The following is a 51,630-nucleotide window of genomic DNA, read 5'->3' as shown; positions in this document are numbered from 1 at the left end:
TGGGGCTCCACCCTCGGTGCCGATGGCACCGCCGGCGACGGCGGTAAGGGCGGCACCGGCGGCACCGGCGGCAAGGGTGCTGACAACCTGACGACCGCGGCGGCCGGGGCCACCGGCGGCACCGGCGGCGCCGGTGGGGCCGGTGGGCAGGGCGGCACCGGCGGGGCTGCGGGTAATGCGTTCACCGGTACCGCCGGCAGCCAGGGCGCCGGCGGGCAAGGCGGTGTGGGTGGCACCGGCGGCGCCGGTGGTCAGGGCGGCACCGGCACCGATAGCACCAACCCGGCCATCGCGGGTCAGGCCGGCGGCCAGGGTGGGGTCGGCGGTCAAGGCGGCGACGCCGGCAAGGGCGGTTTGGGTTCCACCCTCGGTGCCGATGGCACCGCCGGCGACGGCGGTAAGGGCGGCACCGGCGGCACCGGCGGCAAGGGCGCCGACAACCTGACGACCGCGGCGGCCGGGGCCACCGGCGGCACCGGCGGCCAAGGCGGGGCCGGCGGCCAAGGCGGCACCGGCGGTGCCGCCGGCAACGCGTTCACCGGCACCGCCGGCACCCAAGGCGCCGGCGGCCAAGGCGGCACCGGCGGCACCGGCGGTCAAGGTGCCAACGGCGGCAATGGGGCAGATAGCGGCACGCCAGGGGCAATGGGACAGGCTGGCGGCCAGGGCGGCACCGGCGGCCAAGGCGGCGACGCCGGCAAAGGCGGCATCGGCTCCACCACCGGCGCCGCAGGCACCGCCGGCGACGGCGGCCAGGGCGGCACCGGCGGCAAGGGCGGCGCCGGCGGCAAAGGCACCGACTCCACAACCGCACCTGTCGCCGGCGGCCAGGGCGGCCAGGGCGGGGCCGGTGGCCAGGGCGGCACCGGTGGCGCGGCCAATGGGGGCACCGCCGGCAGCGGCGGCAAGGGCGGCACCGGCGGCGCTGGCGGCACCGGTGCCAACGGCGGCAATAACACCGGTACCACCGGCGGCAACGGCGCCGACGGCGGCAAGGGCGGCGCTGGCGGCGACGCCGGAGCAGCCGGAGTAGCCGGTACCGGTGGCGGTGGCAGCGCCGGCACCGCGGGCACCGGCGGCGACGGGGGGCTCGGCGGCAACGGCGGCAAGGGCGGCCAAGGCAGCGCTGCCGTTGCGCCCGCCACAGGTGGCCTGGGAGGTAAGGGTGGAGCCGGCGGCGCCGGCGGAGCCGGTGGCGCCGCCAATGGCGGCACCGCGGGCAACGGCGGCAACGGCGGTGTCGGGGGCGCCGGCGGTGCCGGCGGCCTCGGCGCCACGGCAAACACCCCCACCGCTGGTGGCCAGGGCGGCCAGGGCGGCGTCGGCGGAGCCGGCGGTCAAGGTGGTGCCGGTACTGGCGGGGTCGGCGGCGGCAACGCCGGCAACGGCGGCCTGGGCGGCAACGGCGGCCTGGGCGGCAACGGCGGCAGCAAAGTCGGTGGTCTCGGCAACGGCGCCAATGGCGGCAAGGGCGGTACCGCCGGCGGCGGAGGTGCCGGCGGTAACGCGACTGATGGCGGCTCCGGCGGCCAAGGCGGCCTGGGCGGCGACGGCGGCACAGGCGGCACCGGCGGCGCCGGCAGGGGCAAGGGCCTTGGCGGCCAGGGCGGCGCCGGCGGCATCGCGGGCAACGGCGGCAACGGCGGCAACGCTACTGGCGGCAATGGCAGCGGCGGCGCTGCCGGCGGCGGCGGCCAGGGCGGCGCCGGCGGCAAGGGCGGCCTCGGTGGCACCACCGGCTCCGGTGGCGGCGGCGGCCTCGGCGGTAACGGCGCCGACGGTGGCAAGGGCGGCCAAGGCGGCAGCGGCAGCGGCAGCGGCAGCGGCGGAGCCGGTGGCGCTGGCGGCAACGCGGGCGCGGGCGGCAACGGAGGCAATGCCGGCATCGGCAATAACGACGGCGGCAACGGCGGCAACGGCGGCAACGGCGGCAAGGGCGGCAACGGCGGCACCGGTGGCGCAACCGGTGCCGGCGGCCAGGGCGGTATCGGCGGCGACGGCGCCGCCGGCGGCAACGGCGGTACCGGCACCGGTACTGGCAAAGCCGGCACCGGCGGGACCGGCGGCGACGGCGCCGCCGGCGGCAACGGCGGCGCCGGAGCCGGCGGTCTCAATCCCGGCACATCCGGCGGCATCGGCGCACCCGGCCTACCTCCTATCGGTAGCACCGGCGGGAAGGGCGGCAAAGGCGGTACCGCCGGCACTGGGGGTAGCGCCTGATAGCGCGAAACCATCGGCGCGCCACGGGCAACAGACCAGCTATCCCGTACCAACGGGCCTGACTGGTAGTGCCCGCGGGCTGTTGGCCGCATAGTCACGCCGCTCATTGGGCGGCGGGCCGGCGGAGAAACGGTGTGTGCCTCGGCACCGGGCTTCGGCCAGTGACCGAGGCCCGCCCGCAACGCGCCGACGCGAACGCGTCGGCTGTTGATGTCCGGGTAGGCGGCTGTGCGGTGCATCAGCTTGCCGGCGGTGTGCACCGGCAGGAATGCGAGGGAGCTAGCAGTTGCCGGCGGCCCGGTTGCGTCGGCGGCCCATGAACACGCAGACGCGCTAACCGCATCGCGCACGACCACTCGCACCGGGTCAGCGCCCGGCATTCAAGGCGATCAGGTTACGAGCGCAAGAACACCCGACCCGCCGCACGTTGCGCGCCCAAACGAGCCCCTAACCAGCCGATCCGGAAGTACCGGGCGCCCCGTCGCGGTGTAACGCGGAGCCCACCCAGCCGGACCTGAATTAGCTTACCCCACAACGTCACTCACGCAATCGCCGCCCCAGCTCGGGTAAAGCCGCCGACCAGGCTCAAATTACGCCCCCGTCGCCACCTGACCCGCCCGCACGTCGTCGGCCGGCCGAGCCTCGGTCTGCTCCTTGGCCCAGCGGTAATCCGGCTTACCGGCAGGTGACCGCTTCACCTCGTCGACGAACCAAATGCTGCGCGGCACTTTGTATCCCGCTATCTGCGAGCGTACAAAGCCATCCAGCTCGGCCAGCGACGGGCGGCACCCGGGCCGGGCCTGCACGACGGCCGCCACCTGCTGGCCGTAGCGGGGATCGGGCACCCCGACCACCAGAGCGTCGAAGACGTCGGGATGGCCCTTCAACGCTGCCTCGACCTCTTCGGGATAAATCTTCTCGCCGCCGCTGTTGATCGACACCGAGCCGCGGCCCAGCATGGTGACCGTTCCGTCCGCCTCGACCATGGCGTAGTCGCCCGGAATCGCATACCGCACACCGTTGATGGTCTTGAACGTCTCGGCGGTCTTCTTCTCGTCCTTGTAATAGCCGACCGGAATGTTGCCTTTCTTCGCGATCATGCCGCGCACCCCGGAACCGGGCTTGACCTCGTTGCCGTCCTCGTCGAGGACGACGGTCCGATGGTCGATGGTGACTCGCGGTCCTCCGTTCTGCGACGCGCCGGCGGCGACGATGCTGGTACCGCCAAACCCGGTCTCCGACGACCCAATTGAGTCGGTGATTACCCGATTCGGAAGCAACTCGAGCAGTTTCTGCTTGATGCTCGGCGAGAACAGCGCCGCGGTGCTGGCCAGCAGGAACAGCGACGACAGATCGTAATCATGTTCTCGGTCAAGCGCATCCAGTAACGGCCGGGCCATCGCGTCACCTGTGAAGAACAACAGGTTCACCTTGTGCTGCTCAACCGTGCGCCACACCTCGTCGGCGTCGAATTCCGGTGCCAGAACGGTGGTTTGACCGGAGAAGATGGACATCCAGGTGGCCGACTGGGTGGCCCCGTGGATCATCGGCGGAATCGGATACCGGATCATCGGCTGATTAGCGGCGGCGGCACGCGCTAGGTCGTATTCGTCCTCCACGAATTTCCCTGTGGCGAAGTCGGTTCCGCCGAACAGCACCCGGTAGATGTCCTCGTGGCGCCACATCACGCCCTTCGGGAATCCCGTCGTGCCGCCGGTGTAGAGCAGGTAGATGTCATCAGAGCTGCGCTCACCGAAGTCCCGCTCAGGTGAGCCCTGCTCCAGCGCCGCATGGAACTCGACGCCCCCGTAGCGCTGATAGTCCTGGTCTGAAACATCCGAGCCGTCCTCGACGACGAGGACCGTCTTGACGTTGGGTGTGTCCGGCAGCACGTTGGCGACCCGGTCGGAGTACTGGCGCTCGTGAACCAGCGCAACCATGTCGGAGTTGTCGAAGAGGTACCGAAGCTCACCCTCGACATACCGGTAGTTGACGTTGACCAGAATGGCGCCCGCCTTCACGATGCCGAGCATCGCGATGACGATCTCGTTGCGGTTGCGGCAGTACAGTCCGACCTTGTCGTCCTTCCGCACTCCGTGGTCGAGCAGGTAGTGCGCCAGGCGGTTGGCTTTCTCCTCGAGTTGGGCGTAGGTCAGCTGCTCATCGCCGCAGATGAGGGCTACCCGGTCAGGCACAGCGTCGATGGCGTGCTCGGCGAGATCGGCAATATTGAGGGCCACGGACCCCAAACTAGAACGTGTTACATTTCTTGACAAGCGAATGCCCGATGTCGAGCGAGAGGCGGTTAGCCGTGGCCGTGGACAACGCTGCAGCACCAGCAAACGAACCCGAAGGGGATGCGCTGGTCGAGCAGCGCGGCCACACCCTCGTCGTGACGATGAACCGGCCACACGCACGTAACGCGCTGAGCAGCGAAATGATGCAGATCATGGTCGAGGCCTGGGACCGCGTCGACAACGATCCCGACATCCGATGCGCCATCCTCACCGGGGCCGGTGGCTACTTCTGCGCCGGCATGGATCTGAAGGCCGCAACCAAGAAGCCGCCGGGTGATTCGTTCAAGGACGGCAGCTACGACCCGTCGCGTATCGACGCCCTGCTCAAAGGCCGACGACTCACCAAACCGTTGATCGCCGCGGTGGAAGGTCCCGCGATCGCGGGCGGCACCGAGATCCTGCAGGGCACCGACATCCGCGTCGCCGGCGAAAGCGCCAAGTTCGGCATTTCGGAGGCCAAGTGGAGCCTGTACCCGATGGGCGGCTCCGCTGTGCGACTGGTGCGCCAGATCCCCTACACGGTGGCGTGTGACCTGCTGCTGACCGGACGCCACATCACCGCCGCTGAGGCCAAGGACATGGGCCTGATCGGCTATGTCGTGCCCGACGGGCAGGCCCTGACGAAAGCCCTCGAAATCGCGGACATTATCGAAAGCAATGGCCCGCTCGCCGTGCAGGCGATCCTGCGAACCATCCGGGGGACCGAGGGAATGGCCGAAAACGATGCGTTCAAGATCGACACCCAGATCGGCATCAAGGTGTTCCTGTCCGATGACGCCAAGGAAGGCCCGAAGGCGTTCGCCGAAAAACGCAAGCCCAACTTCCAGAACCGCTGAATCCGCCTCACCGAGCGTATTCTGACTGCGAGGATTCGGCCAAATTTTGACAGCCAGAACACACTCGACGGCCTTGTCGGTACCCCGCGCCACACTGCTGGTCCGTGACCGGACCATTCATCGGCAGTGAAGCGATCGTATCGGGTGCGCTGACGCCGTATCGGCTACGTAGCCGATACGTCGCGGTCCATCCCGACGTATACGTCCCGCCCGGCACGGACCTCACCGCCACGACACGCGCTCATGCCGCCTGGCTGTGGTCCCGACGGCGCGGCGTTATCGCGGGCCACTCGGCTGCCGCACTGCATGGCGCCAAATGGGTCGATCATCGAGCACCGGCCCAATTGCTCTATGACCACCGCCGGCCCCCGAGCGGCATCCTGACCTGGTCGAGCGCCGTGGCCAGTGACGAGATCCAGCTGATAGGCGGCCTACAAGCAACCACCCCGGCCCGCACTGCCCTCGACCTCGCCTGCCGAAATCCGGTCGGCACGGCGGTTGCGGCTATCGACGCGCTGGCCAGCGCAACCAGATTCCGGGTCGCCGACGCCGAATTGCTGGCCGAACGCTACAACGGACACCGCAACATCCGGCGTGCCCGCAGCGCACTCAAGCTGGTCGACGCGGGCGCGGAGTCACCGCGCGAGACCTGGCTGCGGTTGCTGCTCATCGACGCGGGTTATCCGCGGCCGCAGACCCAGATCGCGGTTTACGGGCAGTACGGCGAGCTTGTCGGCGTACTCGACATGGGCTGGGCGGACATCAAAGTCGCGGTCGAGTACGAGGGTGATCATCATCGGACCGATCGCAGGCAATTCAACAAGGACATCGCGCGTTTCGAAGCGCTGACCGATCTTGGCTGGATCGTCGTGCGGGTCACCGTCGAGGACGTGCCCGGCGGCATCCTGCGCCGCATGGCCGCCGCCTGGGCCCGCCGAGCGTGCAGTCAGCGCGAAAACTCGGCCAAAATCTCGCGCTGAGAACACGTTCGGCGCAACGCAGGCAACGCAACTCAACCCAGCGGCGCACTAGGAGTGAACACCACCGGCATCGACTCCAGCCCGCTGACGAAGTTCGCCGGCCGCAACGGCAACGCGTCATCCGAGGACACCAGCCGCAAGTCCGGCAGCCGCCGCAGCAACCGATCGGTCATCAACGACAGCTCCAGGCGCGCCAATTGGTTGCCCAGGCAGAAATGCGTGCCGAACCCGAACGCCAAGTGACTGTTCGGGTTTCGCTGAATGTCAAATCGCTCGGCATCCAGAAATACCGTCTCGTCGAAGTTGGCCGACTCGAACAAGAGCATCATCTTCTCGCCCGCACGCAACGCCGTGCCATGAAAGTCCGTATCACGAGTCAACATTCGGCACATGTTTTTCACCGGCGCCGTCCAGCGCAGCATCTCCTCGACCGCCGACGGCACCAACGACGGATCGGTCACCAGCAAATTCCACTGGTCGCGGTTGCGCAGCAACTGCTCGGTACCACCACTCAACGTATGCCGGGTGGTCTCGTCGCCGCCGATCAGGATCAGCAGCGTCTCCATGACGAGTTCGTCGTCGCTCAGCCGCTCCCCGTCGACCTCAGAACTCACCAGCACACTCACCAGATCGTCGGTGGGCTCCGCACGCCGCGCCGCAATAGTCTCCCGGATGAAGTCGTTGTAAGCGGCAAAGGCATCCATGCTGACCTGAAAATCCTCTTGCGACACATGGGAACTCAGAAATGTCACCAGATCGTCGGACCACCTGAGAAACATGTCCCGCTGTTCCGGGCGGACGCCAAGCATGTCGCCGATCACCGCCATCGGCAGCGGCGCGGCAAGATCCCGCACGAAGTCACACTCGCCGCGTTCGCACACCGCGTCGATCAGCGTGTCACACAACGCCGCGATCGAGGCCTCCTTGTCTTTCACCCGCTTGCGGGTGAAGCCGGCGTTGACGAGCTTGCGCCGCAACAGATGTGCCGGGTCGTCCATGTCGATCATCATCGGCATGGCCGGCTGGTCGGGACGGATGCCACCGGCGTTGGAGAACAGCTCGGGCTGCCGCTCGGCGTCGATCACCGCCTGGTAGGTCGACGCCGCGGCCAGTCCGTTGCGGTCTCGGAATACCGGCTCATGCGCACGCATCCACCGGTACGCCGCCCGCGCCTGGCGACTGGCGTAAAAGGTGCCGTCGGTCAGATCGACGTCGGGCCTGTCAAAGGCTTCAGTGGCTTCAGTGGCTTCAGTCATGGCAGTCCTCCGCATTACAGTGAGCGTCATGGCTGTCTCGCAACACACCATCGCCGGCAAGGTGCTCACCATGCCGGTCCGTATCCGTAAAGCGAATATGCACTCGGCGATGTTCTCGGTGGCCGCCGCGCCGACCCAAAGACTCATCAACTACAGCGGCCTCACGGTGTGCGAATATCTGCCAGGCAAAGCGATCGTGATGCAGATGCTGGTGCGCTACGTCGACGGCGACCTCGGCCAGTACCACGAGTACGGCACCGCCGTCATGGTCAATCCGCCCGGCAGCCGAGCCCGACAAGCCCGGGGTCCACGGGCCCTCGCGAAGGCCGCGGCGTTCATCCACCACCTGCCGGTCGACCAGTCCTTCACCCTCGAGGCCGGCCGCACCATCTGGGGTTTCCCGAAGATCATGGCGGACTTCAACGTTCGTGAGGGCGCCAAATTCAGTTTCGACGTCAGCGCCGACGGGCAGCTCATCGCCGGCATGGAGTTCAGCAACGGAGTGCCTATTCCAACGGGCAAAGCGCAGGTGCTCAAGGCCTATTCTCACCAAGACGGTGTCACCCGGGAGATCCCGTGGGAGATGAAGATGTCGGGCCTGCGGGCCAGGATCGGGGGCGCCCGGCTGCGCCTCGGTGACCACCCCTACGCCAAGGAACTCGCCTTGCTGGGCCTGCCCAAGCGGGCACTGGCGTCGCAGTCGGCGGCCAACGTGGAGATGACCTTCGGCGACGCGCACGCCATCTGAACCCACCCGGTCAATCTAGAACGCGTTCTAATCGCCTGGCAAGAACCGCCCTCAAACCAGCCCGGCAAGGTCGCGGACCTGCTCAACGCTGCGAGCGGCCACCACCATCATGGTCACCCCCGCGGCCTCCCAGGCCACGATCTGCTTACGCACGTAGTCGAGATCGCCGACGATCATGGCGTCGTCGACGAGCTCGTCGGGGATCACCGCCGCGGCCTCGTCCTTGCGCCCGGACCGGAACAGCTTGGTCACGTCGTCGACGATCTCGGCGTAGCCCATCCGCCGATAGACGTCGGCGTGGAAGTTGGTGTCCTCGGCGCCCATCCCGCCCATGTAGAGGGCCAGGAACGGCTTGATGCCGGTGAACGCCGCCGCGCGGTCTTCGGTGACGACAATCTGCGCCGTTGCGCAGATCTCGAAATCCTCCCGTGAACGCCGCGCACTCGGCCGGGCGAATCCCTCGTCCAGCCATTCGTTGTACATGCCGGCCATCCGGGGCGAATAGAAAATCGGCAGCCAACCGTCGCAGATCTCGGCGGCCAGCGCCACATTCTTCGGCCCCTCCGCACCCAGCATGATCGGGATGTCGGCCCGCAACGGATGGGTAATGGGCTTCAACGCCTTACCCAGCCCGGTGGTCCCCGAGCCGGTCAGCGGCAGCGGATAGTGGGGGCCGTCGCTGGTCACCGGCTTCTCCCGGGCCCACACCTGGCGCACGATGTCGATGTACTCCCGGGTGCGGGCCAGCGGCTTGGGGAACGGCTGGCCGTACCAACCCTCGACCACCTGCGGGCCGGACACACCGAGCCCCAGAATGTGGCGGCCACCGGACAGATGATCCAAGGTCAGCGCCGCCATCGCGCACGCCGTCGGGGTGCGCGCGGACAACTGGACCACCGAGGTGCCCAGCCGCACCCGCCGCGTGGCCGAACCCCACCAGGCCAGCGGGGTGTAAGCGTCGGAGCCCCACGCCTCGGCGGTGAACACGGCGTCGAACCCGGCGTCCTCGGCCGCGGCGACCAGTTCCGCGGCGTTCTCCGGAGGCTGAGCGCCCCAGTACCCCAGCTGCAGGCCCAGCTTCATCGTTGCCTCCTCGCTGCCTTCTTGCTCAGATAGTTAGAACCTGTTCTACTCGAAGGCGTGACAGCCACCTCGAGCGGCCCGACCTTGATCGATCATCGTGAGCCGCCTCTCTCCGCGCCGTTGACGTTGTCGTTCGACTACACCCGTTCAGTGGGTCCTACGTTGAGCAAGTTCTTCACCGCGCTGCGGGAGCACCGCGTTCTGGGCGTTCGCGGAACCGATGGCCGGGTGCACGTGCCACCCACGGAATACGACCCGGTGACCTACCAACCGCTGAGCGAGATGGTACCGGTGTCCGATGTCGGCACCGTCGTCTCCTGGACCTGGCAGCCGGAGCCGCTGGCGGGTCAGCCACTGGACCGACCGTTCGCCTGGGCGCTGATCAAGCTCGACGGCGCCGACACCCTGCTGATGCACGCCGTCGACGCTGGCCTACCGGACAAGATCAGCACCGGCGCGCGGGTGCATGCGCACTGGGCCGACGAGCCACAAGGCGCCATCACCGATATCGCGTACTTCGCGCTGGGCGGCGAATCCGAACCGGTCCCCGACACACCAGGCGACCAGGAACCGGTCACCATGATCGTCACGCCGATCGAAATGACCATCCAGCACACCGCGTCCCACGAGGAAAGCGCGTATCTGCGCGCTATCGCCGAGGGCAAGCTGCTGGGCGCACGCACCGGCCAGAATGGAAAAGTCTATTTCCCACCGCACGGCGCCGACCCGGCCACCGGCCAGCCGACCACCGAGTTCGTCGAGCTGCCGGACAAGGGCACGGTGACGACGTTCGCGATCATCAACATCCCGTTCATGGGTCAGCGGATCAAGCCGCCCTACGTGGCGGCCTACGTGTTGCTCGACGGCGCCGATATCCCGTTCCTGCATTTGGTTTCTGACGTCGACGCGCACGAGGTGCGGATGGGGATGCGGGTCGAGGCGGTGTGGAAACCTCGCGAGGAGTGGGGATTCGGCATCGACAACATCCAGTACTTCCGTCCCACCGGCGAACCGGACGCCGAGTACGACACCTACAAACACCACCTGTAAAGGGCCTAACTGCATATGAGCGCTCGCAATGTCGCGGTGGTCGGCTTCGCCCACGCGCCGCACGTTCGCCGCACCGACGGCACCACCAACGGCGTCGAGATGTTGATGCCGTGCTTCGCCCAGCTCTACGACGAGCTCGGCATCACCAAAGCCGACATCGGTTTCTGGTGTTCTGGCTCCTCGGATTACCTTGCTGGACGGGCATTTTCGTTCATTTCGGCGATCGACTCGATCGGCGCCGTACCGCCGATCAACGAATCGCACGTCGAGATGGACGCCGCATGGGCACTGTATGAGGCCTACATCAAAATCCTGACCGGCGAGGTCGACACGGCGCTGGTGTACGGCTTCGGCAAGTCCTCCGCCGGAACCCTGCGGCGCGTCCTGTCCCGCCAGACCGACCCCTACACCGTCGCGCCGCTGTGGCCGGATTCGGTGTCCATGGCCGGATTACAGGCCCGTCTCGGGCTCGACTCCGGAAAGTGGAGCGAATCGCAGATGGCGCGGGTGGCTTTCGACTCCTTCGCCAATGCCCGCCGGGTGGACTCCGTCGAGCCGCCGGTGAGCATGGACGACTTGCTGGAGCGGCCGTTCTTCGCCGACCCGCTGCGCCGCCACGACATTGCGCCGATCACCGACGGCGCCGCGGCGATCGTCCTCGCGGCCGACGACCGCGCTCGGGAGTTGCGGGAAAACCCGGCGTGGATAACCGGTATCGAACACCGCATCGAGTCGCCGTCGCTGGGCGTGCGCGACCTCACCGCGTCACCGTCGACAAGAAGCGCGGCCAGGGCGGCCACCGGCGGCAAGACCCGCAACATCGACGTGGCCGAGATCTGCGCGCCGTTCACCCACCAGCACCTGATCCTCGCGGAGTCCATCGGCATTCCCGGCAAGACGAAAGTCAATCCCTCCGGCGGTGCGCTGGCGGCCAACCCGATGTTCGTCGCCGGCCTGGAGCGGATCGGCTTTGCTGCACAACATATCTGGGACGGCTCGGCCCGCCGGGTGCTGGCACATGCGACCAGTGGGCCTGCGTTGCAACAAAACCTGGTCGCCGTCATGGAAGGAAGAAACTGATGGCCGGAGCAGGAGCACAGCTGGCCGCGGTACTGGGGACCGGTCAGACCAAGTACGTCGCCAAGCGCCACGACGTTTCGATGAACGGCATGGTCCGCGAGGCCATCGACCGGGCCCTGGAAGATTCCGGGTCCGCTTTCGACGACATCGACGCCGTCGTGGTGGGCAAGGCGCCCGACTTCTTCGAAGGCGTCATGATGCCGGAACTGTTCATGGCCGACGCCATGGGCGCCACGGGTAAGCCGATGATCCGGGTGCACACCGCGGGCTCGGTCGGCGGATCCACCGGCGTGGTGGCGGCCAGCCTGGTGCAGTCCGGCAAGTACCGCCGGGTGCTGGCTATGGCCTGGGAAAAGCAGTCGGAGTCCAATGCCATGTGGGCACTGTCGATTCCGATTCCGTTCATCAAGCCGGTCGGTGCCGGCGCGGGCGGGTATTTCGCTCCACACGTGCGCGCCTACATCCGTCGTTCCGGAGCCCCGACGCACATCGGGGCCATGGTGGCCGTCAAGGACCGGCTCAACGGCAGCCGAAACCCGTTGGCACACTTGCAGCAGCCGGACATCACCCTGGAGAAGGTGATGCAGTCCCCGATGCTGTGGGATCCGATCCGCTACGACGAGACCTGCCCGTCCTCCGATGGCGCGTGCGCGGTGGTGATCGGCAATGAGCAGATCGCCGACGCCCGGGTGGCGCAGGGGCAACCGGTGGCGTGGATCCATGCCACCGCGCTACGCACCGAACCGCTGGCCTACGCCGGTCGCGACCAGGTGAGCCCGCAGGCCGGCCGCGATGCCGCCGCAGCGCTGTGGAAGGCGGCGGGCATCACCAATCCCATCGACGAAATCGATGCCGCCGAAATCTACGTGCCGTTCTCCTGGTTCGAGCCAATGTGGTTGGAAAACCTCGGGTTTGCCCCTGAGGGAGAGGGCTGGAAGCTCACCGAAGCCGGCGAAACCGCCATCGGCGGACGGATACCGGTGAACCCCTCCGGGGGGGTGATGTCCTCCAACCCGATCGGCGCCTCCGGTCTGATCCGGTTCGCCGAGGCGGCCATCCAGGTGATGGGCAAGGGCGGCGATCACCAGGTTCCGAATGCACGGAAAGCCTTGGGGCACGCCTACGGTGGCGGCTCGCAGTACTTCTCGATGTGGGTCGTGGGCTCTGAAAGGCCGGTCAAGTCATGACCCGGATGAAGTACACCTGCAGCATCGCCATGGGGCCGCTCGACCAGCTGGTCGGCATCGCCAGGACCGCCGAGGAAGTCGGGTTCGATTCGATCGCCCTCCCGGATTCGCTGTTCTTCATGGAGACAGCGGCCGCCGATTACCCGTATACCCCGGACGGATCGCGGATGTGGGACGAGAACACCCCCTGGGTTGACCCGCTGATTGCCGCCGCCGCGATGGGCGCGGTCACCTCGACGCTGCGGTTCTACACCAACGTGTTGAAGCTCGGGTCCCGCCAGCCGCTGCTGCTGGCCCGCCAGGTCGGTTCGATTGCCAATCTGACCAATAACCGCTTCGGCCTCGGAATCGGAATCGGTTGGGCGCCAGAGGAATTCGAATGGTGCGGGGTACCGTATCGGCGCCGCGGCGCACGGGTCGACGAGATGATCAAGGTGATCAGGCTGGTGCTGGGCGGCGGCATGGTGGAATTCCACGGCGAATTCTTCGATTTCGATCGCCTGCAGATGAGCCCGGCACCGAGCCAGCCGGTGCCGATCTACGTCGGCGGACACACCGACGTGGCGCTCAAGCGGGCCGCCCGCGTCGGCGACGGCTGGACCAGCGCGATGATGACCGGTGCACAGCTGGCCGAAACCATCGGAAAGCTCAACTCGTTCCGAGCCGAATACCGCCGGGCCGACCAGCCATTCGAGTTCCAGGCGGTCTGTATCGACAAGTTCGGCGTCGACGGTCACCGCGAGCTCGCCGAAATCGGGGTCACCGACAACATCGTGATGCCGTGGGTGTTTGACGGCCTGGGCTTCGACGCGCCGCTCGAGAAGAAGCAGGACTCGCTGAAACGCTTCGCCGACACCTATATCCACTCCGGTTGGCAGGACGCATGACCCATCCGCACCCCGCCCACGAAGCCGGCCGGCAATCCCGGGAAGCGGTTCAAGCCCGGGACAAACAGGCCTGGCTGGCGGTGTTCGCCGATGACGCCGTCGTCGAAGACCCGATCGGGCCATCGGCTTTCGACCCCGAAGGCACCGGCCACCGCGGCCGCGACGCGATAGCGGCGTTCTGGGACAAGGCCATCGCGCCCACCACCAAGATCGAGTTCTTCTTCCGCGACACCTTCCAATGCGGCAACGAGGAAGCCAACGTCGGCCACATCCTGATCACCACCGGCGACTACCAGATCACCGCCGAAGGGGTGTTCACCTACAAAGCCAACGACGACGGCCAGCTGGTCGCGCTGCGGGCGTACTGGGAAATGGATCGCGCCGCCGCGACCGCCAAAAGGATGTAGTCTCGCAGACGTGCCTACTGAGCTGCGTTATGAGCGCTGGTTTCTTCCCTTCTCGGTCCCGCTTGGCTGTGGGCCCAAGCACAGCGAGGTGCGCGTGCAGGACGGCTCGCTGCGAGTCAAGTTCGGCTGGGGCTTCAATGTCGAGATCCCGCTGGCGTCCATCAAAGAGGCCAAGCCGAACCACGAGCGGGTGTACTCCTGGGGTGCACATGGATTCCGGGGCCGCTGGCTGGTCAACGGCTCCTCCAAGGGCATCGTCGAAGTGACCGTCGACCCACCCGCGCGGGCGAAAGTCATGGGCGTGCCCGTGACGCTGAAATCGTTGTACGTCAGTGTGACCGACCCCGATGCGCTGATCGCGGAAGTCACCGGCAAGGCCTGATACCGGTCGGCGGTTCGTGCGCCGACGCTCAGCTTGGTGCCGGCGGGCTGTCGAGCCAACTCCGGCTGTGGGCAACGCCATGCGAGTAGGGTCCAGATGTCGCGATCAGCATGGTGGTGAGGGAGCTGGCTGTGGGTGCAAGGGAATCCAGACGCAGCAAGCTGACCAAGCAGCGCACGCTGGCAATCGCTGCCGTCGCGGTGGTCCTCCTGGCCATCCTCGCAGCCGTTGGGCACCTGGGCTTCTTCCATACTTCATCGAAGGATGCCGCGCCCGGTCAGGCCCGTCCGTCGACCGCTCCAGCCGCTCCCAAACAGGTCGTGCTGCCTTTCGAGGTAGGAGATCCCGATGGGGTGGCGGTGGACGATAAGGGCGATGTGTACGTCGTCGACTCCGGCAACAACCGCGTGTTGGAATTGCCGGCAGGCTCGGACAATCCCACCGAGCTGCCGTTCATCGGCCTTCGTCATCCGTTGGGCACGGCAGTGGACGACGCCGGCGCAGTGTATGTCGCCGACAGTGAAAACAACCGCGTGGTAAAGCTTGCCGCTGGTGCGACCAACCCGGTCTACCTCCCGTTCACCGACCTCAACTTTCCTCACGGTGTGGCGGTGGACCACAAAGGCGGCGTCTACCTCACAGACTTGAACGACAACCGGGTGTTGAAGCTGGCGGCCGACTCGAACACCCCATCGACGTTGCCCTTCACCGACCTCAACTTCCCGTACGGTGTGGCAGTCGACAATGCGGGCAACGTCTACGTGACCGACTTTCACAAACGCGTGGTGAAACTGTCGACAAGCTAACGAGATTCACCGCCCAGATTAGGTCGACAATGAAATCTCCTACAGGACAGACCGATTCAAGCTTCGCACTGACCGCCCGAACTGGGGCCAGGCTAGATCTGCTCCAGGCCAGTCAGATGCCGTTGGGCCAGGTCACGATAGGCCTGCGGATTGAGATTGACCCAGGTCTCGGCCCCCGTTCCTTCGATCGGTCCTTTCACCTTGGCCGGCGCTCCGAACGCCAGGACGCCGGGCGGAATCTGGGTGCCGGCCACTACCAGGGCCCCCGCCGCCACCATGCTGCGCGCGCCGATCACCGCACCGTCCAGCACGGTGGCGTGGTTGGCGATTAACGCCTCTTGTCCCACGTGCACCCCATGGATCACGCACAGGTGGGCAATCGTCGCCCCGGGCCCGACGTCGACCGGGATGCCGGGCGGCGCGTGCAACACCGAGCCGTCCTGGACATTGGCGCCTTCGCGCACCACGACCGGCGCGTAGTCGCCTCGCAGCACGGCGTTGTACCAAACCGACGCTCCCGCTTCGACGGTGACGTCGCCGATCAGCGTGGCGGTGGGGGCTACGAACGCGGTGGGGTCGATGCGCGGAGAGCGGCCCTCGAAGGCAAATAGTGGCATCGTTTACGTATACCGCACGATGCATATGCCGTGGCCAGACGCGCCGCCATTGCACTCAGCCGCCCCAAAACTGTAACGTGTTCTAGTTAGTGGGGTCAGTGATGTGGAGGTGACAGCGTGAGTACCGGCACAAGCAGCGTCGGCATCCGGGAGATCGATGCCGGAACCTTGCCGACCAGGTACGCGCGGGGCTGGCATTGCCTCGGTGTCGCCAAGGACTTCATGGACGGCAAGCCGCACGGGGTGGAAGCCTTCGGCACCAAGCTGGTGGTGTTCGCCGACTCGAACGGCGACCTGAAGATCCTCGACAACTACTGCCGTCACATGGGCGGCGACCTGTCCGGGGGCACCATCAAGGGCGACGAGATCGCGTGCCCGTTTCACGACTGGCGTTGGGGCGGCGACGGCCGCTGCAAGCTGGTGCCATACGCCAAGCGCACCCCGAAAACCGCTCGCACCCGGGCCTGGGCGACCGACGTGCGCGGCGGCCTGGTCTTCGTCTGGCATGACCACGAAGGCAACCCGCCGGACCCGGCCGTCAGGATCCCCGACATTCCCGAGGCCGCCAGCGACGAATGGACGGACTGGCGGTGGAATCGCATCCTCATCGAAGGGTCCAACTGCCGCGACATCATCGACAACGTCACCGACATGGCGCACTTCTTCTATATCCATTTCGGGTTGCCGACGTACTTCAAGAACGTCTTCGAGGGCCACATCGCCTCGCAGTATCTGCACAACGTGGGTCGCCCGGATGTGGAGGGTCTGGGAACCGCGTACGGCGAAGCACACCTGGATTCCGAGGCGTCCTATTTCGGGCCGTCGTTCATGATCAACTGGCTGCATAATAGCTACAGCGGCTACAAGTCCGAGTCGATCCTGATCAATTGCCACTACCCGGTGACTCAGGACTCGTTCGTGTTGCAGTGGGGTGTGATCGTCGAAAAGCCCAAGGGGATGGACGAGAAGATGACCGAAAAGCTGTCGCGGGTATTCACCGAAGGCGTCAGCATGGGGTTCATGCAGGACGTCGAGATCTGGAAGCACAAAACCAGAATCGCGAACCCGCTGCTGGTCGAGGAAGACGGCGCGGTGTATCAGATGCGTCGCTGGTATGAGCAGTTCTATGTCGACGTTGCCGACATCACCCCCGAAATGGTGGAGCGCTTCGAGATGGAGGTGGACACCACCCGGGCCAACGAGTTCTGGAAAGCCGAGGTCCAAAAGAACTTGGAAGCAAGAAAACTCGCCGACGGCGTGCCCGCCGAGCAGCACTGACGATCATGAGTCCGCCCGACGATCAACCGGTTCCCGACGTCGATCAGCTGGCCCGTTCGATGCTGCTGCTGCGCGGTGTGCACCATGACCATCACGCGGCATCCGACGAACACGCGGGGCGTCGGTCCTGGCCCAAGACATGGGATTTCGCCAACGATCCGCAACGCGCCGCCGCGGTACGGGAAGCCAGCCGCGCCGACCGTGAACGTTATCTGACCGGCGGCCTACAGCCGGTGGATTGCCGATTCTGCCACGTCACCGTCACGGTCAAACGGCACGGGCCGGGTCATACGGCGGTGCAATGGAATACCGAGGCCGTGCAGCGCTGTGCCCATTTCGCCGAAGTGCGGGCGTCCGGCGGCGACACGGCACGCACCAGGGCCTGTCCGAAAATGAGCGACAGCATCGACCACGCCGTCGCCGAAGGCTATCTGACCGAGGAACATCAGGACTGAACCAGCCGGCGCGCCGGCAGCGTTAGTCACATCCGCCACAGTGGCACTTTGCGGGGAGGATGGTCGTTGTGCCCACCTATGCGCGACAACACATCGTGGCCTGCCGCGCTGGCGCCGAAGTCGCTGAAAGGCCGACGCGACCTGCCGACACCGAAATCACAACCCCGCGAACCGCTCCTTGACCGCTTCAGCCGTCAGCCCGTAGTCCGCCAGCGAGTAGCTGTGCTTGGGCGCTCGCTCGCCAGTCTGGCTCTCGGCATGAATCTTCGCCATCGCTTGTCGGGCCTCATCGGTCAGCGTCAATCCGAAGTGCCGGTAAATGGCAGCCACCGTCCCCAGCGGGTCGGCAATCAAATCGCGGTAGTCGACATCGTAGAACTGGGCCGGATCATACTGCGCCCGAGCAGTATTGAACCGCTCCAGCCCACGTGACCAGGTATCCATTGCGTCGGCGCCGATCTGCGGGCCCACGAACACCGTCGACCACCCCTCAGACGTGTGCTGGGCCAGCGAACACATCGAGGCCATAATCGTCTCGACCGGCCGGTGAGTCTGTATCACCAGCGCATCGGGGTAGGTGGCCATCAGGGCATCCAGCGCAAACAAATGGCTGGGATTCTTGAGCACCCACCGCTTTTCGAAGTCATTGAGTCCGATCAACTGAAGGTTGCGCCGGTGCCGCCGATACGCCGGCGTCCAGTCCTGCTCTGACAGCCACGAAGCGTAGCTCGGCAGATGCGCCAGCGTCTCGTAGGAGACCGAATGCAGCGACTGCCGCAGCAGCTGCCAGCATTCCTCCAATTCGTAGGCGGCCATGAAGTGCAAGCCGGTATAGCCTGGATTCTGCTGATGGTGCTGGGTGAACTGCTCATCAAGCCTGCGGTACAACGGATTTGACTCCCATGTATCGCGGGGCGGACGTGGCTGCGGGAACTCGGCGAGCCACATGTGCAGACCCTGGTGGGCCGGGTCGGCGCCCAGTAACCGATGCAGTGCGGTAGTGCCGGTGCGCACCAGCCCGGTGACGAAGATCGGCCGCTCGATGGCGACGTCGGCGTACTGCGGGTACTGCTTCCACGCGGCCTCGGACAGCAATCTGGCCACCAGCGCGCCCCGCAAAAAGAAGCGATTCATCTTGCTGCCCAACACCGTAAGGCCGGCATCGCGCCGGTAGGAGTCCAACAGCACGCCCAGAGCTTCCCGGTAGTTGTCCTCGTCGGAACCGAAATCGTCGAGCCCGACCAACTTCGTGGCCGAGGCATGCAGTTCCTCCACCGTAGCGACATCGGTGCGATCGGCCATCAGGTGTGGTACTCCCCGCAGTTGACGTCCAACGTCTGTCCGGTGATGCCGCTGGACAAGTCGCTGGCCAAGAAGATAATCGCCGACGCCACCTCGTCCTCGGTCGGCAGCCGCTTGAGATCGGAGTGCGCCGCCGTGGCCTGGTATATCTGATCCACCGTAGTGCCGTACTTGCCGGCTTGGTGCTGGAAGTAGCCTTTCAGGGTGTCACCCCAGATATAGCCGGGCGCAACGGAGTTGACGCGAATACCTTTCGGACCGAGTTCGGTGGCCAGCGAATGCGACATCGCGAGCAGCGCAGACTTGGCCATCTTGTAGGCACCGTATTTGGGCTGGGAGTGCCGCAACACCATGGAGTTGACGTTGACGATGCAGCCGTGGGTCTCGGCGAGCGCACGGGTGAAGCCCTGGGTCAGCCGCAGCGCTCCAAGCGCGCTGAGTTCGATGGCGTCGCGGATGTGCTCGAAACTGGTTTCCGCCAACGGCTTCATCGACGGTACCCGGAACGCGTTGTTGATCAGCGCGTCGATCTTGCCGTATGCCTCCAGGGTGGCGTCGACGAGGTTGTTGACTTGGTCGTCATCGGTGATGTCGGTACGCACCGCAATGGCTTGGCGGCCGGTGTCGACAACCTGTTTGGCGACGTCGTCGAGGCGCTCGGCGCTGCGAGCGGCCAGTACCAGGTCGGCCCCTTCACCGGCGCATCGGTGCGCCAGCGTGGTGCCGAGCCCCGGCCCGACACCACTGATGACGACGATCTTTCCCTCGAGCATCCCGGTCATCGTTACCCCAGCATCCTGGCCGCAATTTGCTGCTGACGCAAGGCGATTCGCGCGCGCCAGTCTTCTTCGGAAATCTTGTTGTGTTCCAGATACGGCAGCGCGGCCGGTACCGCGTCGAAGTCCACCAACTCGACGGTCGGCCCGTCCGCCTCGGTGAGCTGCCGCGACACCCGCTGCCAACGGAACTGCAGGAAGCCGCGTCGATGGCCGAGCGTTTCCACCCAGTTGGTCACGCCGGGATTCTGATCGGCGACCACAATCCGAACCTTGCCGTCCGGATCCGCCTGGGCCTGACTGTTGTTCAGCGAAGTCTGGTGGTTGATGTAGTCCAGCGAGATGTACCACATGCTGCCCAGCTGGAAACCCAGGTAAGGGGCATCGCTCACCGGCACGGTGATCACCAGGGCTTGGTCGGGCCGTAGTTCGAAGTGACCGGCCGACGAGTATTGGGTAGCCAGGCCCCCCGGTGTCAGCCGGGGCGCCACCATGGTGTTGACCGGGATGTTGAGATAAAACCACTGGGGGAATTGCAGCCAGGTCTTCACCCGGTTCAACAGTTGCTTTCCCGCTGTCGCATAACGCTTTTCCACGGTCTGGCGGCTCAGCGGCGGTGGCGCGGTGCCGGCGGTGTCCAGCCGGGAGATGGCCAGCGTGCCGCGTTGTTGTGACCAGTCGCCGTACACCTCGCGAATCACCAGCTGCCCGGGGCTGGTCGGCCGCAGCTGCCACTGGAAGGTGCCGTCCGGGGCGATGTCGAGTTCACGGTCGTCGAATGCGATCTGGCTGGCGGGCACGTTGTCGTCGGTGTACTCGCCGCCGAGCACCTGGAAGCTCAGGTCGGTGGTGGTTCCGCGCCGTCCGGTGACCACGTAGTCGCGGTCGGGCTGTACGCGGGTGCCGAAGTACAGGGTGTCGGGGTTGTCCAACCCCATCTTGATGAACGGTCCGGTGCCCGACTGCAGGAACGGATGGTCACGTTCATAGTCGAAGGCCAGATGCATGCAGCCGGCGACGCAGCCGGCCAGGTACTGCAGTCCTTCCAGCAGGTCGGCTTCGGTTTCGATGTGCGGTGCCGCTGTTACCAGCTTCTCGGCTTCGGTGATCGCCTCGGTCAGCGGGCCAGAAACGGGACTAGACAACACGACCTCGACGCTAGAACGTGTTCCTATTTTGAGTCAATTTAATTCGCGGACGAACATTTACCCCCGTCGTGGCCAGCCGCGCAAAACGAAGCCCGCTCACCTCAGGAGGTGCACTCGTGGGCGCGAGAGTACCCACCGAGCCCGTGACGCAACCCCGACCAACGTCGAGCCTGCCACAAGCCACTTCGCGTCGGCGCAGATACTCCGAAGCCCGCCTCGCTAAAGCCAAATCCCGATGTGTACCCCGGTTTTCGACGAAGGACTGGCGGCGTCGTCAATGTGTGACGACTTCGCCGCTTTCTTGCTCCCGCTTTATTTCCAGAGCGATATCGATCAGCTGGTCTTCCTGCCCGCCGATCAGCTTGCGCTGACCTGCTCGATACAGCAGCGCCGACGCCGGCACACCGTAGCGCTCGGATTGACGGACCGCATGCTTGAGGAAGCTCGAGTAGACCCCCGAGTAGCCCATGATGAGCGCGTTGCGGTCCAGCAGACACTCGGCGGGCATGGCCGGGCGCACCACGTCCTCGGCGGCGTCGGCGATGTCGAAGAAGTCGATGCCGGTTTTCACGCCGATCTTGTCGAACACCCCGATCAGCGCCTCGACCGGGGCGTTGCCCGCGCCGGCACCGAAACGCCGTACGCTGCCGTCGATCTGCTTGGCGCCCGCGCGCACCGCCTCCACCGAGTTGGCCACCCCCAGACCGAGGTTCTCATGCCCGTGGAAACCCACCTGCGCGTCGTCGCCGAGCTCGGCGACCAGGGCCGACACCCGGTCGGCCACCCCGTCGAGCACCAGGGCCCCGGCCGAGTCGACGACGTAGACGCACTGGCAGCCGGCGTCGGCCATGATGCGGGCCTGGGCGGCCAGCTTCTCCGGCGAAATGGTGTGGGCCATCATCAGAAAACCGACGGTTTCCAGCCCCAACTCGCGCGCCAGCCCGAAATGCTGAATGGACACGTCCGCTTCGGTGCAATGAGTGGCGATCCGGCAGATCGACCCGCCATTGTCCTGTGCCTCTTTGATGTCGTCTTTGGTGCCAACTCCGGGCAACATCAAGAACGCGATCCGCGCCTCTTTGGCCGTCTCGGCCGCCAGCTTGATCAGTTCCTGTTCGGGGGTCTTGGAGAAGCCGTAATTGAACGACGATCCGCCCAGCCCGTCCCCGTGGGTCACCTCGATCACCGGCACCCCGGCGGCGTCGAGGGCGGCGACGATGGCGCCGACCTCCTCTTTGGTGAATTGGTGACGTTTGTGGTGGGACCCGTCGCGCAGCGACGTGTCCGTGATGCGGACGTCCCAGATGCTGGTCATCGCGTGCCTCCCGTAACCGAAAGTGTCACATCTTTGCTTTTGCGGGCGATCTCCTCGCCCACCTTGGTGGCCGCCGCGGTCATGATGTCGAGGTTGCCTGCATACGGCGGCAGGTAGTCGCCGGCGCCCTCCACCTCGACGAACGTGGTGACCACCGCCTGGCCGCCCGAATGGATCGACGGCTCGTCGAACTGCGGCTCGTTGAGCAGCCGGTAGCCCGGCACGTAGGTCTGCACCTCGGCCACCACGTCGTGGATGGACTTCGCGATCGCTGCGCGGTCGGCGTCCTCCGGGATGGCGCAGAAGATGGTGTCGCGCATGATCATTGGCGGGTCGGCCGGATTCAGGATGATGATCGCCTTGCCGCGCGCGGCCCCGCCGATGGTCTCCACACCGCGTGAGGTGGTCTTGGTGAACTCGTCGATGTTGGCCCTGGTGCCCGGTCCCGCCGACACCGAAGCCACCGAGGCGACGATCTCCGCATATGGCACCGGCACCACCCGCGACACCGCGTACACGATCGGAATCGTCGCCTGACCCCCGCAGGTGATCATGTTGACGTTCGGCGCGTCCAGGTGCTCACGCAGGTTGGCCGGTGGGATCACCGCCGGGCCCACCGCTGCCGGCGTCAGGTCGATGGCACGGATTCCGGCCTCGGCGTAGCGCGGTGCGGCCGCCTTGTGCACGTAGGCGCTGGTCGCCTCGAACACTAGGTCGGGTTTTTCGGGCTGCTCCAGCAACCAGTCGACCCCTTTGTGACTGGTCTCCAGATCCAGCTTGCGGGCCCGGGCCAGGCCCTCGCTCTCCGGGTCGATGCCCACCATCCAGCGCGGCTCCAGCCATTCCGACCGCAGCAGTTTGTAGAGCAGGTCGGTGCTGATGTTGCCCGACCCCACGATCGCCACGCTTGCCTTAGCCGGCATGTTGCTCCTAACCCTCTGGTCGCGACCCGCCGCGCCCGGCTTCGCCAGGCTTGCGATCGCTCCTAACCCTATGCTCGCGACCCGCTGCGCCCGGCTTCGCCGGGCTTGCGATCGCTCCTCTATTCAAACGACAAACGAACAGCGCCGAGTCCGGCGAAGTCGGCGACGAAGTGGTCGCCGGCGCGAGCGTCGATCGCCCGGGTGCAAGAGCCGGGAAGCACCACGTCACCGGCCTTCAGGCGCACGCCAAAACTTTCCACTTTCCGAGCCAACCAAGCCACCGCCGTCACTGGATTACCCAATACTGCATCGCTGCGGCCCCCGGCGACTACCTCTGCGTTGCGGGTCAGTGTCGCCTCAATCGATTTCACGTCGATGTCGGCGGGCGACACCCGCGCCGCGCCCAGCACGAAGCCCGCCGACGACGCGTTGTCGGCAATGGTGTCGCACAGCGCGATCTTCCAGTCGGTGATCCTGGTGTCGATCAACTCGATCGCCGGCACCAGAGCCTCGGTCGCCACCAGCACGTCGTCCTCGGTGCAGTCCGCGCCCGGCAGGTCTGCCGACAAGATGAAACCCACCTCGACCTCGACCCGCGGATACAGATATCTGGCCGCCTTGACCGGCGTGTCCTCGAACACCTGCATCTCGTCCAGCAGATGCCCGTAGTCCGGCTCGTCGACACCCATCATCTGCTGCATGGCTTTGCTCGACAGCCCCACTTTGTGGCCCAGCACCCGGGCGCCCTCGGCGACCCGCTGACGGATGTTGATCAGCTGTATCTCGTAGGCGTCGACGACGTCCATGTCCGGGTGGGCGGCGGTCAGCGGAGCGATCGGCTCACGGCTGCGCTCGGCTTGCGCCAAGTCGGCGGCCAGCTCGTCGCGGGTCGCAACAGTGAGCATTTACCGAAGTCCCCTTGTCTTGCCGACCTCATGGTGACCGGGTCAGTAGCGCCCGACCCGGGCAATTCTATAACGTGTTCTACATGACAGCACAGGACTACGACGTCGTCGTGGTCGGGAGCGGTGGCGCCGGCATGGTGGCAGCGCTGACCGCCGCGCACCGCGGCCTCTCGACAGTAATCGTCGAAAAGGCCGCGCACTACGGCGGATCGACCGCGCGCTCCGGCGGCGGCGTCTGGATTCCCAACAACGAGGTGCTCAAGCGCGCCGGCGTCCACGACAGCTCCGAAGCGGCCCGCACCTATCTGCACGGCATCATCGGTGACGTGTCGACCAGTGGGGTCGAGCCGGAGCGCATCGACGCCTACCTCGAGCGCGGGCCCGAGATGCTGTCGTTCGTGCTGAAGCACACCCCGTTGAAGATGTGCTGGGTGCCGGGCTATTCCGACTATTACCCCGAAGCGCCCGGTGGCCGCCCGAACGGCCGCTCGATCGAGCCCAAGCCGTTCGATGCCCGCAAGCTCGGTCCCGACGAAGCCGCACTGGAACCTCCTTATGGCAAGGTGCCGCTGAATGTGGTTGTGATGCAACAGGACTACGTGCGCCTGAACCAGCTCAAACGCCACCCCCGCGGCGTGTTGCGCAGCCTGAAGGTCGGCGCCCGCACCACCTGGGCCAAGGCCACTGGCAAGCATCTCGTCGGCATGGGCCGGGCCCTGATCGGCCCGCTGCGAATCGGGCTGCGAGAGGCCGGGGTTCAGGTGTTGCTCAACACCGCGCTCACCGACCTCTACGTCGAGGACGGCGTAGTCCGCGGGATCTACGTCAGTGACGCCGGCGCCTCTGAACTTGCTGAGCCGCAGCTGATCCGGGCCCGGCGCGGAGTGATCCTGGCCTGCGGCGGTTTCGAACGCAACGAGCAGATGCGGGTGAAATACCAGCGTGCGCCCATCACCACCGACTGGACCGTTGGCGCCAAGGCGAATACCGGCGACGGCATTGTCGCCGGCGAAAAGCTGGGCGCAGCACTTGATTTGATGGAGGACGCGTGGTGGGGCCCGACGGTACCGCTGGTGGGTGCGCCGTGGTTCGCGTTGTCGGAACGCAATTCGCCCGGGTCGATCATCGTCAACATGTCCGGCAACCGGTTCATGAACGAATCGATGCCCTACGTCGAGGCCTGCCACCACATGTACGGCGGCAAGTACGGGCTGGGTCCCGGACCGGGCGAGAACATTCCCGCCTGGCTGGTGTTCGACCAACAGTACCGGGACCGCTACATCTTTGCCGGACTGCAACCGGGCCAACGTATTCCGCGAAAGTGGCTGGATTCCGGCGTGATCATCCAGGCCGACACGCTGGAGGAACTGGCCACCAAGGCCGGCCTTCCGGTCGACCAGTTCATCGCGACGGTCCAGCGTTTCAACGGCTTTGCCCGGTCCGGCGTCGACACGGACTACCACCGCGGGGAGAGCGCCTACGACCGCTACTACGGTGACCCGACTAACAAGCCGAATCCGAACCTGGGCGAGATCCGGCATGCACCCTACTACGCCGCCAAGATGGTTCCCGGAGACCTGGGCACCAAAGGCGGTATCCGCACCGACGTCCACGGCCGGGCGCTCCGCGACGACGGCAGCATCATCGATGGTCTTTATGCCGCCGGCAATGTCAGCGCGCCGGTGATGGGTCACACCTACCCCGGCCCCGGCGGCACCATCGGGCCGGCGATGACGTTCGGCTACTTGGCCGCACTGCACATCGCGGGAGAGCGCTGACATGCCGATCGACGTCGACGCCGCCCTGAACGCCGTCTTGGATCCTATCGAATTCTCTTGGGCCAGTAGCGATGTCCAGCTCTACCAACTGGCGCTGGGCGCCGGTTCGGATCCGATGGACCCGCGCGAGCTGCGGTATCTGGTCGATGACGCACCGCAGGTGCTGCCCACTTTCGCGACGGTGGCCGCCACCTTCCACGCCACCAAACCGCCGACCGTCCGGTTCCCCGGCATCGACATCGAATTGAGCAAGGTGTTACACGCCTCCGAGCGGGTGGAAGTGCCTGCGCCGCTGCCACCTTCGGGGTCGGCCCGCGCCGTCACCCGGTTCACCGACATCTGGGACAAGGGCAAGGCCGCGGTGATCTGGAGCGAGACGCGAGTGACCACACCCGACGGCGAGCTCCTCTGGACGCAAAAGCGATCGATCTACGCCCGCGGCGAAGGGGGATTCGGCGGCGAACGCGGCCCGTCAACCTCGGACGCCCCGCCGGAGCGGGCACCCGATCTGCAGGTGGCGATGCCGGTGCTGCCGCAGCAGGCGCTGCTCTACCGCCTGTGCGGAGACCGCAATCCCCTGCACTCCGATCCCGAATTCGCCGCTGCCGCAGGCTTTCCCGCGCCCATCCTGCATGGGCTGTGCACCTACGGCATGACCTGCAAGGCCATCACCGACGCGCTACTGGACGGCGACGCCTCAGCCGTCGCGGCCTACGGCGCGCGCTTTGCTGGCGTGGCATACCCCGGCGAAACCCTCACGGTCAACGTATGGAAGGACAACGGCCGCTTTCTAGCCGGCGTTGTCGCGCCCTCGCGCGACAACGCCGTCGTCCTCACCGGTGTCGAGCTGGTGTCCTCTCCCCTTTCTCCCGCCCGGGCGTGACTGCAGCGTCACGTTCGAGCCCGTGTGTGACTGTAGCGTCACATTCGACGCGCACGGGCAGCGCGAACGCGGCGAAGAATCTCGGCGGGCCGATCACCCGCGACCACCCTGACCAAGATCCAGCCGCGACGGTCGACCAGTTCCAGTCGTCGAACATCCCAGGTGTACTGGCGCCTATCACTGCGATGTTGCTCGCCGTCGTACTCGACCGCGACTTTGATGTCCTCCCAACCCATGTCGAGGTAGGCAATAGCATCGCCGAACTCGTTGAGCACCGGAATTTGCGTTTGTGGCCGCGGCAAACCTCCCTGCACCAACACCAACCGCAGCCACGTTTCCTTCGGGGATTGTGCGCCCGCGTCGACGAGATCGAGCGAGACACGAGCACGCTCCAGTCCACGACGCCCACGGTGCCGGGCGGCCAGCAACTCCACGTCTGCCACCTTGAACTCGGTCGCGCGGGCAAGTGCGTCGAGAGCGGCAACCGCTGTTGTCGTTGGATGCCAGCACGCGAGGTCAAGAGCAGTACGCGCCGGCGTGGTAACCGGAATGCCGTCGATCAGTTGGATCTCATCGTCTTCCAGCCGGTCGCCCCAGATCTGCAAGCCCGGCAGCGGGTGACGGTTGTCGTGAATGATGTCCACTGGCCGGTCCTCGTCCACCCAGCTACTGCCATGCAAAGCCGCGGCGGCGAAACCCGCGATGACCCCGCGGCGCCTTGACCAGAGCCAGGCCGCACGTGCCCGCACCGCCTGCGTAAGCTCGGTTCCTTCACTGACGTAGACATCGCCGAACACCCGCGTATAGCCACGCCGCAGCTGGCTAGCTGACGCGATGCCCGCCGCCACTGCCTCACTGCCGATAAAGGGTTCCCTCATGAAACGAACAGTGTGCCAGCGACCACCGACACGGGCCGCCAGCGTGACGCCGCAGTCACGTTCGGGCCCGAACGTGACTGCAGCGTCACGTTGCAAACCCCCGCACGCGGGGCATCATGACAGCATCGTTAGTGATGCTATGATTGCATGATGCGTACCACCGTGACGCTAGATCCTGATGTCATCGCTGCGCTACAGCGCGTGGCCCGTGAGCGGGGCATGTCGTTCAAGGCAGTGCTGAACGACGCGGTGCGGCGTGGATTGAGTGGCGAACCCACCCGTCGCAACTATCACACGCCGAGCCGCGACCTTGGACTGCGGGCCGGAGTCGATATCGACAGAGCGTTGGCGTTGGCCGCGGGAGACGAGGACGCGGAGATCTTGCGAAAGCTTGCGCTTCGCAAATGAAACTGCTTGACCTCAACCTCCTCATCTATGCAATCGATGAGTCGACGGCTCGTCACGAGGCGGCACGCGAGTGGCTGGATGACACGTTGTCGGGTTCGGCGACCGTCGCTTTCGCATGGCACGTCCTTGTCGGTTTTGTCCGGTTATCCACCCGCGCAGCGATATTCGAGCGGCCCTTGACCGTCGACGAGTCCTTCGACGTCGTTGACGGATGGTTGGCCCAACCCTGTGTGACGGTCGTGCATCCCACGGATCGCCACGCAGCCGTTCTGCGCGGGTTGCTTACCCCGCTTGGCACGGCTGGAAATCTGACCAGCGACGCGCATCTGGCTGCTTTGGCTATCGAACACGGTGCCGAACTGTGTTCCACCGATGTCGACTTCAGTCGCTTCTCAGGTGTGCGGTGGACCGATCCGCTACAAACGTAGACCCGAGCTCAAACCGGCCAGCGCCTTTCGAGAACCTGGGTACCATTTCCTAGCTGTCCCGAGGTTGTCGGGCCATCGGGGATTGGAACGGCCGATGTCGCCGTACGTGCTCGCGGCACCCGAGGCTTTAGCCCGGGCGTCGGGAGATTTTGACCGGGATCGAGGCGGCGATCAAGGGGGCCGCCGCTGCGGCGGCGCCGCCGACCACGGGGATCGTCGCGGCGGCCGGCGACGAGGTGTCGGCGGCCATCGCCGGTCTTTTTGGCCGCTACGCCCAAGAGTTTGAGGCGCTGAGCACGCAGACGACACTGTTTCACGCCGAGTTTGTGCGTGCGTTGAGCGCGGCCGGGGCCCATATGCGGCCGCCGAGACCGCGAATGCCTCGCCGCTGCGCGCGCTGCTGCAAAAGGCCGAAAGTCTAGGGATTTTCGCACCCATAGAGCGGCTGATCGGGCTTCCGTTGTTCGGTAACGGCCCCACCGGGGGTACCGGGGCCGTCGGCGCAACTCAGCCGAGCACGTTGCTGAACACTGCCACCAACGAGGCGGGCGTCCGGCGCAGCAGACCAACAGCATCGTGGTTACTCCCACCGTGCCGTCCATTCCATTGCCGTTCGGACTGTGGATAGGCAGCCCGCAGATGCAGCAGGGCGTGGCCTCGTTGTTCCTCGGCCCGGAAGCGGCGCTGAACATCAGCGCGAACCAGGCCGGATACCAGGGGACGCTACCGAAGGATTTCATCCTGTCCGGACACTCCGCCGGTGGTGGCCTCGCTACGATCGCCGCCGGCGATTACCTCGCAGACCTCGGGGCGAACCCCAACCACCTGCGCGGTGTGGTGATGTTTGACGGGGTCGCCTCCAATGCCACGGCCTTCGGGGCGGCGATAACCAACCTGAAGACGTTGAATATCCCCGACTACGTGGTGGCCGCGCCGCCCCAGCCGTGGAATGCCTTCGGCGGCACCACGAATCAACTGGTCAGTCTGTACCCGGGACAGTTCGTCGGGGTCGAGATTGTCAACGGCTCGCATGTCGACTCCATCCTGGGCGGAAATCCCTTGGTAGACTTCGCCGCCCAGCTGCTTACCGGGTTCTCACCGCCCGGCGCCACCGCGGCGGTGTACACCCTGTCTTCGGGTTGGATCAACGACCTCTGGGCCGGGGCGACCCCGGCCAGCCCGATCTACGGCATTTACGGACCCACCGGCGGCTACGTCACCCCCGGCGGCCAGGCGATCATCCTGGGCCCGGCCAGCGGAATCGTCCTGCCGGTGTAATCGCCGGGGCCGCCCCGCGCTTCACCCCAAAATCAACCCGGACGTGGGAACCCCCGTTCCCGCGGTGACCAGCACGTGCTCGACGTCGGGCACCGGGTTCACCGAGGTACCCCGCAACTGCCGCACCCCCTCCGCGATGCCGTTCATCCCGTGGATGTAGGCCTCGCCGAGCTGGCCACCGTGAGTGTTGATCGGCAGCCGTCCACCCACCTCGATCGCGTCGTCGGCGATGAAATCTTTGGCTTCACCGCGGCCGCAGAATCCCAACTCCTCCAACTGAATCAGCGTGAACGGGGTGAAGTGGTCGTAGAGCACCGCGGTCTGGATGTCGGCCGGCGACAGTCCCGATTGCGCCCACAGCTGCCGGCCCACCAGACCCATCTCGGGCAGACCGTCGAGTTCGGGCCGGTAGTAGCTGACCATGGTGTACTGATCCGGGCTCGACCCTTGCGACGCCGCTTCGATGACCGCGGGCCGCTGCTTGAGATCACGCGCGCGCTCAACCGATGTCACCACGATCGCCACCGCGCCGTCGGTCTCCTGACAGCAGTCCAGCAACCGCAACGGTTCGGCGATCCATCGCGAATTCTGGTGATCCTCAATGGTTATCGGCTTCTGATAGAAGTACGCCTTCGGATTGTTGGCGGCGTGCTTGCGGTCGGCCACCGAGATCACGCCGAAGTCCCGGCTGGTCGCACCCGACAGATGCATGTAGCGCCGGGCGATCATGGCGACCTGCGCTGCCGGGGTCGAAAGTCCGTGCGGATACGAGAAGGAGTTGTCGGCTGCAGTCGAATCAGCCTGCGCACCAGCGTTTCCCACGAGACGGGTCTGCACCTGGCCGAATCGCATGCCGGACCGCTCGTTGAACGCCCGGTAGGCCACCACGACGTCGGCCACCCCGGTCGCGACGGCCATCGCGGCGTGCTGGATGGTCGCGCACGCGGCACCACCGCCATAATGGATCTTGGAAAAAAACTTCAGCTCACCAATGCCGACCGCGCGCGCCACCGCGATCTCGGTGTTGGTGTCCATCGTGAATGTGGTCAACCCGTCGACGTCCGCCGGACTCAACCCGGCATCGTCCAACGCATCCAGCACCGCCTCTGCCGCCAGCCTCAGCTCGCTGCGGCCGGAGTCCTTGGAGAAGTCGGTGGCGCCGATGCCGACGATGGCGGCCTTACCGGACAACACTAGGCATCCCCCACTTCAGCTTCACCGTCGCGATCACGTGATCGCCAAGGCTGTTGCGGCCCAGCACCTTTACCGTGATCACGCCAGCTTCGACTGCGGTCACCTCGCCGGAGAACGTGACCGTGTCGTAGGCGTACCACGGCACCCCCAGCCGCAGCCCGATCGACTTGATCAGCGCCGACGGCCCCGCCCAGTCGGTGACGTACCTTTGCACCAGTCCGGTGTCGGTGAGGATGTTGACGAAGATGTCCTTGGAACCCTTGGCCTGCGCCTTGTCCCGGTCGTGATGTACGTCCTGAAAGTCGCGGGTGGCCAACGCCGTCGAGATGATGAACGTGGGGTCGCCATACAGTTTCAGCTCGGGCAGCTGCGCGCCTACCTCGATAGCCGGGGCGCTCATGTGTTTGGCTCCCAGGCGTATAGCGTCCACTCCGGGCCGGAATCACTCGCCGGGACGTCGATATACATTGCGCGAACCGGCATTCCGATCTCCACTGTTGACGAATCGATATTGCGCAGCTCACCCAGCATGCGCGCGCCTTCCTCGAGTTCAACCAGCGCAATCACGAAAGGCGGTGTGCGGCCGGGCACCTTCGGGGCGTGGTGCACCACGTAACTGAACACCGTGCCACGGCCGCTGGACACCACATAGTCGATCGGCGCCGACTTGTCCTGCCACACCGCCGGAACCGGAGGATGCTGCAAGCTGCCGTCGGGCAGCCGTTGGATGCGTAACTCGTGAGCTGCAACCCCTTCCCAGAAGAACGCGGTGTCACGCGACAGCGACGGCCGCATCATCGCATCGGGGTCCAGGTCTTCGGGCACTGCCGCGTCGGCCGACCCGGCGGGTCTGAATTTGAGGATGCGCCAATCCATTTCAGCGACGTCCTCGTCGCCGACGCGCCAGACGGAGCGCTGGTTGATGAACCAGCCTTCGCCGAGCGCGGTCTGCTTGGGCCCGACGACGTCACCGAGTTCGGCGGTGATGGTAACGTGCTCGCCGGGCCGCAGATACCGGTGATAGGTCTGCTCACAGTTGGTGGCAACCACACCGATATAGCCCGCCTCGTCGAACAGCTTCATGACCGGACCCAGTGGGTCGTCCTTCGGACGTTGCCCACCCAGGCCGTACATCGTCCAGACCTGGATCATCGCCGGTGGCGCGACAATTCCGGGGTGGCCGGCAGCGCGGGCGGCATCGTCGTCGACGTAGATCGGGTTGCGATCGCCGATGGCCTCTGTCCAGTTGTTGATCATCGGCTGGTTCACCGGATCCCGGGCGGCGCGCGGCTTACTACTGCCGGCCGCCTTGATCTGCGTGATGGCTTCGCGGATATCGGTCATCGGGGCACCCTCGGCACCTTGAGGCCCGATGCGGCGATCATCTCGCGCATCACTTCGTTGACGCCGCCGCCGAAGGTGATCACCAGATTGCGTTTGGTCTGGGAGTCCAGCCATTCGAGCAGCTCGGCGGTGCCGGGTTCGGCGGGGTTGCCGTACTTGCCGACGATCTCCTCGGCAAGTCGGCCGATACGCTGAACACGTTCGGTGCCAAACACTTTCGTTGCGGCGGCGTCGGCCACGTTGATATCCTCGCCCGCGGCGGCCACCTGCCAATTGAGCAACTCGTTGATCCGCCACGTCGCGTGGATCTCACCGAGCCCACGTTTGACGTCGTCGTGGTCGATCGGCGCGACGCCGTTGGCGCCCGGCTTGCATGCCCAGCTGTGCACCCGGTCGTAGATGCTGGCGAAGCGGCCGGCCGGGCCCAGCATCACCCGCTCGTTATTGAGCTGGGTGGTGATCAGCCGCCAGCCGCCGTTCTCCTCACCGACGAGCATGTCGACCGGCACCCGCACGTCGTTGTAGTAGGTGGCGTTGGTGTGGTGGGCGCCGTCGGACAGGATGATCGGCGTCCACGAGTAGCCCGGATCCTTGGTGTCGGCTATCAAAATCGAAATGCCTTTGTGCTTAACGGCTTCCGGGTCAGTGCGGCAGGCCAGCCAGATGTAGTCCGCGTCATGGGCGCCGGTGGTGAAGATCTTTTGGCCGTTGACGATGTACTCGTCACCCTGGCGCACGGCGGTGGTCCGCAACGACGCCAGGTCGGTGCCGGCTTCGGGCTCGGTGTAGCCGATGGCGAAGTGCACCTCGCCCGCGAGGATCGCCGGCAGGAACTTCTTCTTCTGCATCTCGCTGCCATACACCTGCAGGGTGGGACCCACGGTCTGCAGCGTCACGGCGGGCAGCGGCACGTCGGCCCGATGCGCCTCGTTGACGAAGATCTGCTGCTCGATCGGGCCAAACCCGCGGCCGCCGAACTCCTTTGGCCACCCGACGCCGAGCATGCCGTCGCGGCCCATCCGCCGGATCACCGCGCGGTATGCGGCGCCGTGCCGGTCCTTCTCCATTTCTTTGGCCTCGTCGGGCGAGATCAAATTCGAGAAGTATTGCCGTATCTCGGCTTGCAGCTGCCGCTGCTCGACAGTCAGGTCGATGAACATTACGCTCCCACGGGGTCGTCTGCGTGGCGACCCGCCGCGCCCGGCTTCGCCGCGCTTGCGATCGCCACGGGGTCGTCTGCGTGGCGACCCGCCGCACCCGGCTGCGCCGCGCTTGCGATCGCCACGGGGTCGTCTGCGTGGCGACCCGCCGCGCCCGGCTTCGCCGCGCTTGCGATCGCCACCAGCTCAAGACGGTGCGACGGCCCTCCCAGCAACCGGGTCAGGTCTTTGATCGTGGAGTAATACCGGTGCATCGGATAGGTGATATCCATTCCCATACCCCCGTGCAGGTGATGACAGATCTGCATCACCGGCGGCGCCTGCGATGTCAACCAGTACCCCAGCACACCGAGGTCGTCATCAGCGTCACGACCTTCAGACAGTCGCCAGATCACCGACTTTGCCGCCAAATCGATGGTGCGCGAAGCGATGTAGACCTCGGCGAGCTGCGCTGCCACGGTCTGGAAAGTAGACAGCGGTTTGCCGAACTGCTTCCGGTTGGCCACGTAGTCAGCGGTCAACCGCAACGCCCCGGCCACCAGCCCGTCGGCGTACGCACCCACCATCGCCAAAGCCAGCTGATTGACCCGGTGCGCCGTCGCACCCGCGAGAACGTCGGCGTCGGCAACCACCACGTCGCTGAACGTCACCGAGTACTCGTCCGAACCGTTCGACGTCGGCGTGCGCACCAGCTGCACGCCTTCGGCTTTCGGTGACACCACCACGACCGCATTGTCGGCGGTAACGACCATCCAGTCCGCTTGCTCGGCATATCCCACACCAATCTTGGTGCCCGACAACCTACTTCCGGCAAAGCTAGTGGACGGCCGGTCGGGCAATGGTGCGCCCGGCTCGTTGAGCGCCGCGGTCAGCACCGACCCCTCGGGGACCCCGGCCAGGTAACGGTCCTGCTGCTCATCGGAGGCCAGATCGAGCAACGGCACCACACCCAGGCCCAGGGTCGCCAATGCCGGGGTAATGGCAGCGCGCCGCCCGACTTCGGTCAGCACGGTCCCGACCTCGAGCAGGCCCACGCCGTCGCCACCGAGCCGTTCCGGCACCGGCAACGCCGTCACGCCCCCGTCGACCAGCGCAGCCCAGGAGGTATCCCGCTGCAGCACCGACGTGACCACGTCGGCCACCGCCTGCTGTTCCGCAGTGAGATCGAAGTCCATCACCGCGCCGCGCGGCTCGGGACACCGCCCGCCACCGCACTGGGCGTACTGGCGGCTACCGGGCACTTGCCGGCGTAGTCGACCTGCCAGTGCTTGATGCCGTTGAGCCAGCCCGACCGCAGCCGCTCCGGCGCCGCGATCGGCTTGAGGTCCGGCATATGGTCGGCGATGGCGTTGAACATCAGGTTGATGGTCAGCCGGGCCAAGTTGGCTCCGATGCAGTAATGCTCGCCGGTGCCGCCGAAGCCCACATGCGGGTTGGGATTGCGCAAGATGTTGAACGTGTAGGGGTCTTCGAAGACCTCTTCGTCGAAGTTCGCCGAGCGGTAGAACATCACCACCCGCTGGCCCTTCTTGATCTGCACCCCGGACAACTCGTAGTCCTGCCGCGCGGTCCGCTGGAAACAGGTGACCGGAGTGGCCCAGCGGACGATCTCGTCGGCGGCGGTCTCCGGACGCTCGTTCTTGTACAGCTCCCACTGATCGGGGTGGTCCGCGAACGCCATCATGCCCTGGGTGATGGAATTGCGACTGGTCTCGTTGCCGGCCACCGCGAGCATCACCACGAAGAAGCCGAACTCGTCGTCGGAGAGCTTTTCGCCATCGATGTCGGCCTCGATCAGCTGCGTCACGATGTCGTCGCCCGGCTTCTTGGCCTTGTCCTCGGCCATCTTCATCGCATAGCTGATCAACTCCACCGAGGACGCTTTCGGGTCGACATGCGCGAATTCCGGGTCTTCGGTGCCGGTCATCTCGTTCGACCAGTGGAACAGCTTCCCGCGATCCTCCTGCGGCACACCCAGCAGACCCGCGATCGCCTGCAGCGGCAGCTCACACGACACCTGCTCGACGAAGTCGCCCGAACCCTCGGCTGCGGCCGCTTTGGCAATCTTGTGGGCACGTTCGCTGAGTTCGGCCTCCAGGCGTCCGATGGCCCTCGGCGTGAACCCGCGCGAGATGATCTTGCGCAGCCGGGTGTGGTGGGGCGCGTCCTGGTTGAGCATGACGAACCGCTGCACCTCGATGTCCTCGCGGGCGATGTCATTGTGGAATCGCGGAATCACGGTGTTCTCCCAGCTGGAGAACACGTCGCTGCGCCGCGACACCTCCTTGACGTCCTTGAGCTTGGTGATCGCCCAGAAGCCGCCGTCGTGGTAGCCGCCGCCGTGCCCCGGTGCCTGCTCGTTCCACCAGATCGGCGCGGACGCCCGCAATTCGGCGAACTCGGCGACCGGAAGCCGCTCGGCGTAGATGTCAGGGTCGGTGAAATCGAACCCGGGAGGAAGATTGGGGCAAGGCACGGTACTTCTCCTAACTGCAGTCTTCGCTGACCAAGTTTGCGCCAGGCGAGCCAACGGACACTAGTCGTCCTAGTGATACTCTCTTGCCAGTAAAACATGCCTTCACCGCATACAAAAGGCTACAAGGCATCGTCGCTTGTCAGAGTAATGAAACGTGTTCTAGCCTGGCTCCATGGGTAACCCGGTAATCGTCGAGGCCACGCGCAGTCCGATCGGCAAGCGAAATGGGTGGCTGTCAGGTCTGCACGCCACCGAGCTGCTGGGAGCGGTGCAGAAGGCACTGGTGCACAAGGCCGGCATTCAAGCCGGAGATGTCGAACAGGTCATCGGCGGCTGCGTGACCCAATTCGCGGAGCAGTCCAACAACATCAGCCGCACCGCGTGGCTGACCGTGGGGTTGCCCGACCACGTCGGCGCCACCACTGTCGACTGCCAGTGCGGCAGCGGGCAGCAGGCCAATCACCTGATCGCCGGACTGATCGCAGTCGGCGCGATCGACGTCGGCATCGCCTGCGGAATCGAGGCGATGAGCCGGGTCGGCCTGGGCGCCAACGCGGGGCCGGACCGCAACTGGCGGGCGGAGTCATGGGACATCGACATGCCCAACCAGTTCGAGGCCGCCGAGCGAATCGCCAAGCGCCGCGGCATCACCCGCGAGGACATCGACGCCTTCGGGTTCGAGTCGCAGCTACGCGCCAAGCGCGCCTGGGACGAGGGCCGCTTCGACCGGGAAATCTCGCCCATCGAGGCGCCGGTGCTCGACGAGCAAAAGCAACCCACCAGCGAGCGCCATATGGTCGGCCGCGACCAGGGTCTGCGGGAGACCACCATGGAGGGGCTGAGCCAGCTGAAGCCGATGCTGGAGGGCGGCATTCACACCGCGGGCACGTCATCGCAGATCTCCGACGGCGCGGCCGCGGTGTTATGGATGGACGAAGACAAAGCCAAGGCACTCGGCTTGAAGCCGCGCGCCCGGATCGTCAGCCAGGCCCTCGTCGGCGCCGAGCCCTACTACCACCTGGATGGTCCGGTGCAGTCGACGGCGAAGGTGCTCGAAAAGGCCGGCATGAAGATGGGCGACATCGACATCACCGAGATCAACGAGGCTTTCGCCTCCGTGGTGCTGTCCTGGGCGCGGGTCCATGAGCCGGACATGGACCGGGTCAACGTCAACGGCGGCGCGATCGCCTTGGGCCATCCGGTGGGGTGCACCGGCAGCCGGCTGATCACCACTGCATTGCACGAGCTCGAGCGGACGGACCAAAGCACCGCGCTGATCACCATGTGCGCCGGCGGTGCCCTGGCCACCGGGACCATCATCGAACGAATCTGATGGCGGCCTCCGACGAAGACCGCATCGCCGCGGCGCAGGCCTACATCGACGCTCTGGTCAGCCATGATGCCGACAAGGTGCCGTTCGCACCCGGCTGCACCCGGGTCGAGCAGGGCGTCAAGACCGGGTTTTCCGGTAGTCACCTGCGGCGCAGCCTCAACCGAGGTCCCCAATTCCGCGTCATCGCGGCCACAACTCACCCGGAATACACCATCACCGGCGACGAAGTGCGTGCGCGTTACGACGTGTTGACCAAGGTCGCATTCGCCGGGCGGCGGATCGCGTCACGCGTGGACGAGACGTTTTTGATACCCGCCGAGGACGGGTTGATCCATCACATCAGGGCCAGCTTGCGGCCATTCGTTCAGCGGTAGCGCGCTTAGGATGTCGTCATGCCGAAGTCACCGCCTAGGTATCTGAATTCGCCGTTCACGGACGTTCTGATCAAGTGGATGTCGCGTCTCAACACGTGGATGTACCGCCGCAACGGCGGCGAGGGTCTCGGCGGCACGTTCCAGAAGATTCCGGTCGCCTTGTTGACCACCACGGGCCGCAAGACCAGCCAGCCGCGGGTCAGCCCGTTGTACTTCTTACGCGATGGCCAGCGGGTGATTGTCGCCGCCTCCAAGGGCGGCGCCGCTAAGAACCCCATGTGGTATCTGAACCTCAAAGCCAACCCCAAAGTTCAGGTACAGATCAAAAAGGAAGCCCTCAATCTGACCGCGCGCGACGCCACCGACGAGGAGCGCGCCAAGTACTGGCAGCGATTGGTCGACATGTACCCGACTTACGAGGACTACCAGTCCTGGACCGACCGGACCATCCCGATCGTGGTCTGCGAACCGTAGCGTCGGCGAGCTTGCCCGGCGGGTCGACCAACCCCGGGCGTCAGCTCCGATCGCCGCTGAATTCGTACTCAACGCGTGGCGACTGGCGTGCGAACGGCTCATCCAGCGTGCAGCCAGTGCGAAAAGTCGAAAGGAAATTCGCGACCAGTGCACGCTCGGCGATTGGGTGCCCGGACAGCCCGCCGCCGGCGGCCAACCGGCGGCCAACCGGCGGCTACGCCAACCCGTCAAAACCGTTGACACCCAAGAGGTTCCCGCCGGTACCGCCCGTCCCCACGGCGCCGGTGGTCGGGCCCGTCCCGGCGTTGCCGCCGTTGCCGCCGTTCCCGATCAGCACGGCGTTGCCGCCGTCGCCGCCGTCACCGCCGGTCGTGGTGCTGTCACCCCCGGCGCCGCCGGCCCCACCGACTCCCACCAGCCGCCCGCCGGTCCCGCCGGTCCCGCCGGTCCCGCCCGTGATAGTGCCGAACCCACCGGCCCCGCCGATCCCGCCGCAGCCGAGTTGGCCGGCGTCGCCGCCGCTGCCCCCGGCTCCCCCGGTCGAACCGCCGAAGCCGCCGGCCCCGCCGGGCCCGGCGCTGGAGAACAGCAGACCCGCATCGCCGCCGTTACCTCCGGCCCCGCCCTTGCCGCCCACGCCGACTCCGCCGGTACCACCGAGCCCGCCGCTGCCGAACAGCAGGCCGGCGTTGCCGGCATCGCCGCCGTGACCGCCGTTGATGGCGCCAACCCCGGCGACGCCACCGGCCCCGCCGGGCCCGCCGATCAGGCCGGCGTTGCCGCCGGCTCCACCGGCACCCCCGTTGGCGTGGCCGAACGCGCCGTTCCCGCCGTTACCGCCGCCGGCGCCGACCAATCCGGCAAGCGATCCGGCGGCCCCGCCCGTCCCCCCGGCGCCTCCGGTGCCGAGCAGGCCGAATCCACCGGCCCCACCGGCCCCACCGGAGCCCAACAGCCCGCCGACACCGCCGCTTCCGCCCGTGCCGCCGACCTTGGTGGGCCCGAATCCGGTTGCGGGTCCGCCGGCCCCGCCGACGCCGGCATTGCCCGAGAGCCATCCGCCGGCTCCACCGGTCCCGCCCGCCCCGCCGTTACCCGTCGAGGAACTCCCGCCTGCTCCTCCGGCACCCCCGGAGCCCAACAGCCCGCCGGCCCCGCCGGCGCCGCCGTCTTGGCCAATGTCGGCCGCCCCGGACCCGCCGGATCCGCCGTCACCGAGCAACCACCCGCCGGGTGCGCCGGTGGTTCCGGTGCCGGGGGCCCCGTTGACGCCGTTGCCGATCAGCGGACGCCCGGTCAGCGCCTCGGCGGGCGCGTTGATCGCATCGAGCACGGCCTGTCGCAGGGGCGGCAGTGGCGTGGCGGGATTTGGGCCGTTGGTCCCGTTTGCGCCCAACAGCAGTCCGGCGGGGCCGCCGGTGCCGTTGCCGCCAAAGGTTGGGCCGGTCCCGCCGTTGCCGCCGTTGCCGCCGTTGCCGACCAGCACGGCGTTGCCGCCGGCTCCGCCGTCGCCACCGGTCGTTCCGCCTTCGCCACCGGCCCCGCCCGCGCCGCCGATACCTATCAGCCGGCCGGCGGTGCCGCCGTCCCCGCCATGACCGCCGGTGCTGCTGCCGTAGCCGCCGGCACCGCCGATGCCGCCGCAACCCAGCAGTCCACCGACCCCGCCGGCCCCGCCGGCACCGCCGATGCCACCACCGCTGAAGCCGCCGGCTCCGCCTGATCCGGCGCTGGAAAACAGCAGGCCGGCATTGCCGCCGCGGCCGCCGGTCCCGCCGTCGCCGATACCGCTGAATCCGCCGTCCCCACCGGCCCCGCCGCTGCCGAACAGGAAGCCGGCGCTGCCGCCGTCCCCGCCAATCGCGCCGGTGCCGGCTTTGAGGCTGCCCCCGGCGGCACCGCCGGCACCCCCGGGCCCGGCGAGCAGGCCGGCATTGCCGCCGTGCCCTCCGGCACCCCCGGCGACTTCGCCGTAGCCGCCGACCCCGCCGGCACCGCCGCCGGCGCCGACCAGCCCGGCGAGCAGCCCACCGGACCCACCGGCCCCGCCGGCACCGGCGGTGCCAGTAACGCTCGCTCCACCGGCACCGCCGGCACCGCCGCCACCCAGCAAGCCGCCGGCCCCGCCGATCCCGCCGGCGCCGGCCTTGCCCGCCGCCGTTGCGGCTCCGCCGGCCCCGCCGGCACCCGCGTTGCCCGACAACCACCCGCCGGCCCCGCCGGCGCCGCCCGCCCCGGCGGCCTGAGCGGCAAACGATGAGCTCCCACCGGCCCCGCCGGCCCCACCGGAGCCCAACAACCCGGCGGCCCCGCCGGCACCGCCGGAACCGCCGGGTGTGGAGATCGTTGCGGGCGCACCGGACCCGCCGGCCCCGCCGTCACCGAGCAACCACCCGCCCGGCGCCCCGTTGGCCCCGGTGCCCGGGGCGCCGTTGGCTCCGTTGCCGATCAGCGGGCGCCCGGTCAGCGCCTGAACCGGCGCATTGACGGCGGCAAGCAGTTGCGCCAACGGTGAAGCGTTGGCCGCCTCGGCACCGGCATAGGCACCCGCCGCCGCGGCCAGCGCCTGCACGAACTGCTGCTGAAACGCCGCCGCCTGCGCGCTCACCGCCTGATAAGTCTGGGCGTGGCGGGAAAACAACGCCGCGACCGCGGCCGAGACCTCGTCCTGCGCCGCCGCCAAGATCCCCGTGGTATGAGCCGCCGCGGACACATCCGCGGCTTTGAGCGTCGAACCGATACTGGCCAAATCTGTTGCGGCCGAGTCCAGGACCTCGGGCACCGCGATCAAGGTTGACATCTGACACCTCCCGATGGGTCATGACATCCCTGCTGGTGTCCGAGCACCCGCGGCGTCGTCGTAAAGACGCACCGTATCGCGGTTGAAAGCAGCACGTCCTGGACTTCGCCAGGATTTTCCGGCGTCTCGTGGGTAGTGCAGCTGCGAATAACTCAGTAGGTGAGCCCGGCCATCAACGGAAGCAACGCCAGCGGCAACGACGGCGTATTCCCGGTCGTCGGCAGGAACGTGTACCGCGTCACCCGGCGCAACCCCAGATGCTGGCTCTGCTTGTACGCCGCGGAATTGATCGCCTCCCGGGGGAACAACAACGACTCGAGTAGCTCCGGCTTCAGCGACGGTCCCGGCTCGCCGCCAACCAATTGGCCCAGCACAACGCCTGCACTGTCGAGCACTGGCCAGGGCCCGTCGCCGTCGCAGACCAGGTGGGCGAGGACGCTGTCGTCGGACCCGAATAACGTCACATCGTCCTTCTTGCGGACAGTCTTAGCGATTTGCCGCCGGTCGGGATCGCTGAGCGTCACCGGAGCCGGCTTCTCGTTGATGGAGCTGATCCGGGCCAAGACCGCGTCACCCGCTCCGCGGACCTCGACGTGGATGTCATTGCCAACATCCATGCCGGTCAAAGTCACGAGCTTCCACAATTTCTGAGCCGTCTTACCCCCGCTGTGCACTCGGGCGGTGCGGGCCAGCGGGGCGTTATCGGTCCCGCGGAGTTCCCATCGGTGGCCCAGCGGGGAGGCGCCGGCGCGAAAGACGGCCGAGAGGCCGCCGGGGCGAGCCAGCTCGCCGAGCGATCGTGCCACGGGTTCATCCATGCGAAGCAAAATAGCGCGAGCCGGGTAGTCGGGCTGTACCGCCTAAAACTCAGTCAGGCCCCGTAAACCGGAACCGGTGGCCGCGACTTGGCCAGCAGATCGGCCACGACGGGCCCCAACTCGGCGGGATCCCATCGCGCGCCCTTGTCGACCCGCGGGCCGTGCGCCCAGCCCTCGGCGACCCGGATGATGCCGCCCTCGACCTCGAACACTTTTCCGGTGACGTCGCGGGCTTCGGCGCTGCCCAGCCACACCACCAGCGGGGAGATGTTCTCCGGCGCCATCGCGTCGAATCCCTCGTCGGGCTTGGCCATCATCTCGGCAAAGACCGTCTCGGTCATCCGAGTGCGGGCCGACGGTGCGATGGCGTTGACGGTGACGCCATAGCGGCCCATCTCGGCGGCGCCCACGAGCGTCATCGCCGCGATGCCGGCCTTGGCGGCGCTGTAGTTGCCCTGCCCGACGCTGCCCTGCAGGCCCGCGCCGGAACTGGTGTTGATGATCCGCGCGTCAACCGCTTTTCCAGCCTTGGATAGCCCCCGCCAATATGACGCGGCATGCCGCATCGTGGCGAAGTGGCCCTTGAGGTGCACGGCGATGACGGCGTCGAACTCCTCCTCGCTGGTGTTGGCCATCATCCGGTCGCGCACGATGCCGGCGTTGTTAACCAGGACGTCCAGGCTGCCGAAGGTGTCGACGGCGGTCTGGATCAGGCCGGCCGCCTGGTTCCAGTCGGACACGTCGGATCCGTTGGCGACGGCTTCGCCACCGGCCGCGGTGATCTCGTCCACCACGCCCTGCGCCGCGCTGCCGCCGCTCGCGGGCGAGCCGTCCAGCCCCACCCCGATGTCGTTGACCACCACGCGCGCGCCCTCGGCCGCGAAGGCCAGCGCATGCGCGCGACCGATACCGCCGCCCGCTCCGGTGACGATCACGACACGGCCGTCCACCAAACCCATACCCTGCGCTCCTTGACTCGTTACTTGTTGGCGCTCGAGGCGCCCAGATACGGCGGCGGCTCGCCGCCGCCATGCACCTCCAGCGTGGCGCCGCTGATATACGAAGCCACATCGGACGTCAAAAACGCTGCGGCCCAACCGACATCGGCGGGTGTTGCCAGCCGGCCCAATGGCACGGTGGCCGCGACGCGGGCTACCGACTCGGCGTCTCCGTAGAACAACTCGGACTGTTCGGTCTCCACCATGCCAACCACCACCGCGTTGACCCGAACCTTCGGAGCCCATTCCACCGCCAGTGTGGCAGTGAGGTTTTCGAGACCTGCCTTGGCCGCCCCGTAGGCAGCGGTGCCCGGAGTGGGACGGCGACCGCTGACACTGCAGACGTTCACGATCGACCCGCCGCGCTCCTGCTTTTGCATCACCGCGTTAGCCTGCTGCGAAACAAGCAGTGGCGCAAGCACATTGAGTTCGACGATCTTGCGGTGAAAGTTGTGCGTGGCCTCGGCCGCCAGGGCGTACGGCGACCCTCCCGCGTTGTTGACCAACACGTCGAGGCGGCCGTGGCGTTCGGCGATGGCGCCCATCATCCGGTCCACCGAGTCCTCGTCGCGAATGTCGCAGGCGTGGAACTCATACGGCAGGCCTTCGACGACGCGTCGTGCGCAGGCAATGACGGTCGCACCCTGTTCGGCGAAGACCGCGCTGATGCCGGCGCCTACCCCGCGAACGCCGCCGGTCACCAACACCACCCGCCCGGCCAGCCCCAGATTGACGGCTTCTCCAGCCCGAGGGCCTCCTTCGGTGCGGGTCACTGTGCTAGCGTACCAAGCAAGTGCTTGCTCAGGTACCCGGGTTCCCGACAGGAAGTGCCAATTGACAATCACATCCGCCACCCTCGAGCCGGGCATAGTCGCGGTTACCGTCGACTACCCGCCCGTCAACGCCATCCCGTCACGCGGCTGGTTCGACCTCGCCGAGGCCGTCACGGCCGCCGGCGCCGACCCCGAAACCCACGCGGTGATCCTGCGCGCCGAGGGCCGCGGCTTCAACGCCGGTGTCGACATCAAGGAAATGCAGCGCACGGAAGGGTTCACGGCGCTGATCGACGCCAACCGCGGCTGCTTTGCCGCGTTCCGCGCCGTCTACGAATGCGCGGTGCCGGTGATCGCCGCCGTCAACGGATTCTGTGTGGGCGGCGGCATCGGCCTGGTCGGCAACTCCGATGTCATCGTGGCCTCCGACGACGCCCGATTCGGGTTGCCGGAGGTGGAACGCGGCGCGCTCGGTGCCGCCACCCATCTGTCGCGGCTGGTGCCGCAGCACATGATGCGGCGGCTGTTCTTCACCGCCACCACCGTGGACGCCGCTACGTTGCATCACTTCGGCTCAGTGCACGAGGTGGTGCCCCGCGCCGAACTCGACGAGGCGGCCCTGCGGGTGGCGCGTGACATCGCCGCCAAGGACACCCGGGTCATCCGCGCCGCCAAGGAGGCGCTGAACTTCATCGACGTGCAACGGGTCAACTCGAGTTACCGCATGGAACAAGGCTTTACCTTCGAGCTCAACCTGGCGGGGGTGTCCGACGAGCACCGCGACGCGTTCGTGAAGAAGTCATAGCCGCCGGCGACGATGAAAGGGGTTGCGATGAGGTGGGGGAACCACCCGCTTGCGGGGGAGAGCGGCGCATAGTGCCCAACAAACGATCCACGCTCGACGACGCCGTCGCGCAGTTGCGCAGCGGCATGACCATCGGCATCGCCGGCTGGGGTTCTCGGCGCAAACCGATGGCTTTCGTGCGCGCCATGCTGCGCACCGATGTCACCGACCTCACGGTGGTCACCTACGGCGGACCCGACCTCGGACTGCTTTGTGCGGCCGGGAAAGTCAAGCGGGTCTACTACGGGTTCGTCTCGCTGGACTCGCCGCCGTTCTACGACCCCTGGTTCGCCAAAGCCCGGACCAGCGGCGCCATCGAGGCCCGGGAAATGGACGAAGGCATGTTGCGCTGCGGGCTGCAGGCGGCCGCGCAGCGGCTGCCGTTCCTGCCGATCCGCGCCGGCCTGGGCAGCTCGGTCCCGGACTTCTGGGAGGGCGAGTTGGCCACCGTGACCAGTCCCTACCCGACGGACGGCGGACACGAAACCCTCATCGCCATGCCGGCGCTGCGCCTGGACGCCGCTTTCGCCCACCTCAATCTCGGTGATTGCCACGGCAATGCGGCCTACACCGGCATCGACCCCTACTTCGACGACCTCTTTCTGATGGCCGCCGAAAAGCGCTTCCTGTCGGTCGAGCGCATCGTCTCCACCGAGGAGCTGGTCAAAGCCGTTCCGCCGCAAGCGCTGCTGGTCAACCGGATGATGGTCGACGCGGTCGTCGAAGCACCCGGCGGGGCCCACTTCACCACCGCCGCACCGGATTACCGGCGAGACGAGAAGTTCCAGCGGCACTATGCCGAGGCGGCGTCGACGGAGGACGGCTGGCGGCTGTTCGTCGCCACCTACCTTTCCGGCGGCGAAGACGACTACCAGGCCGCGGTACGGAAGTTTGGAGCGTCGTCATGAGCACCCGGGCCGAGATCTGCGCGGTCGCCTGCGCCGAATTGTTCCGGGACGCAGGCGAAATCATGGTCAGTCCGATGACCACCATGGCCTCGGTCGGGGCGCGGCTGGCGCGGCTGACCTTTTCCCCGGACATCCTGCTCACCGACGGCGAGGCGCAGCTGCTCGCCGATACCCCGCCGCTAGGCAAGACCGGAGCCGTCGAAGGCTGGATGCCGTTCGGCCGGGTTTTCGAGACGCTGGCCTGGGGGCGGCGCCATGTGGTGATGGGTGCCAATCAGGTTGACCGCTATGGCAACCAGAACATCTCGGCGTTCGGGCCGCTGCAGCACCCGACCCGTCAGATGTTCGGTGTCCGTGGCTCGCCCGGCAACACCATCAATCACGCCACCAGTTACTGGGTCGGCAATCACTCGAAGCGGGTGTTCAGCGACACCGTCGACATCGTCTGCGGCGTCGGCTACGACAAGGTCGACCCCGGCAACCCGGCATTCCGGTTCGTCAACGTCTACCGAGTGGTCACCAACCTCGGCGTGTTCGACTTCGGCGGCCCGGACCACACCATGCGCGCGGTGTCCCTGCACCCCGGGGTATCGCCCGACGAGGTCCGCGAAGCCACCTCATTCGAGGTGCACGGTCTCGGCGACGCCAACGAGACCCGGCAACCGACGGACGACGAGCTGCGGCTCATCCGCGAGGTCATCGACCCGAAGGCGTTGCGCGATAGAGAGATTCGATAGTGCGGCTCAAGACACCGCTGACCGAGCTGGTCGGCGTCGAGCATCCGGTGGTGCAGACCGGCATGGGCTGGGTGGCCGGCGCCCGGCTGGTGTCGGCCACGGCCAACGCGGGCGGCCTCGGCATCCTGGCGTCGGCCACCATGACCCTGGACGAATTGGCCACAGCCATCGCCAAAGTCAAGGCCGCCACGGACAAGCCGTTCGGGGTCAACATCCGCGCCGACGCCGCCGACGCGCCGGACCGCGTCGAACTGATGATCCGCGAAGGCGTCAAGGTCGCCTCGTTCGCCCTGGCGCCCAAACCCGAGTTGATCGCGCGGCTGAAAGAGGCCGGCGCAGTGGTCATCCCGTCGATCGGTGCGGCCAAACACGCCCGCAAGGTCGCAGCGTGGGGCGCCGATGCGATGATCGTGCAGGGCGGCGAGGGCGGCGGCCATACCGGACCGGTGGCGACCACGCTGCTGCTGCCGTCGGTGCTGGACGCCGTGCAGGGCACCGGCATCCCGGTGATCGCCGCGGGCGGTTTCTTCGACGGACGCGGGCTCGCTGCAGCACTTTCGTACGGCGCGGCTGGGGTTGCCATGGGCACCCGGTTTCTGCTGACGTCGGATTCCACCGTGCCCGACGCGGTCAAACAGCGTTATCTTCAGGCCGCATTGGAGGGCACCGTCGTCACCACCCGCGTCGACGGCATGCCGCACCGGGTGCTGCGCACCGGTCTGGTCGAGAAGCTGGAAAGTGGTTCGCGGGTAAGGGGTTTCACCGCTGCTGTGCGAAACGCCGCCAAATTCAAGAAGATGTCGCAGATGACCTGGCGGTCGATGATCCGCGACGGCCTGGCCATGCGCCACGGCAAGGAATTGACCTGGTCGCAGGTGGTGATGGCGGCCAACACCCCGATGCTGCTCAAGGCCGGCCTGGTCGACGGCAACACCGATGCCGGGGTGCTGGCGTCGGGCCAGGTTGCGGGCATCCTCGACGACCTGCCGTCGTGCGCGGAACTGATCGCGACGATCGTGGCCGACGCCGTCGCGCATCTCCGGGCGGCGTCGGCGTTGGTAGCCGACTGAACGGCTGCCGAGCGGCAGGTCACCGGCCCGTGCATCGGCGCTGGTGGAGTAGTTGACGCGTGTCGACTACGCTACTTCAGCTATGTCGACCATCGGCACCGTAGACCAAGCGGCACCGGAATCATCCGCACACCATGCCCTGCCCGATCCCGGGGAGTCGGTACCCAGACTCGCGGTGCCGACCGTCGGGATCTTTCTGGCCGCGTTGACGGCATTCGTGCTGTCCACCGTCGGCTACATCAACGGATGGTTGCCGTTCTGGGCGACAATTCCGGTCAACGCCGCGGTGACGTTCGTCATGTTCACCGTCGTGCATGACGCGTCGCACTACTCGATCAGCTCGACCCGCTGGGTCAACGGATTGTTCGGAAGACTGGCGTGGCTTTTTGTCGGGCCGGTGGTCGCCTTCCCGTCATTTGGCTACATCCACATCCAGCACCACCGGCACTCCAACGACGACGAGCAGGACCCGGACACGTTCGCGTCGCACGGTTCGCCCTGGCTGCTGCCGCTGCGCTGGCCGATGGTCGAATACTTCTACCTCAAGTACTACCTGCCCCGGGCCCGCAGCCGACCCGTCGCCGAAGTCGCCGAGACGCTGGTGATGTTCGCCTTGAGCGTCACCGGCATTGTTGTCGCCGTCGTCACCGGGAACTTCTGGACCCTTGCGGTCGTGTTCCTGATCCCGCAGCGCATCGGACTCACCCTGCTGGCATGGTGGTTCGACTGGCTACCCCACCACGGGCTGGAGGACACCCAGCGCAGCAACCGGTACCGGGCGACCCGCAACCGCGTCGGCGCAGAGTGGTTGTTCACCCCGGTGCTGCTCTCGCAGAACTACCACTTGGTGCACCACCTGCACCCGTCGGTGCCGTTCTACCGGTACCTGCGGACGTGGAAGCGCAACGAAGAGGCCTACCTGGAGCGCAATGCGGCAATCTCGACAGTCTTTGGCCAGCAACTGAATCCGGACGAGTTCCGGGAGTGGAAACAACTCAACGGCCGGCTCGCCAAACTGTTACCGGTGCGGATGCCGGCACGGTCCAGCTCCCCTCACGCGGTGTTGCACCGCATCCCGGTCGCCTCAGTCGACCCCATCACCGCCGACAGCACACTGGTGACATTCGCGGTACCCGAAGCGCTGCAGGACGCGTTCCGCTTCGAGCCGGGCCAGCACGTGACGGTGCGTACCGACTCTGTCGGCCAAGAAGGCGGGCGGGGAGTTCGGCGCAACTACTCGATCTGCGCTCCGGCGACCCGTGCCCAGTTGCGGATCGCCGTGAAACACATTCCCGGGGGCGCGTTTTCGACGTTCGTGGCCAACGAACTCAAGGCCGGCGACGTGCTCGAGCTGATGACCCCGACCGGTCGGTTCGGCACCCCGCTGCACCCGCTGAACCGCAAGCACTACGTAGGCCTGGTAGCCGGCAGCGGGATCACCCCGGTGCTGTCCATCCTGGCGACGACGCTGGAGATCGAGACCGAAAGCCGGTTCACGCTGATCTACGGCAACCGCACCAAGGAATCGACGATGTTCCGGGCTGAGCTCGATCGCCTGGAGTCGCGCTACGCCGACCGCCTCGAGGTGCTGCATGTACTGTCCAGCGAGCCGTTGCACACTCCCGAACTGCGGGGCCGCATCGATACCGAAAAGCTCAACAAATGGCTGACCGGCAGCCTGCAGCCGGACAGCGTCGACGAGTGGTTCATCTGCGGCCCAATGGAAATGACCGTCGCGGTCCGCGAGTCGTTGATCGAGCACTGCGTAGACCCCGAACACATTCACCTCGAGCTGTTCTACGGCTACGACACTTCCCCGGCCCCCGAATATTCCTACGAGGCGGCGACCGTCACGTTCACGCTGTCCGGGCGGACGGCGACATTCGACCTGGTGCCTGGTGACTCGATTTTGGAGGGGGCGCTGCAGGTACGCGACGATGCACCGTACGCCTGCATGGGCGGCGCGTGCGGAACCTGCCGGGCCAAGCTGATCGACGGCAACGTCGAGATGGACCACAACTTCGCCCTCGGCCAGGCCGAGCTGGACGCCGGTTACATCTTGACCTGCCAGTCGCACCCGACCACACCGTTCGTATCCGTCGACTACGACCGCTAGCTGGTAGCGCTCCACGCCTAAGCTATTTAGCAAATAACTTAATCCGCGTCAGATTAAGCTAATATCTTCATATGACCGACCCGAAGAAAAGCGCTTCACTTCGGGCCACGGTGATTGGCGACGTGATCGGGTCCCGCCGTGCAGCTGACCGGGCGGCGCTGCATAGCCGCGTCGCAACGGCTTTGCGGCAGGCCGCCGCCGGTGCGATCGACGCACCGGCGTTCACCGTCGGCGACGAGTTCCAGGGCAGCTACCTTACTGTCGGCGCTGCCATCGACGCCGCCATGCGAGTGCGGCTACTGCTGGCCCCCGGGATCGACGTCCGTTTCGGGATCGGGTGGGGCGCGGTTACGATCCTCGACCCGGACGCCGGGATCCAGGACGGCCCGGCCTGGTGGGCAGCGCGTGACGCCATCAGACATACCGCCGACATCCAGCAGCGGCCCGGCTTTGCGCTGGTGCGGACCACATTTCGAGCACCCGATGACGCCCGCTCTGACGTCGCCGCGGTCAACGCCGCCCTGATTTGTCGGGACCATCTGCTTGGATCGCTCGATGAAAGGTCATTGCGGATTGTGAGGGGCTTGATGAACGGGCTGACCAAGAAGGACCTCGCCGTAGCCGAAGGTATCAGCGCCTCGGCGGTGTCCCAGCGCGCAAGCCGTGACGGTTTGGACCTGATTACCCTTGCCTCCCAATATCTTCGGAGCATTACGTGAGTGCCGTTGCCGTTCTGCTGATCGCCGTCGGCATCGCCGACGGGTGGCGGCGGTTATCGAGGTCGGTGTGGTTGCCGCTGGTCACCGGGCCGGCGGTAATCGTGGTCTGTGCGGCGCTGTGCGGGCTGTGGCACGCCCGCGACATCGTGCCGCTGGGGTTGGCGGCGCTGGCGGCGGTGGCCTGGGAGGTGTTGTGCCTGCGCAGCGAGCGCACCGGTGGGCACCAGCGTCCTGCGCTGGCCGTCATGGTGGTCGCGCTTGCGGTGCTAATTATCCTGTCCGGGTTGGGATCTCACGCGGGTGGCCTTGCCGCCCGGTGGGCTCACTGGGTGGCCCTGCCGTTGGGCAGCGTCACGCCTACCCGGCTACTGATGGTCGTCGGCGTGGTGCTGCTCCAGCTGGCGACCGGCAATCAATTGATCCGCCTGGTGCTCGGCGCGGTGGGAGCCGTGCGTCCGGCCGGTCAGCCGCAGCCCTCGGACAAGCTGAAGGGCGGCCGGCTGCTGGGTGCCATGGAGCGCCTGCTGATCCTCAGCCTCGGCCTGGGCGGGCAGGTTTTCATGGACGCCAGCCGGCTGCCTGCATCGCCGCAACCACACGGCCGATGAACGTGCCCTGCCGATAACGCAGCAGCTCACTGCTGACCCGGATAATCGTCCAGCCCAGATCGAGCAATGCGGTGTACCGGTCGATGTCCCGGTCGCGCTGCCCGGGGTCGGTCCAGTGCTGCGGCCCGTCGTACTCGATGCCCACCCGCAACTCCTCATAACCCATGTCGATGCGGGCCACGAAGTCCCCGTACTCGTCGAACACCCGGAGCTGTGTTTGCGGTCTGGGCAGCCCGGCGTCGACCAGCACCAGCCGGGTTCGCGTCTCCTGCGGGGACTCCGCACCGCCGTCGACCAAGGGCAGCACCCGTCGGAGCCGAAGTAAGCCGCGCGCCCCCGGATGCTCGGCGATGACGGCTTCCACCTCGGTGCCCTTGACATCGGTCGCGTTGGCCAGCGCGTCGAGCCGTTGCACTGCCCGCAGCCGGGTTGCCGTGCGCCGCCCGATATCGAAGGTCGTACGGGCGGGGCTGGTGACCGGGATTCCTTCGACCGTCAGCATCTCGGTGGGAAGCACCGTCTCCGTATGCACGGTGATACCGGCCGGGGGCCTGCGATTGTCGTAGACCAGTTCGGCCGGCGCCCGCGGGTCCACCCACTTCGCGCCGAGTAACGCCGCCGCCGAATTGCCCGCGACCACCGCGCGCCGCCGCGACCACAGCCATGCCGCGCGTGCGCGCTGGCTGGCGGTCAGCTCGGCGCCGGACGGGACGTAGACACCCGGATACACGCGTTCATACATCGAACGCATGGCCCGCTCCGGAATGGCCGCCGCGGCCAATGCCTCCGCACCCAAGAAGGGCCAATCCGGTTCGCTCATGGGCGAATGCTGACAGCCCCCACCGACAGTCCCCCGACGCCGAGGGCCGACTGTGCATCCCACGACACGACACGCCGACGACGCGTCGCGTGGTTCACACTCGGCGCCCCGCGGATCAGAGGCGCTCGATGATCGTCACGTTGGCCGTGCCGCCGCCCTCGCACATGGTCTGCAACCCGTAGCGACCACCGACGCGCTCGAGCTCGTTGAGCATGGTGGTGAACAACTTTGCGCCGGTGGCGCCCAACGGATGACCCAGCGCGATCGCCCCGCCGTTGGGATTGACCTTCTCCGGGTCGGCCTTGATTTCCTTGAGCCAGGCCAAAACTACCGAAGCGAACGCCTCGTTGATTTCCACGACGTCGATGTCGTCGATGGAAAGCCCGGTCTTCTCCAGCGCATAACGCGTGGCCGGTATCGGGCCCGTCAGCATGAACACCGGATCGGCACCGCGCGCGCTGATGTGGTGAATC

At 66.6% G+C, this 51,630-nt stretch carries 48 protein-coding genes and 5 pseudogenes (1 of these 53 cut by a window edge); 29 read left to right on the top strand and 24 right to left on the bottom strand.

The genetic code is table 11. The features are described 5' to 3' along the window. Window positions 1-2,220 (top strand): annotated as a pseudogene (locus AWC07_RS28700) (PE family protein); the annotation flags it as partial. Between the two features lie 590 nt (window positions 2,221-2,810). On the opposite strand, the gene AWC07_RS11620 reads toward AWC07_RS28700, so the two are convergent. Then, complete coding sequence (locus tag AWC07_RS11620; protein WP_085105075.1) at window positions 2,811-4,469, bottom strand: acyl-CoA synthetase; 1,659 nt, start codon at window positions 4,467-4,469, stop codon at window positions 2,811-2,813. Window positions 4,470-4,618: 149 nt separating this feature from the next. On the opposite strand from AWC07_RS11620, the gene AWC07_RS11615 reads away from it, so the two are divergent. Together AWC07_RS11615 and AWC07_RS11610 are read left to right on the top strand one after the other, a co-directional pair. Beyond that, window positions 4,619-5,353 (top strand): crotonase/enoyl-CoA hydratase family protein, encoded by a 735-nt coding sequence (locus AWC07_RS11615; RefSeq protein WP_244187570.1) that lies wholly within the window; start codon window positions 4,619-4,621, stop codon window positions 5,351-5,353. A gap of 104 nt (window positions 5,354-5,457) precedes the next feature. Then, window positions 5,458-6,333 carry a hypothetical protein gene (locus AWC07_RS11610; RefSeq protein WP_036419593.1) on the top strand — a complete coding sequence of 292 codons (876 nt, stop codon included), beginning with the start codon at window positions 5,458-5,460 and terminating at the stop codon, window positions 6,331-6,333. A gap of 32 nt (window positions 6,334-6,365) precedes the next feature. Here the strand turns inward: AWC07_RS11610 and AWC07_RS11605 are convergent, their stop codons facing one another. Beyond that, window positions 6,366-7,589 carry a cytochrome P450 gene (locus AWC07_RS11605; RefSeq protein ID WP_036419595.1) on the bottom strand — a complete coding sequence of 408 codons (1,224 nt, stop codon included), beginning with the start codon at window positions 7,587-7,589 and terminating at the stop codon, window positions 6,366-6,368. 28 nt (window positions 7,590-7,617) lie between these two features. On the opposite strand from AWC07_RS11605, the gene AWC07_RS11600 reads away from it, so the two are divergent. After that, window positions 7,618-8,337 (top strand): acetoacetate decarboxylase family protein, encoded by a 720-nt coding sequence (locus AWC07_RS11600; protein WP_036419598.1) that lies wholly within the window; start codon window positions 7,618-7,620, stop codon window positions 8,335-8,337. 51 nt (window positions 8,338-8,388) lie between these two features. On the opposite strand, the gene AWC07_RS11595 is transcribed toward AWC07_RS11600, so the two are convergent. Next, on the bottom strand, window positions 8,389-9,420 hold the full coding sequence (locus AWC07_RS11595) for an LLM class F420-dependent oxidoreductase (protein ID WP_036419600.1): 1,032 nt from the start codon (window positions 9,418-9,420) through the stop codon (window positions 8,389-8,391). 57 nt (window positions 9,421-9,477) lie between these two features. Here AWC07_RS11595 and AWC07_RS11590 point away from each other — a divergent pair, with 57 nt between their 5' ends. The 7 genes and pseudogenes from AWC07_RS11590 to AWC07_RS11560 form a co-directional block, all read left to right on the top strand. Then, on the top strand, window positions 9,478-10,470 hold the full coding sequence (locus AWC07_RS11590; RefSeq protein ID WP_036419601.1) for a Zn-ribbon domain-containing OB-fold protein: 993 nt from the start codon (window positions 9,478-9,480) through the stop codon (window positions 10,468-10,470). 15 nt (window positions 10,471-10,485) lie between these two features. Next, complete coding sequence (locus tag AWC07_RS11585; protein ID WP_036419603.1) at window positions 10,486-11,550, top strand: thiolase domain-containing protein; 1,065 nt, start codon at window positions 10,486-10,488, stop codon at window positions 11,548-11,550. After that, complete coding sequence (locus AWC07_RS11580) at window positions 11,550-12,737, top strand: thiolase domain-containing protein (protein WP_036419605.1); 1,188 nt, start codon at window positions 11,550-11,552, stop codon at window positions 12,735-12,737. Before AWC07_RS11585 ends, AWC07_RS11580 begins: the two co-directional genes overlap by 1 nt. Before the next feature lie 5 nt (window positions 12,738-12,742). Continuing rightward, window positions 12,743-13,624 (top strand): TIGR03619 family F420-dependent LLM class oxidoreductase, encoded by an 882-nt coding sequence (locus AWC07_RS11575; RefSeq protein WP_085105076.1) that lies wholly within the window; start codon window positions 12,743-12,745, stop codon window positions 13,622-13,624. Beyond that, window positions 13,621-14,031: a nuclear transport factor 2 family protein gene (locus tag AWC07_RS11570; RefSeq protein ID WP_036415892.1), complete on the top strand. Its 411-nt coding sequence runs from the start codon at window positions 13,621-13,623 to the stop codon at window positions 14,029-14,031. The genes AWC07_RS11575 and AWC07_RS11570 overlap by 4 nt, the downstream gene beginning before the upstream one ends. A gap of 10 nt (window positions 14,032-14,041) precedes the next feature. Further along, on the top strand, window positions 14,042-14,413 hold the full coding sequence (locus AWC07_RS11565) for a hypothetical protein (protein ID WP_036415888.1): 372 nt from the start codon (window positions 14,042-14,044) through the stop codon (window positions 14,411-14,413). Between the two features lie 320 nt (window positions 14,414-14,733). Next, window positions 14,734-15,207, top strand: a pseudogene (locus tag AWC07_RS11560) (NHL repeat-containing protein); the annotation flags it as partial. A gap of 104 nt (window positions 15,208-15,311) precedes the next feature. Here AWC07_RS11560 and AWC07_RS11555 read toward each other — a convergent pair. Then, window positions 15,312-15,836: a gamma carbonic anhydrase family protein gene (locus AWC07_RS11555; RefSeq protein WP_036415885.1), complete on the bottom strand. Its 525-nt coding sequence runs from the start codon at window positions 15,834-15,836 to the stop codon at window positions 15,312-15,314. A 117-nt stretch (window positions 15,837-15,953) separates the two neighbouring features. Between AWC07_RS11555 and AWC07_RS11550 the strand changes: the two genes are divergently transcribed. Both AWC07_RS11550 and AWC07_RS11545 read left to right on the top strand, forming a co-directional pair. Continuing rightward, window positions 15,954-17,114 (top strand): 3-ketosteroid-9-alpha-monooxygenase, oxygenase component, encoded by a 1,161-nt coding sequence (locus tag AWC07_RS11550; RefSeq protein ID WP_036415883.1) that lies wholly within the window; start codon window positions 15,954-15,956, stop codon window positions 17,112-17,114. A gap of 5 nt (window positions 17,115-17,119) precedes the next feature. Then, window positions 17,120-17,569, top strand: coding sequence for a hypothetical protein (locus AWC07_RS11545; RefSeq protein WP_036415881.1), 450 nt, complete (start codon window positions 17,120-17,122; stop codon window positions 17,567-17,569). 156 nt (window positions 17,570-17,725) lie between these two features. Here the strand turns inward: AWC07_RS11545 and AWC07_RS11540 are convergent, their stop codons facing one another. From AWC07_RS11540 to AWC07_RS11515, 6 genes are all read right to left on the bottom strand, one after another. Next, the gene (locus AWC07_RS11540) at window positions 17,726-18,871 is read right to left on the bottom strand and encodes a sulfotransferase family protein (RefSeq protein WP_036406157.1); all 1,146 of its coding nucleotides are present in this window, start codon (window positions 18,869-18,871) and stop codon (window positions 17,726-17,728) included. Further along, window positions 18,871-19,653: an SDR family oxidoreductase gene (locus tag AWC07_RS11535; RefSeq protein ID WP_036406160.1), complete on the bottom strand. Its 783-nt coding sequence runs from the start codon at window positions 19,651-19,653 to the stop codon at window positions 18,871-18,873. Before AWC07_RS11535 ends, AWC07_RS11540 begins: the two co-directional genes overlap by 1 nt. Before the next feature lie 2 nt (window positions 19,654-19,655). Further along, on the bottom strand, window positions 19,656-20,792 hold the full coding sequence (locus AWC07_RS11530; RefSeq protein WP_099319411.1) for a hypothetical protein: 1,137 nt from the start codon (window positions 20,790-20,792) through the stop codon (window positions 19,656-19,658). Window positions 20,793-21,069: 277 nt separating this feature from the next. Continuing rightward, on the bottom strand, window positions 21,070-22,110 hold the full coding sequence (dmpG, locus tag AWC07_RS11525; RefSeq protein ID WP_036406166.1) for a 4-hydroxy-2-oxovalerate aldolase: 1,041 nt from the start codon (window positions 22,108-22,110) through the stop codon (window positions 21,070-21,072). Continuing rightward, the gene (locus AWC07_RS11520) at window positions 22,107-23,033 is read right to left on the bottom strand and encodes an acetaldehyde dehydrogenase (acetylating) (RefSeq protein WP_036406168.1); all 927 of its coding nucleotides are present in this window, start codon (window positions 23,031-23,033) and stop codon (window positions 22,107-22,109) included. The genes dmpG and AWC07_RS11520 overlap by 4 nt, the downstream gene beginning before the upstream one ends. 119 nt (window positions 23,034-23,152) lie before the next feature. Further along, a complete protein-coding gene (locus AWC07_RS11515) occupies window positions 23,153-23,938 on the bottom strand; it encodes a 2-keto-4-pentenoate hydratase (RefSeq protein ID WP_036406169.1) in 786 nt (261 codons plus the stop codon). Between the two features lie 83 nt (window positions 23,939-24,021). Here AWC07_RS11515 and kstD point away from each other — a divergent pair, with 83 nt between their 5' ends. Both kstD and AWC07_RS11505 read left to right on the top strand, forming a co-directional pair. Continuing rightward, on the top strand, window positions 24,022-25,716 hold the full coding sequence (gene kstD, locus AWC07_RS11510) for a 3-oxosteroid 1-dehydrogenase (protein ID WP_036406366.1): 1,695 nt from the start codon (window positions 24,022-24,024) through the stop codon (window positions 25,714-25,716). A 1-nt stretch (window position 25,717) separates the two neighbouring features. Next, window positions 25,718-26,599, top strand: coding sequence for a MaoC/PaaZ C-terminal domain-containing protein (locus tag AWC07_RS11505; RefSeq protein ID WP_036415879.1), 882 nt, complete (start codon window positions 25,718-25,720; stop codon window positions 26,597-26,599). Window positions 26,600-26,637: 38 nt separating this feature from the next. Here the strand turns inward: AWC07_RS11505 and AWC07_RS11500 are convergent, their stop codons facing one another. Continuing rightward, window positions 26,638-27,477, bottom strand: coding sequence for a hypothetical protein (locus AWC07_RS11500; RefSeq protein ID WP_036406171.1), 840 nt, complete (start codon window positions 27,475-27,477; stop codon window positions 26,638-26,640). Window positions 27,478-27,627: 150 nt separating this feature from the next. On the opposite strand from AWC07_RS11500, the gene AWC07_RS11495 reads away from it, so the two are divergent. From AWC07_RS11495 to AWC07_RS28075, 4 genes are all read left to right on the top strand, one after another. Beyond that, window positions 27,628-27,885 (top strand): ribbon-helix-helix domain-containing protein, encoded by a 258-nt coding sequence (locus AWC07_RS11495; RefSeq protein ID WP_036406370.1) that lies wholly within the window; start codon window positions 27,628-27,630, stop codon window positions 27,883-27,885. Continuing rightward, the gene (locus AWC07_RS11490; RefSeq protein WP_036406174.1) at window positions 27,882-28,313 is read left to right on the top strand and encodes a type II toxin-antitoxin system VapC family toxin; all 432 of its coding nucleotides are present in this window, start codon (window positions 27,882-27,884) and stop codon (window positions 28,311-28,313) included. The genes AWC07_RS11495 and AWC07_RS11490 overlap by 4 nt, the downstream gene beginning before the upstream one ends. A 149-nt stretch (window positions 28,314-28,462) precedes the next feature. Next, window positions 28,463-28,735, top strand: a complete 273-nt coding sequence (locus AWC07_RS28695) for a PE family protein (protein WP_244187569.1) — start codon at window positions 28,463-28,465, stop codon at window positions 28,733-28,735. A gap of 154 nt (window positions 28,736-28,889) precedes the next feature. Next, window positions 28,890-29,591, top strand: coding sequence for a hypothetical protein (locus AWC07_RS28075; protein WP_208622401.1), 702 nt, complete (start codon window positions 28,890-28,892; stop codon window positions 29,589-29,591). Between the two features lie 21 nt (window positions 29,592-29,612). On the opposite strand, the gene AWC07_RS11480 is transcribed toward AWC07_RS28075, so the two are convergent. The 7 genes and pseudogenes from AWC07_RS11480 to AWC07_RS11455 all read right to left on the bottom strand — a co-directional run bounded on the left by AWC07_RS11480 (window position 29,613) and on the right by AWC07_RS11455 (window position 35,765). After that, the gene (locus AWC07_RS11480; RefSeq protein ID WP_036406177.1) at window positions 29,613-30,785 is read right to left on the bottom strand and encodes a lipid-transfer protein; all 1,173 of its coding nucleotides are present in this window, start codon (window positions 30,783-30,785) and stop codon (window positions 29,613-29,615) included. Beyond that, complete coding sequence (locus AWC07_RS11475) at window positions 30,772-31,185, bottom strand: MaoC family dehydratase (protein ID WP_036406180.1); 414 nt, start codon at window positions 31,183-31,185, stop codon at window positions 30,772-30,774. The genes AWC07_RS11480 and AWC07_RS11475 overlap by 14 nt, the downstream gene beginning before the upstream one ends. Beyond that, a complete protein-coding gene (locus AWC07_RS11470; protein ID WP_036406183.1) occupies window positions 31,182-32,129 on the bottom strand; it encodes a bifunctional MaoC family dehydratase N-terminal/OB-fold nucleic acid binding domain-containing protein in 948 nt (315 codons plus the stop codon). The genes AWC07_RS11475 and AWC07_RS11470 overlap by 4 nt, the downstream gene beginning before the upstream one ends. After that, complete coding sequence (fadE29, locus tag AWC07_RS11465; RefSeq protein ID WP_036406186.1) at window positions 32,126-33,289, bottom strand: acyl-CoA dehydrogenase FadE29; 1,164 nt, start codon at window positions 33,287-33,289, stop codon at window positions 32,126-32,128. The genes AWC07_RS11470 and fadE29 overlap by 4 nt, the downstream gene beginning before the upstream one ends. A 65-nt stretch (window positions 33,290-33,354) precedes the next feature. Next, window positions 33,355-33,471 (bottom strand): annotated as a pseudogene (locus AWC07_RS29795) (2-isopropylmalate synthase); the annotation flags it as partial. After that, a pseudogene (locus tag AWC07_RS11460) lies at window positions 33,469-34,464 on the bottom strand (acyl-CoA dehydrogenase family protein); the annotation flags it as partial. The pseudogenes AWC07_RS11460 and AWC07_RS29795, both read right to left, overlap by 3 nt. Beyond that, a complete protein-coding gene (locus AWC07_RS11455; protein ID WP_051490720.1) occupies window positions 34,464-35,765 on the bottom strand; it encodes a cytochrome P450 in 1,302 nt (433 codons plus the stop codon). The gene AWC07_RS11455 and the pseudogene AWC07_RS11460, both read right to left, overlap by 1 nt. A gap of 172 nt (window positions 35,766-35,937) precedes the next feature. Here AWC07_RS11455 and AWC07_RS11450 point away from each other — a divergent pair, with 172 nt between their 5' ends. From AWC07_RS11450 to AWC07_RS11440, 3 genes are read left to right on the top strand one after another with little or no spacing between them, the layout of a single operon-like run. Further along, window positions 35,938-37,098, top strand: a complete 1,161-nt coding sequence (locus AWC07_RS11450; protein ID WP_036406189.1) for a steroid 3-ketoacyl-CoA thiolase — start codon at window positions 35,938-35,940, stop codon at window positions 37,096-37,098. Next, window positions 37,098-37,472 carry a DUF8021 domain-containing protein gene (locus tag AWC07_RS11445; protein ID WP_036406191.1) on the top strand — a complete coding sequence of 125 codons (375 nt, stop codon included), beginning with the start codon at window positions 37,098-37,100 and terminating at the stop codon, window positions 37,470-37,472. The genes AWC07_RS11450 and AWC07_RS11445 overlap by 1 nt, the downstream gene beginning before the upstream one ends. A gap of 18 nt (window positions 37,473-37,490) precedes the next feature. Then, window positions 37,491-37,946 (top strand): nitroreductase family deazaflavin-dependent oxidoreductase, encoded by a 456-nt coding sequence (locus AWC07_RS11440; protein WP_036406194.1) that lies wholly within the window; start codon window positions 37,491-37,493, stop codon window positions 37,944-37,946. Between the two features lie 214 nt (window positions 37,947-38,160). Here the strand turns inward: AWC07_RS11440 and AWC07_RS11435 are convergent, their stop codons facing one another. From AWC07_RS11435 to AWC07_RS11420, 4 genes are all read right to left on the bottom strand, one after another. After that, window positions 38,161-40,746: a PE family protein gene (locus AWC07_RS11435; protein ID WP_085105074.1), complete on the bottom strand. Its 2,586-nt coding sequence runs from the start codon at window positions 40,744-40,746 to the stop codon at window positions 38,161-38,163. Between the two features lie 152 nt (window positions 40,747-40,898). After that, window positions 40,899-41,564, bottom strand: a complete 666-nt coding sequence (locus AWC07_RS11430; RefSeq protein ID WP_036406196.1) for a hypothetical protein — start codon at window positions 41,562-41,564, stop codon at window positions 40,899-40,901. 53 nt (window positions 41,565-41,617) lie between these two features. Next, entirely contained in the window at window positions 41,618-42,523 is a 906-nt protein-coding gene (locus AWC07_RS11425) for an SDR family oxidoreductase (protein ID WP_036406200.1), read from the bottom strand. A 20-nt stretch (window positions 42,524-42,543) separates the two neighbouring features. Then, the gene (locus AWC07_RS11420) at window positions 42,544-43,335 is read right to left on the bottom strand and encodes an SDR family oxidoreductase (protein WP_244187568.1); all 792 of its coding nucleotides are present in this window, start codon (window positions 43,333-43,335) and stop codon (window positions 42,544-42,546) included. Window positions 43,336-43,396: 61 nt separating this feature from the next. Between AWC07_RS11420 and echA20 the strand changes: the two genes are divergently transcribed. The 7 genes and pseudogenes from echA20 to AWC07_RS11385 form a co-directional block, all read left to right on the top strand. Continuing rightward, the gene (echA20, locus tag AWC07_RS11415; protein WP_036406203.1) at window positions 43,397-44,140 is read left to right on the top strand and encodes a (7aS)-7a-methyl-1,5-dioxo-2,3,5,6,7,7a-hexahydro-1H-indene-carboxyl-CoA hydrolase; all 744 of its coding nucleotides are present in this window, start codon (window positions 43,397-43,399) and stop codon (window positions 44,138-44,140) included. A gap of 71 nt (window positions 44,141-44,211) precedes the next feature. After that, window positions 44,212-45,087: a cholesterol ring-cleaving hydrolase subunit IpdA gene (gene ipdA / locus AWC07_RS11410; RefSeq protein WP_036406206.1), complete on the top strand. Its 876-nt coding sequence runs from the start codon at window positions 44,212-44,214 to the stop codon at window positions 45,085-45,087. After that, window positions 45,084-45,824, top strand: a complete 741-nt coding sequence (gene ipdB / locus AWC07_RS11405) for a cholesterol ring-cleaving hydrolase subunit IpdB (RefSeq protein WP_036417235.1) — start codon at window positions 45,084-45,086, stop codon at window positions 45,822-45,824. Before ipdA ends, ipdB begins: the two co-directional genes overlap by 4 nt. Then, the gene (gene ipdC / locus AWC07_RS11400) at window positions 45,824-46,894 is read left to right on the top strand and encodes a (3aS,4S,5R,7aS)-5-hydroxy-7a-methyl-1-oxo-octahydro-1H-indene-4-carboxyl-CoA dehydrogenase (RefSeq protein WP_139829648.1); all 1,071 of its coding nucleotides are present in this window, start codon (window positions 45,824-45,826) and stop codon (window positions 46,892-46,894) included. Before ipdB ends, ipdC begins: the two co-directional genes overlap by 1 nt. Window positions 46,895-46,976: 82 nt before the next feature. Next, window positions 46,977-49,010: a fatty acid desaturase gene (locus AWC07_RS11395; RefSeq protein WP_085105073.1), complete on the top strand. Its 2,034-nt coding sequence runs from the start codon at window positions 46,977-46,979 to the stop codon at window positions 49,008-49,010. Between the two features lie 71 nt (window positions 49,011-49,081). Continuing rightward, complete coding sequence (locus AWC07_RS11390; protein WP_036406214.1) at window positions 49,082-49,729, top strand: SatD family protein; 648 nt, start codon at window positions 49,082-49,084, stop codon at window positions 49,727-49,729. Next, window positions 49,726-50,286, top strand: a pseudogene (locus AWC07_RS11385) (hypothetical protein); the annotation flags it as partial. The gene AWC07_RS11390 and the pseudogene AWC07_RS11385, both read left to right, overlap by 4 nt. Window position 50,287: 1 nt before the next feature. Here the strand turns inward: AWC07_RS11385 and AWC07_RS11380 are convergent. Together AWC07_RS11380 and fadA6 are read right to left on the bottom strand one after the other, a co-directional pair. Continuing rightward, a complete protein-coding gene (locus AWC07_RS11380; protein WP_036406217.1) occupies window positions 50,288-51,157 on the bottom strand; it encodes a type IV toxin-antitoxin system AbiEi family antitoxin in 870 nt (289 codons plus the stop codon). A 115-nt stretch (window positions 51,158-51,272) separates the two neighbouring features. Continuing rightward, on the bottom strand, window positions 51,273-51,630 hold the final stretch of the coding sequence (gene fadA6, locus AWC07_RS11375; RefSeq protein WP_036406219.1) for a steroid 3-ketoacyl-CoA thiolase FadA6. The gene runs 791 nt beyond the window's last position; 358 of the gene's 1,149 nt are visible here — the last part of the coding sequence; its start codon lies off the right edge, out of view — the gene reads right to left on this strand; its stop codon occupies window positions 51,273-51,275.

Source organism: Mycobacterium gastri (genome assembly GCF_002102175.1).
GTDB lineage: Bacteria > Actinomycetota > Actinomycetes > Mycobacteriales > Mycobacteriaceae > Mycobacterium > Mycobacterium gastri.
Note: the sequence above shows the minus strand (reverse complement) of the source record. Positions and strands in the feature narration are given on the sequence as shown.

Excerpts from the sequence above, each read along its gene's own strand:
- AWC07_RS11615 (WP_244187570.1), top strand. The coding sequence starts at position 4,619 with ATGAACCGGCCACACGCACGTAACGCGCTGAGCAGCGAAATGATGCAG.
- AWC07_RS11605 (WP_036419595.1), bottom strand. The coding sequence starts at position 7,589 with ATGACTGAAGCCACTGAAGCCACTGAAGCCTTTGACAGGCCCGACGTC.
- AWC07_RS11600 (WP_036419598.1), top strand. The coding sequence starts at position 7,618 with ATGGCTGTCTCGCAACACACCATCGCCGGCAAGGTGCTCACCATGCCG.
- AWC07_RS11595 (WP_036419600.1), bottom strand. The coding sequence starts at position 9,420 with ATGAAGCTGGGCCTGCAGCTGGGGTACTGGGGCGCTCAGCCTCCGGAG.
- AWC07_RS11585 (WP_036419603.1), top strand. The coding sequence starts at position 10,486 with ATGAGCGCTCGCAATGTCGCGGTGGTCGGCTTCGCCCACGCGCCGCAC.
- AWC07_RS11580 (WP_036419605.1), top strand. The coding sequence starts at position 11,550 with ATGGCCGGAGCAGGAGCACAGCTGGCCGCGGTACTGGGGACCGGTCAG.
- AWC07_RS11575 (WP_085105076.1), top strand. The coding sequence starts at position 12,743 with ATGAAGTACACCTGCAGCATCGCCATGGGGCCGCTCGACCAGCTGGTC.
- AWC07_RS11570 (WP_036415892.1), top strand. The coding sequence starts at position 13,621 with ATGACCCATCCGCACCCCGCCCACGAAGCCGGCCGGCAATCCCGGGAA.
- AWC07_RS11555 (WP_036415885.1), bottom strand. The coding sequence starts at position 15,836 with ATGCCACTATTTGCCTTCGAGGGCCGCTCTCCGCGCATCGACCCCACC.
- AWC07_RS11545 (WP_036415881.1), top strand. The coding sequence starts at position 17,120 with ATGAGTCCGCCCGACGATCAACCGGTTCCCGACGTCGATCAGCTGGCC.
- AWC07_RS11540 (WP_036406157.1), bottom strand. The coding sequence starts at position 18,871 with ATGGCCGATCGCACCGATGTCGCTACGGTGGAGGAACTGCATGCCTCG.
- AWC07_RS11535 (WP_036406160.1), bottom strand. The coding sequence starts at position 19,653 with ATGACCGGGATGCTCGAGGGAAAGATCGTCGTCATCAGTGGTGTCGGG.
- dmpG (WP_036406166.1), bottom strand. The coding sequence starts at position 22,110 with ATGACCAGCATCTGGGACGTCCGCATCACGGACACGTCGCTGCGCGAC.
- AWC07_RS11520 (WP_036406168.1), bottom strand. The coding sequence starts at position 23,033 with ATGCCGGCTAAGGCAAGCGTGGCGATCGTGGGGTCGGGCAACATCAGC.
- AWC07_RS11515 (WP_036406169.1), bottom strand. The coding sequence starts at position 23,938 with ATGCTCACTGTTGCGACCCGCGACGAGCTGGCCGCCGACTTGGCGCAA.
- kstD (WP_036406366.1), top strand. The coding sequence starts at position 24,022 with ATGACAGCACAGGACTACGACGTCGTCGTGGTCGGGAGCGGTGGCGCC.
- AWC07_RS11505 (WP_036415879.1), top strand. The coding sequence starts at position 25,718 with ATGCCGATCGACGTCGACGCCGCCCTGAACGCCGTCTTGGATCCTATC.
- AWC07_RS11500 (WP_036406171.1), bottom strand. The coding sequence starts at position 27,477 with ATGAGGGAACCCTTTATCGGCAGTGAGGCAGTGGCGGCGGGCATCGCG.
- AWC07_RS11495 (WP_036406370.1), top strand. The coding sequence starts at position 27,628 with ATGCGTACCACCGTGACGCTAGATCCTGATGTCATCGCTGCGCTACAG.
- AWC07_RS11490 (WP_036406174.1), top strand. The coding sequence starts at position 27,882 with ATGAAACTGCTTGACCTCAACCTCCTCATCTATGCAATCGATGAGTCG.
- AWC07_RS11475 (WP_036406180.1), bottom strand. The coding sequence starts at position 31,185 with ATGAGCGCCCCGGCTATCGAGGTAGGCGCGCAGCTGCCCGAGCTGAAA.
- AWC07_RS11470 (WP_036406183.1), bottom strand. The coding sequence starts at position 32,129 with ATGACCGATATCCGCGAAGCCATCACGCAGATCAAGGCGGCCGGCAGT.
- fadE29 (WP_036406186.1), bottom strand. The coding sequence starts at position 33,289 with ATGTTCATCGACCTGACTGTCGAGCAGCGGCAGCTGCAAGCCGAGATA.
- AWC07_RS11450 (WP_036406189.1), top strand. The coding sequence starts at position 35,938 with ATGGGTAACCCGGTAATCGTCGAGGCCACGCGCAGTCCGATCGGCAAG.
- AWC07_RS11445 (WP_036406191.1), top strand. The coding sequence starts at position 37,098 with ATGGCGGCCTCCGACGAAGACCGCATCGCCGCGGCGCAGGCCTACATC.
- AWC07_RS11440 (WP_036406194.1), top strand. The coding sequence starts at position 37,491 with ATGCCGAAGTCACCGCCTAGGTATCTGAATTCGCCGTTCACGGACGTT.
- AWC07_RS11435 (WP_085105074.1), bottom strand. The coding sequence starts at position 40,746 with ATGTCAACCTTGATCGCGGTGCCCGAGGTCCTGGACTCGGCCGCAACA.
- AWC07_RS11430 (WP_036406196.1), bottom strand. The coding sequence starts at position 41,564 with ATGGATGAACCCGTGGCACGATCGCTCGGCGAGCTGGCTCGCCCCGGC.
- AWC07_RS11425 (WP_036406200.1), bottom strand. The coding sequence starts at position 42,523 with ATGGGTTTGGTGGACGGCCGTGTCGTGATCGTCACCGGAGCGGGCGGC.
- ipdB (WP_036417235.1), top strand. The coding sequence starts at position 45,084 with ATGAGCACCCGGGCCGAGATCTGCGCGGTCGCCTGCGCCGAATTGTTC.
- AWC07_RS11395 (WP_085105073.1), top strand. The coding sequence starts at position 46,977 with ATGTCGACCATCGGCACCGTAGACCAAGCGGCACCGGAATCATCCGCA.
- AWC07_RS11390 (WP_036406214.1), top strand. The coding sequence starts at position 49,082 with ATGACCGACCCGAAGAAAAGCGCTTCACTTCGGGCCACGGTGATTGGC.
- AWC07_RS11380 (WP_036406217.1), bottom strand. The coding sequence starts at position 51,157 with ATGAGCGAACCGGATTGGCCCTTCTTGGGTGCGGAGGCATTGGCCGCG.